At 39.0% G+C, this 57,671-nt stretch carries 54 protein-coding genes (1 of these 54 only partly in view); 27 read left to right on the forward strand and 27 right to left on the reverse strand.

What is annotated here, in order from left to right; all coding sequences use genetic code 11:
* Positions 1-411: 411 nt before the first annotated feature.
* Positions 412-1,686 (forward strand): helix-turn-helix domain-containing protein, encoded by a 1,275-nt coding sequence (locus ACIQ0H_RS17980; protein WP_403417762.1) that lies wholly within the window; start codon positions 412-414, stop codon positions 1,684-1,686.
* 159 nt (positions 1,687-1,845) lie between these two features.
* Here the strand turns inward: ACIQ0H_RS17980 and ACIQ0H_RS17985 are convergent, their stop codons facing one another.
* The 3 genes from ACIQ0H_RS17985 to ACIQ0H_RS17995 form a co-directional block, all read right to left on the reverse strand.
* On the reverse strand, positions 1,846-2,022 hold the full coding sequence (locus ACIQ0H_RS17985) for a gamma-type small acid-soluble spore protein (protein ID WP_403417765.1): 177 nt from the start codon (positions 2,020-2,022) through the stop codon (positions 1,846-1,848).
* Between the two features lie 163 nt (positions 2,023-2,185).
* Positions 2,186-4,261, reverse strand: coding sequence for a M28 family peptidase (locus ACIQ0H_RS17990; RefSeq protein WP_403417768.1), 2,076 nt, complete (start codon positions 4,259-4,261; stop codon positions 2,186-2,188).
* A gap of 329 nt (positions 4,262-4,590) precedes the next feature.
* Positions 4,591-6,390, reverse strand: a complete 1,800-nt coding sequence (locus ACIQ0H_RS17995) for a sulfatase family protein (protein WP_403417770.1) — start codon at positions 6,388-6,390, stop codon at positions 4,591-4,593.
* 198 nt (positions 6,391-6,588) lie between these two features.
* On the opposite strand from ACIQ0H_RS17995, the gene ACIQ0H_RS18000 reads away from it, so the two are divergent.
* Together ACIQ0H_RS18000 and ACIQ0H_RS18005 are read left to right on the forward strand one after the other, a co-directional pair.
* Positions 6,589-7,377, forward strand: coding sequence for a helix-turn-helix transcriptional regulator (locus ACIQ0H_RS18000; protein WP_403417773.1), 789 nt, complete (start codon positions 6,589-6,591; stop codon positions 7,375-7,377).
* A gap of 124 nt (positions 7,378-7,501) precedes the next feature.
* Entirely contained in the window at positions 7,502-8,173 is a 672-nt protein-coding gene (locus tag ACIQ0H_RS18005; protein ID WP_403417775.1) for a DNA alkylation repair protein, read from the forward strand.
* 161 nt (positions 8,174-8,334) lie between these two features.
* On the opposite strand, the gene ACIQ0H_RS18010 is transcribed toward ACIQ0H_RS18005, so the two are convergent.
* Complete coding sequence (locus ACIQ0H_RS18010; protein WP_403417778.1) at positions 8,335-8,820, reverse strand: YehS family protein; 486 nt, start codon at positions 8,818-8,820, stop codon at positions 8,335-8,337.
* A 253-nt stretch (positions 8,821-9,073) separates the two neighbouring features.
* Between ACIQ0H_RS18010 and ACIQ0H_RS18015 the strand changes: the two genes are divergently transcribed.
* The 4 genes from ACIQ0H_RS18015 to ACIQ0H_RS18030 are packed head-to-tail and all read left to right on the forward strand — an operon-like array spanning position 9,074 to position 11,883.
* Complete coding sequence (locus ACIQ0H_RS18015; protein WP_403417780.1) at positions 9,074-9,397, forward strand: PadR family transcriptional regulator; 324 nt, start codon at positions 9,074-9,076, stop codon at positions 9,395-9,397.
* Complete coding sequence (locus ACIQ0H_RS18020) at positions 9,390-10,424, forward strand: DUF4097 family beta strand repeat-containing protein (protein WP_403417782.1); 1,035 nt, start codon at positions 9,390-9,392, stop codon at positions 10,422-10,424. Before ACIQ0H_RS18015 ends, ACIQ0H_RS18020 begins: the two co-directional genes overlap by 8 nt.
* 51 nt (positions 10,425-10,475) lie before the next feature.
* Entirely contained in the window at positions 10,476-11,042 is a 567-nt protein-coding gene (locus tag ACIQ0H_RS18025) for an HAAS signaling domain-containing protein (protein WP_403417785.1), read from the forward strand.
* Positions 11,029-11,883: a DUF4097 family beta strand repeat-containing protein gene (locus ACIQ0H_RS18030; RefSeq protein WP_403417788.1), complete on the forward strand. Its 855-nt coding sequence runs from the start codon at positions 11,029-11,031 to the stop codon at positions 11,881-11,883. The genes ACIQ0H_RS18025 and ACIQ0H_RS18030 overlap by 14 nt, the downstream gene beginning before the upstream one ends.
* Before the next feature lie 73 nt (positions 11,884-11,956).
* On the opposite strand, the gene brnQ is transcribed toward ACIQ0H_RS18030, so the two are convergent.
* The gene (gene brnQ / locus ACIQ0H_RS18035; RefSeq protein ID WP_403417790.1) at positions 11,957-13,273 is read right to left on the reverse strand and encodes a branched-chain amino acid transport system II carrier protein; all 1,317 of its coding nucleotides are present in this window, start codon (positions 13,271-13,273) and stop codon (positions 11,957-11,959) included.
* Between the two features lie 982 nt (positions 13,274-14,255).
* Entirely contained in the window at positions 14,256-14,756 is a 501-nt protein-coding gene (locus ACIQ0H_RS18040) for a DinB family protein (RefSeq protein ID WP_403417793.1), read from the reverse strand.
* 218 nt (positions 14,757-14,974) lie between these two features.
* On the opposite strand from ACIQ0H_RS18040, the gene ACIQ0H_RS18045 reads away from it, so the two are divergent.
* From ACIQ0H_RS18045 to ACIQ0H_RS18065, 5 genes are all read left to right on the forward strand, one after another.
* Entirely contained in the window at positions 14,975-16,300 is a 1,326-nt protein-coding gene (locus ACIQ0H_RS18045; RefSeq protein WP_403417796.1) for a M28 family peptidase, read from the forward strand.
* 51 nt (positions 16,301-16,351) lie between these two features.
* A complete protein-coding gene (locus ACIQ0H_RS18050; RefSeq protein ID WP_403417798.1) occupies positions 16,352-16,798 on the forward strand; it encodes a YaiI/YqxD family protein in 447 nt (148 codons plus the stop codon).
* A 306-nt stretch (positions 16,799-17,104) separates the two neighbouring features.
* A complete protein-coding gene (locus ACIQ0H_RS18055; RefSeq protein WP_403417800.1) occupies positions 17,105-18,559 on the forward strand; it encodes an NADP-dependent glyceraldehyde-3-phosphate dehydrogenase in 1,455 nt (484 codons plus the stop codon).
* Positions 18,560-18,676: 117 nt separating this feature from the next.
* The gene (locus ACIQ0H_RS18060; RefSeq protein WP_403417802.1) at positions 18,677-19,756 is read left to right on the forward strand and encodes a type III polyketide synthase; all 1,080 of its coding nucleotides are present in this window, start codon (positions 18,677-18,679) and stop codon (positions 19,754-19,756) included.
* A gap of 12 nt (positions 19,757-19,768) precedes the next feature.
* Entirely contained in the window at positions 19,769-20,299 is a 531-nt protein-coding gene (locus ACIQ0H_RS18065; RefSeq protein WP_403417804.1) for an isoprenylcysteine carboxyl methyltransferase family protein, read from the forward strand.
* A gap of 64 nt (positions 20,300-20,363) precedes the next feature.
* Here ACIQ0H_RS18065 and nhaC (ACIQ0H_RS18070) read toward each other — a convergent pair whose 3' ends face one another.
* The 4 genes from nhaC (ACIQ0H_RS18070) to nhaC (ACIQ0H_RS18085) form a co-directional block, all read right to left on the reverse strand.
* The gene (gene nhaC / locus ACIQ0H_RS18070; RefSeq protein WP_403417807.1) at positions 20,364-21,761 is read right to left on the reverse strand and encodes a Na+/H+ antiporter NhaC; all 1,398 of its coding nucleotides are present in this window, start codon (positions 21,759-21,761) and stop codon (positions 20,364-20,366) included.
* Positions 21,762-22,125: 364 nt separating this feature from the next.
* A complete protein-coding gene (gene cdaS / locus ACIQ0H_RS18075; RefSeq protein WP_403417810.1) occupies positions 22,126-22,746 on the reverse strand; it encodes a sporulation-specific diadenylate cyclase CdaS in 621 nt (206 codons plus the stop codon).
* 134 nt (positions 22,747-22,880) lie between these two features.
* Entirely contained in the window at positions 22,881-23,747 is an 867-nt protein-coding gene (locus tag ACIQ0H_RS18080; RefSeq protein WP_403417813.1) for an MBL fold metallo-hydrolase, read from the reverse strand.
* Positions 23,744-25,162 (reverse strand): Na+/H+ antiporter NhaC, encoded by a 1,419-nt coding sequence (gene nhaC, locus ACIQ0H_RS18085; protein WP_403417816.1) that lies wholly within the window; start codon positions 25,160-25,162, stop codon positions 23,744-23,746. The genes ACIQ0H_RS18080 and nhaC (ACIQ0H_RS18085) overlap by 4 nt, the downstream gene beginning before the upstream one ends.
* 1,104 nt (positions 25,163-26,266) lie before the next feature.
* On the opposite strand from nhaC (ACIQ0H_RS18085), the gene ACIQ0H_RS18090 reads away from it, so the two are divergent.
* Genes ACIQ0H_RS18090 through ACIQ0H_RS18105 form a run of 4 tightly spaced genes read left to right on the forward strand, consistent with a single transcriptional unit; the run spans position 26,267 to position 29,392 of the window.
* Positions 26,267-26,638, forward strand: a complete 372-nt coding sequence (locus ACIQ0H_RS18090) for a GntR family transcriptional regulator (protein ID WP_403417818.1) — start codon at positions 26,267-26,269, stop codon at positions 26,636-26,638.
* A gap of 14 nt (positions 26,639-26,652) precedes the next feature.
* The gene (locus tag ACIQ0H_RS18095) at positions 26,653-27,342 is read left to right on the forward strand and encodes an ABC transporter ATP-binding protein (RefSeq protein ID WP_403417821.1); all 690 of its coding nucleotides are present in this window, start codon (positions 26,653-26,655) and stop codon (positions 27,340-27,342) included.
* Positions 27,339-28,178 carry a hypothetical protein gene (locus tag ACIQ0H_RS18100; protein WP_403417823.1) on the forward strand — a complete coding sequence of 280 codons (840 nt, stop codon included), beginning with the start codon at positions 27,339-27,341 and terminating at the stop codon, positions 28,176-28,178. Before ACIQ0H_RS18095 ends, ACIQ0H_RS18100 begins: the two co-directional genes overlap by 4 nt.
* 14 nt (positions 28,179-28,192) lie before the next feature.
* Positions 28,193-29,392, forward strand: coding sequence for a hypothetical protein (locus tag ACIQ0H_RS18105; RefSeq protein WP_403417825.1), 1,200 nt, complete (start codon positions 28,193-28,195; stop codon positions 29,390-29,392).
* Between the two features lie 117 nt (positions 29,393-29,509).
* Here the strand turns inward: ACIQ0H_RS18105 and ACIQ0H_RS18110 are convergent, their stop codons facing one another.
* From ACIQ0H_RS18110 to ACIQ0H_RS18140, 8 genes are all read right to left on the reverse strand, one after another.
* A complete protein-coding gene (locus tag ACIQ0H_RS18110) occupies positions 29,510-31,813 on the reverse strand; it encodes a glycoside hydrolase (RefSeq protein WP_403417828.1) in 2,304 nt (767 codons plus the stop codon).
* 36 nt (positions 31,814-31,849) lie between these two features.
* Positions 31,850-33,187, reverse strand: a complete 1,338-nt coding sequence (locus ACIQ0H_RS18115; RefSeq protein ID WP_403417831.1) for a sensor histidine kinase — start codon at positions 33,185-33,187, stop codon at positions 31,850-31,852.
* Between the two features lie 25 nt (positions 33,188-33,212).
* Complete coding sequence (locus ACIQ0H_RS18120) at positions 33,213-33,860, reverse strand: response regulator transcription factor (RefSeq protein ID WP_403417833.1); 648 nt, start codon at positions 33,858-33,860, stop codon at positions 33,213-33,215.
* Between the two features lie 157 nt (positions 33,861-34,017).
* Positions 34,018-34,854, reverse strand: coding sequence for a metallophosphoesterase (locus ACIQ0H_RS18125; RefSeq protein ID WP_403417836.1), 837 nt, complete (start codon positions 34,852-34,854; stop codon positions 34,018-34,020).
* A 188-nt stretch (positions 34,855-35,042) separates the two neighbouring features.
* Complete coding sequence (locus tag ACIQ0H_RS18130; RefSeq protein ID WP_483882541.1) at positions 35,043-36,080, reverse strand: DHHW family protein; 1,038 nt, start codon at positions 36,078-36,080, stop codon at positions 35,043-35,045.
* Between the two features lie 21 nt (positions 36,081-36,101).
* Complete coding sequence (locus tag ACIQ0H_RS21515) at positions 36,102-36,413, reverse strand: DHHW family protein (protein WP_483882542.1); 312 nt, start codon at positions 36,411-36,413, stop codon at positions 36,102-36,104.
* A gap of 12 nt (positions 36,414-36,425) precedes the next feature.
* Positions 36,426-37,817, reverse strand: a complete 1,392-nt coding sequence (locus tag ACIQ0H_RS18135) for an MBOAT family O-acyltransferase (RefSeq protein ID WP_403417839.1) — start codon at positions 37,815-37,817, stop codon at positions 36,426-36,428.
* Between the two features lie 449 nt (positions 37,818-38,266).
* A complete protein-coding gene (locus tag ACIQ0H_RS18140; protein WP_403417842.1) occupies positions 38,267-39,157 on the reverse strand; it encodes an LCP family protein in 891 nt (296 codons plus the stop codon).
* A 326-nt stretch (positions 39,158-39,483) separates the two neighbouring features.
* On the opposite strand from ACIQ0H_RS18140, the gene ACIQ0H_RS18145 reads away from it, so the two are divergent.
* Genes ACIQ0H_RS18145 through ACIQ0H_RS18155 form a run of 3 tightly spaced genes read left to right on the forward strand, consistent with a single transcriptional unit; the run spans position 39,484 to position 41,302 of the window.
* Positions 39,484-39,999: an RNA polymerase sigma factor gene (locus ACIQ0H_RS18145; protein ID WP_403417844.1), complete on the forward strand. Its 516-nt coding sequence runs from the start codon at positions 39,484-39,486 to the stop codon at positions 39,997-39,999.
* Positions 39,983-40,927: an anti sigma factor C-terminal domain-containing protein gene (locus tag ACIQ0H_RS18150; protein WP_403417847.1), complete on the forward strand. Its 945-nt coding sequence runs from the start codon at positions 39,983-39,985 to the stop codon at positions 40,925-40,927. Before ACIQ0H_RS18145 ends, ACIQ0H_RS18150 begins: the two co-directional genes overlap by 17 nt.
* A gap of 15 nt (positions 40,928-40,942) precedes the next feature.
* Complete coding sequence (locus ACIQ0H_RS18155; protein ID WP_403417850.1) at positions 40,943-41,302, forward strand: hypothetical protein; 360 nt, start codon at positions 40,943-40,945, stop codon at positions 41,300-41,302.
* 53 nt (positions 41,303-41,355) lie between these two features.
* On the opposite strand, the gene ACIQ0H_RS18160 is transcribed toward ACIQ0H_RS18155, so the two are convergent.
* The 6 genes from ACIQ0H_RS18160 to yeiL all read right to left on the reverse strand — a co-directional run bounded on the left by ACIQ0H_RS18160 (position 41,356) and on the right by yeiL (position 46,422).
* The gene (locus ACIQ0H_RS18160) at positions 41,356-41,496 is read right to left on the reverse strand and encodes a hypothetical protein (RefSeq protein WP_403417853.1); all 141 of its coding nucleotides are present in this window, start codon (positions 41,494-41,496) and stop codon (positions 41,356-41,358) included.
* An 809-nt stretch (positions 41,497-42,305) separates the two neighbouring features.
* Positions 42,306-42,617: a hypothetical protein gene (locus ACIQ0H_RS18165; protein ID WP_403417856.1), complete on the reverse strand. Its 312-nt coding sequence runs from the start codon at positions 42,615-42,617 to the stop codon at positions 42,306-42,308.
* Between the two features lie 247 nt (positions 42,618-42,864).
* Positions 42,865-43,434: a YdeI/OmpD-associated family protein gene (locus ACIQ0H_RS18170; protein ID WP_403417859.1), complete on the reverse strand. Its 570-nt coding sequence runs from the start codon at positions 43,432-43,434 to the stop codon at positions 42,865-42,867.
* Positions 43,419-44,351: an alpha/beta fold hydrolase gene (locus ACIQ0H_RS18175; RefSeq protein ID WP_403417861.1), complete on the reverse strand. Its 933-nt coding sequence runs from the start codon at positions 44,349-44,351 to the stop codon at positions 43,419-43,421. The genes ACIQ0H_RS18170 and ACIQ0H_RS18175 overlap by 16 nt, the downstream gene beginning before the upstream one ends.
* A gap of 89 nt (positions 44,352-44,440) precedes the next feature.
* On the reverse strand, positions 44,441-45,370 hold the full coding sequence (locus ACIQ0H_RS18180; RefSeq protein ID WP_403417864.1) for a helix-turn-helix transcriptional regulator: 930 nt from the start codon (positions 45,368-45,370) through the stop codon (positions 44,441-44,443).
* Between the two features lie 380 nt (positions 45,371-45,750).
* On the reverse strand, positions 45,751-46,422 hold the full coding sequence (gene yeiL / locus ACIQ0H_RS18185) for a transcriptional regulator YeiL (protein WP_403417867.1): 672 nt from the start codon (positions 46,420-46,422) through the stop codon (positions 45,751-45,753).
* A 77-nt stretch (positions 46,423-46,499) separates the two neighbouring features.
* On the opposite strand from yeiL, the gene ACIQ0H_RS18190 reads away from it, so the two are divergent.
* From ACIQ0H_RS18190 to ACIQ0H_RS18210, 5 genes are all read left to right on the forward strand, one after another.
* The gene (locus ACIQ0H_RS18190; RefSeq protein WP_403417870.1) at positions 46,500-47,201 is read left to right on the forward strand and encodes a YjjG family noncanonical pyrimidine nucleotidase; all 702 of its coding nucleotides are present in this window, start codon (positions 46,500-46,502) and stop codon (positions 47,199-47,201) included.
* Positions 47,198-47,809 (forward strand): DUF6198 family protein, encoded by a 612-nt coding sequence (locus ACIQ0H_RS18195; protein ID WP_403417873.1) that lies wholly within the window; start codon positions 47,198-47,200, stop codon positions 47,807-47,809. The genes ACIQ0H_RS18190 and ACIQ0H_RS18195 overlap by 4 nt, the downstream gene beginning before the upstream one ends.
* A 171-nt stretch (positions 47,810-47,980) precedes the next feature.
* Positions 47,981-48,409: a hypothetical protein gene (locus ACIQ0H_RS18200; RefSeq protein ID WP_403417875.1), complete on the forward strand. Its 429-nt coding sequence runs from the start codon at positions 47,981-47,983 to the stop codon at positions 48,407-48,409.
* A gap of 77 nt (positions 48,410-48,486) precedes the next feature.
* On the forward strand, positions 48,487-48,729 hold the full coding sequence (locus ACIQ0H_RS18205) for a hypothetical protein (protein ID WP_403417878.1): 243 nt from the start codon (positions 48,487-48,489) through the stop codon (positions 48,727-48,729).
* A gap of 1 nt (position 48,730) precedes the next feature.
* Entirely contained in the window at positions 48,731-48,958 is a 228-nt protein-coding gene (locus tag ACIQ0H_RS18210) for a helix-turn-helix domain-containing protein (RefSeq protein WP_403417881.1), read from the forward strand.
* 183 nt (positions 48,959-49,141) lie between these two features.
* Here ACIQ0H_RS18210 and ACIQ0H_RS18215 read toward each other — a convergent pair whose 3' ends face one another.
* The gene (locus ACIQ0H_RS18215) at positions 49,142-50,632 is read right to left on the reverse strand and encodes a sensor histidine kinase (RefSeq protein WP_403417884.1); all 1,491 of its coding nucleotides are present in this window, start codon (positions 50,630-50,632) and stop codon (positions 49,142-49,144) included.
* Positions 50,622-51,299, reverse strand: coding sequence for a response regulator transcription factor (locus tag ACIQ0H_RS18220; RefSeq protein WP_403417887.1), 678 nt, complete (start codon positions 51,297-51,299; stop codon positions 50,622-50,624). Before ACIQ0H_RS18220 ends, ACIQ0H_RS18215 begins: the two co-directional genes overlap by 11 nt.
* A gap of 243 nt (positions 51,300-51,542) precedes the next feature.
* On the opposite strand from ACIQ0H_RS18220, the gene ACIQ0H_RS18225 reads away from it, so the two are divergent.
* The 3 genes from ACIQ0H_RS18225 to ACIQ0H_RS18235 all read left to right on the forward strand — a co-directional run bounded on the left by ACIQ0H_RS18225 (position 51,543) and on the right by ACIQ0H_RS18235 (position 55,975).
* Positions 51,543-51,974, forward strand: a complete 432-nt coding sequence (locus ACIQ0H_RS18225; protein WP_403417890.1) for a hypothetical protein — start codon at positions 51,543-51,545, stop codon at positions 51,972-51,974.
* 261 nt (positions 51,975-52,235) lie between these two features.
* Entirely contained in the window at positions 52,236-54,179 is a 1,944-nt protein-coding gene (locus tag ACIQ0H_RS18230) for an ABC transporter ATP-binding protein/permease (protein ID WP_403417893.1), read from the forward strand.
* 20 nt (positions 54,180-54,199) lie between these two features.
* Complete coding sequence (locus ACIQ0H_RS18235; protein ID WP_403417895.1) at positions 54,200-55,975, forward strand: ABC transporter ATP-binding protein/permease; 1,776 nt, start codon at positions 54,200-54,202, stop codon at positions 55,973-55,975.
* A gap of 643 nt (positions 55,976-56,618) precedes the next feature.
* Here the strand turns inward: ACIQ0H_RS18235 and ACIQ0H_RS18240 are convergent.
* Positions 56,619-57,671, reverse strand: the final stretch of a protein-coding gene (locus ACIQ0H_RS18240; RefSeq protein ID WP_403417898.1) for a S8 family serine peptidase. The gene runs 3,042 nt beyond the window's last position; only the last 1,053 of its 4,095 coding nucleotides appear in the window; the start codon falls outside the window, past its right edge — the gene reads right to left on this strand; it ends in the stop codon at positions 56,619-56,621.

Raw genomic sequence — 57,671 nt, forward strand, 5'->3', positions numbered from 1 at the left:
ACCATTTTCTTGCATAATGTCCTGATGAGAAGGGCTTGGAAACCTCTATTTTCACTGGATCATTTCCTGTTCGCTTTCGGCAAATTAATCATGACAGATTTACCGAGGGGCGCTGTGTCTATTCTTTCTTCCCCAAGAGCTTTAGCACTTCGTGTATCTGTGCTTTTGGAGAGCGGCGGATGAAGGACCACCATACGATTATCGAAAAAATTGTGCAGGGATTTCGGTAATTGTATAGTAGTCATTCAATCCAAAGCGTTCCAACTACACCTATACGCGTAGTAGTCTGTTAATGATTTGAAAGGTGATTCCAACATCTTTAGACAATTTATGTATTATTTACGTAAATTTAAAGGGATTTTATAAGATATCTCGAATGAAGATACATCATGTACTATTTAGGTAAGGGATGTGCTGCGATTGAAAATCGGAGAAAGGCTTCGCCAAATTCGAATACATAGGGAACTTACTCAGGCTGATCTTGTTGATGGTATTTGCTCAATGACTTACATAAGCCGCATCGAAAATGGAAAGATTAAACCATCCATTTCTTTTTTGAGAAAGGTTGCGAGCCGACTGGAAGTGGAATTAAGTTTCCTCCTCGATTCAGATAATGACAAGAGTGACGATGATATAGAGCGGATTTTCCTGGATTATCAAACTGAGAAAAATTTGGATCAGCAAGATCTCTCCTTACTAAGGTTGACTGCTCTGGAAAATCATTCATCTGCAACGCTAGCCAAAATCTACTATATGTTAATATCATATTTTACAAATAGGGATATCGAACTTGCAGATTTATACGTCGCCCAGGCGGGTAAGTTAATTTCTAATACGATTTCTCCTCCTGTAGATGAAGCATTGATTTCGTATTTTGAATCCCTTTCCCATTATCATTATGTGAAACAAAACTATTCTGAAGCATACTTTTTTGTCAATATAGTCAGTAGAATCCTTCCTGCCGATTGTCCAGGTGTACGTAGAGCTAAAAACCATTATAATCTTTCACTCATACGGCAACATATCGACGAGGATCTTGAACTGGCCCGATTTCACAGTAAAGAGGCCTTAGCCATTTTTAAAGAAATAGATGATTCGCGTGGAATCACCGCATCCCTCGTTAATTTGGCTGTTCAATCTCATCGTAATGGTCTTTACGAGGATTCCTTAGCTTATTTGGATGAATTAGCATCACTCACGGAATCCAATCCTTCCAACCATTACAATTCGATTCTGAACTATAATTACGGTCGGGTGTATCAGCATTTGAAACAGTACGACAAGGCATATACTTATTTTAATGCGAGCATTGACAACAATATTCAAGCAGGAAAAGAACAGGGATCTATTCATGCATTGAAGTGTCTAATTGAAATGAATATCGAATTAAAAAGTTGGGACGAGGTTCATAACCATTTGACACGTGCATTCAATTTAACCGAAAGCTATCACCTTCCCTATCCTTACATTGAGTTGTTACATTACAAAGCAAAGCTTTTCAAAGTAAGGGCAGATGAGCCTGCCTATGAAAAAGAAATGCAAAATGCGGTGAATCTCGCGCAGGAGGGTACGTATTCACTGCTGATCAGGCGACTAAGTGGTGAACTCGCTGATCATTACAATGACTTGCGAGCTTATAAAATGGCCGCAAAATATTATAAAATTGCTTTGGAGCATGTTCAATAACTAAACAGTTTATACCATTCCTATACAAAAAAGAGCCATCTCGTACGCTGGAAGTGACTACATTCCTTTGTACAAGATGGCTCTTTCATAAATAAAAATACTGCGCAGCACCTATTCAAAGCTGCTTGATGATTGAGCACTTTTTTTATTGATTTGATTTTACTTTCTTTCCTCTTCCACATTCGTATCACTATAGGCTGTTGTTCCTTCCCGTCCCCTTTTAGCGAGTATTGCTTTTACCTCATTATAGGTCAGACCGGAGTTTGCATTTTGTCTCTTCACTTCCATGATATCTGTACCTGCTTCTGTGAACTTTTTCTGATTATTATTTGTCATTTAAAAGCCTCCACTTCTTTGTAGTCTTATGGTCTCACAATTGAAGTTTTTTACTCAGGAATTTAATACCTTTAATGCATACAAAAACCCCGAATCACGGATCTTTTTCAAAGAGTCCGAAATACGGGGCATCGTTCTTGGTATTATGAAAAACTTTAAGGAATCACTTTAATTCAGCAAGCATTGTGGAAAGTGTCTTAATACTTTCATGTTCCTCATCGACAGATGTCTTAAGGAGTTGTTTTTGATTTTCTAATGCTTTAGTCAATGTGTCAATTTCTTCGGTCACATTGGCATTCGTTTGATCGCGTTTTTCTAAAAGGGTATTTATTGTGTCATATAGATCTTCATGACCTACAATTCTTCCTGCACCCCATAGAAGTCTGTCCGCAGGTTGCTTTAACACATAGTCTGTGAAATAACGGTTAACCTCTTTGTCAAAATCATAGGTGTACCAATTATTATCAACGGCAAATAAATATTCATCAAGAGGAGTATTTACATCTCCTTTTTTCAAAGCTTCAATAGAAAGTGCTAAATTCTCAATGTTATTTTGTGCGTGTTCATGAGGGAAAATCGGCTCGTCTTCCCACGTAAGTTTGACGAAATGGTCTTGGGCAAACTTGAATGTTTCCAATAGCCCAGCATTAAGCTGTCTGCTTTCATCGTAGAGCTTTTTGGCAGTTTTAGCATCGCCTTTATTCAAAGCTTTGAGGTAGTTATCATTGATTTCGTTAACTTTCTTATTCGTCTTTTCAGCAGCGGCAATTGCTGTGTCTATATCCCCAATCATCTCTTTTGAAGATACATCCGCAACGTCAAAAATCTCTTGGTTAATGCTTTCTTTTAACGCTTTCATTCTAACCGTAAAGTCAAGCGGTGTAACGGCAGTTTGATCATAATACATTGTTAATAAACCGTATAGATTTTGGTGAAACAAAAGTGCTTTTTCATTATAAATTTCTTCATTATCGAACTGTGAGTGATAATGCGTATTCATAAATTCGCTATCTTGAAAATCATTTCTAAGTGCTGGAACGCCTGCGATGGAGAAGGAAAAGTCATCAGACCACGTTCTAAGTGGTGAAACGACTGATATTCCGTCTTTATAAACACCTTCAATTCTTGGGACAGTAGTAGCAAAGTTTTCAAGATAGTTTTTTAGCTCGTATACTGCACGTATTTCATCGCTCGACGTGTGCTCATATGCAGGAAGCTCAAAGTTGATATTTGCAACAGCTTTTCCGACCCACTCTGGATGAACCCTAAAAATTTGATTATAGGCACCAGTCGACCAATCATAGCGAGTATTTGAAGTTCCCCATTCTTCCGCAGCTAGTGCATTGAAGATAATTGTTTTCTCAGGCTTATAGCCACTATCGATTAGACCCTTTGCAATGCTCATCATAAGCCCAATTGCAGCATTATCATCTTGAAATCCTAAAAAATAAGAATCATAATGGGCTGATAAAATAATGTAAGACTCGGGATCTTTACCGATTATTTTTCCATAGTAGTTGTAGGTCTTTCCATCAAACTCAACAACTGATTTTGCATCAAAATGTACTTTCATTGTAGCGTTTCCGCTTGCAGTAATCGATTTTTTCAATATTTCAGCATCAGCTTGTGACATTGAAAATGCCGGGGCATAATCAGGACCAATAATATCCTGCGTGTTCAAAGCTGTTGGGTCGACCTCGGCATAGCCACCTTGTTGTACAGCGATGACTGCAGCGGCGCCTTTTAAGTAAGCTTGGTAGGCAGGATAGTTTATCCACCAGTCTTCACGTTGATTATTATCGATTAATACGAGTTTATCCTTTACATCAAGTTCTGCAAGGTCATTTTTTGTAGCTTTTCCAGCATAAATAACTTCAAACTCTTTCACATCTTTCGTGTCAAAGTTCGTTTGATAACTAGCTAAAACAGCAAGATGTTCTTGTCCATTTTCATCTGTAAAGGTGAGGTCCGCTTTTTCAAACTCCCATGTATCTACAGTAATCTCATCCCTTGTTACTTCGGATAGTCCTATTTTTTTCATTTCATTAAAGATATTATTACCTGTTAGAATTTCTGCTTGTGAGCCGGCAGTACGATACCCTAACTTTTCATTCGTTTTAAATTCTTCTAGACTTTTTGTGAAGTTATAAGCATAATCAACATCCACTTTTGCTAGATAATCGCTTTTTGCAACTTCAATAGGCTCACTTTTAGGTTCGTTAAGCTTCTCTTTTTTCATACAAGCAGATAATAATAATGCCAAAATAAGTAACAAAGTGATTGCATTCAATTGCTTTTTCATTTACTAATCTCCATTCAATATTTTTTCACATTTGTTAATTAAACAACATTCATCTCACAATAGCAAGACATCTCTTGATGCATCGTTTATGAACAAGTGATATCACTAGTGTTGCGTAACTAAGGACGGAATATTCAGTGCAAATATTCTTCTGATTATGAATGGCCCTTTCACTTTGAGTAAGCGAAAGGCGTTTTCTGCACGATTTTGAGTGGTGCCAGTTCTCGACCTTACAATGAAATACAAAATCGAGAACTGGCATCTACTTATTTACCGTCCCTCCCACAAGGTGGCATTCCCGGAACATCCCCACTCGAGGGTTCTAGTCTTTTTTGCCTACATTGGTTGTAAAGGATTTTTTCCAATCTACGTTGGATTATGGCCGACTCTTCTGTGGCCAATGATGGATCGGCTAAATTTATTTCTTCTAACGGATCCTTTGTTAGATTGTACAATTCGAATTGCTCCGGTACCGGTTCTGTTTTTATCGCTGTCACACAGCTACCATCGTGATCTGTTATGACGGTATCACTCACGCCCGGCTCACTCCAAAATTGTGGATTATCATAATAACGAGCAAACTTCCAAATTTCTTGTGTATGCGAAATGCCTGTTTCAAGCTTTGTAATGACGGCTTCGATGTGACTTGGTTGGACGACCGATTCGTACGTCTTGCCTGTGACCTGGTTCGTCTGATGCAATCCTTTTGAAATATCGTCATCCGTCATGAAATAGAGCGGTTCATTTGCTCTGCAAAATTTATCCTCTCCATGTAGTAACGGTTTTAAATTTCTACCTACTAATGGATGGACTTCATTGTGATCTTTTGAAAGCTTTTTTTGAATTTTATCTTCATAGACGCCTGTTAAGCCTAACAATGTTGGTAGAATATCGACATGACTTGTTAACATATCTGTAGACTTGTTCCTTGGAAATAAACGTGGGTTATGAATGATTAACGGCACATGAATGGATTCTTCATACATCGTGTACCATTTTTGATACAGTCCGCCGTGTGCACCCAATTGCTCGCCATGATCCGCAGTAAATACAACGATAGTATCTTCATAAAAACTGGATTGTTGAAGGGCTTTTAAAACAGTGAGCATTTCCTCATCTGCTTTTTTCATTAAGCTGTAATACAATTGCCGATAAAAATTGTTGTCGATGATGGGCTGTAATATTTTAGGATATGCTTTGCGATAACTTTCATGAACAGTCGGTTTCGTTACTAGCGATTCCCCTACTGTCGTAGCAGACTGAATGAATGGCAAAGTTGGATCGACGCGAAAGCTGAAATTAGGAGAATGTGCCGCATAAATACCATACAAGGCAATATCATGAGGATTGACCAGAGAACACATGATAAACCAAGGCGTCTCCTCGCAATCGCACTTTGCTTTTTCATCCAAAGACTTGATCAGCTCTACCACTTCAGCCGCGTACACCTCGTCACGACCACTTGTACCCTTACCGGCAGACGAGCCAGAATTTCGCGAATTTGCACCATGGGGTTCGGGACCAATCCAATCGGAAAATCCAAAAGAATCTAGCCGATTCGCTTTTTCATACAACTTTTCTTTCGCATGATCAGGAATACCCGTTGTAGGATTATAGCTTGGATATGCATTTTTCGTACCCGGTATTAGCAGATCTTCATCCGATGCATGCCACTTCCCTTTCCAGAAAGTATCATAGCCTGCCGCCCGGAAATAATCGCCCATCGTCGGGACCGTGTTGGGATCTAGCCAAAATACATCCGGATCAAAGGATTGCTTGGCAGCTCCCGGGGTTTGGGTCACTCCGTGAAGCGAAGGATACTGCCCTGTATACAATGTCGTTCGACTTGGTGAACAAGCCGTACTCCCCGCATAATGATTGATAAATTCCAAACCATTTTTCCGTAATAATTCATGTGCGACTAAATTCTTTTTTCGCCATTCCAGTAATTCCTTCGTTTCATAGACTGTCGGAAATCGTTCTTGGTCGACCATGACAAAAAGAATATTAGGTCGACTTTTTCGATGGTGATGGTTAAAGTTATTCCCCTTCTTATGCGAATGCATCTTTATTACCACCCCTTAATAGATTTCGTACCTCTATACTATGCAGGCAGTAATACTTTGAACAAAACAGCTGGCGCAAGCCCAGTGATATTTCCCATCACTTTTCAATATGAAAATCGTCCTCTTAAAATTAATTTCACAAATGTGTATCCGATTGCATGATTTCCTTCTATCTAAAGAATAAAGGGGATTATAATCATGACCACTTACCTAACAAACTACGCACACTTCACAAACAAGCACGATATGGACGAAGCAGTCAATCGACACCTGACAGCCAACTGGAATGATCTTAACAAAACTGACCGTGCTGTGCTCGATATGATCCGTCGCTACTCCGTTAAATACGGTGCCGCCCATTTGAAACACGACACCATCGCCACAACTGTGGACAAGTCCAACGTCACCGTCCGCCGCGCCATTCGTAAGTTAGAAAAGCTTGGTATCATTGAACGCATCCATTACATTCGTCCCGTCATGAACGGTCTAGGCGCTAATATTTATGCTATTTTACCCTTCCATGACCAGTCGAAAATGACCACACCAGAGGAAGCTGAAAAGCCTTGTAACAGTAAGCTGCAAGAGGACAAGCCTAAAACTGAACCGTTATTTTCTAAATCTATAACTACTAAAGATCTTAAGAGAACGTCTCCTGCGGAACAGTCTCCGACAACGCTATTCGGGAAAATGAAGGCACTTCTTTCTACAACCATCGGAGAAGATTCACTAGCACGCCGACTATTCGGCGTCTATCGTGCTCAGTCCCTTCGCCTATTGAAGTTCAGTATCTACGAGGATCAGACTGAGTTATTTGAGGATTTAGCTATTCAAGCCCTTCACATTTCTGTTCAAGCAACGAAGCGTAAGAACATCCAGAATATCCCCGGCTATTTCGATGGTGTCTTACGTGAACTGATTGACAAGGCGTTATTTGGAGAGATTTTTAAGGAGTATAATACGCCGATAGAGGGGGTTTTCTGTAGATAATTGGTTGCACATGTAAACTGTCATCGACTAACCTAATTAGGGGTTCCATCTGAAGCAGGTCCTTCCCGCTCATTCGATTGTTATGATACACTTTTCTAAATCGAACCTTCTGGAGGAGACTGCATTGAAAAAAACATGGGATCACAAAGGGATTATCGAGAAATTCGAAGCGAATCGTAATGAGGAGCTGGCTGGACCAATGGCCGCGTATATGAAAGGTCACTTCCCCTTTCTCGGCATCAAAAGTCCCCTACGTAAACAATTATTGAAAGAGCATTTCGCAGAATATGCATTGCCTAATTCTGAACAACTTTTTGACGAAGTGTGGAAGCTCTATAACCTGCCGGAGCGCGAATATCAATATGCAGCGATTGCATTGATAGAGAAAATGAAAAAACAGTTAACCATAGATGATTTTCCAGTTGTGCAGCAGTTGATCGAAACGAAGTCATGGTGGGATAGCGTGGATTCCATTGCACCTCATTTTGTTGGACAACTCGTGAAAATGGATCGCGAATACGGTGATCAAGTCATGCTAAAATGGTCGCAATCAGACAATATGTGGACAAACCGTTCAGCGATTATTCACCAATTAAAATTCAAACAACAGACAGATACGGCATTGTTATTCAAGATCATTAATCAACATACAGATTCTAAGGAGTTTTTCATCCAGAAAGCAATCGGCTGGGCATTGCGGGAATATGCAAAGACGAATCCGGAGGTTGTGAAAGGTTTTGTGGAGGAGCATTCGTTAAAGCCGCTTAGTAAGAGAGAGGCTTTAAAGCATTTCTGAAGATGATTGAAGTCGAATAGAGGAACACGCAAATCTAGGTACAAGGCGTAGCGGGTGGCATCCCCGAGGAAGGATATCGTTCAATCCTTCCCGAGCGCCGAAGCGGTTAATGGCATTCCTTTGTACGTGGTGATGGTCTTGTCATTCTGTATAGGAAGCCTTTATTCCCTATATTTATAAGCTAATCCTTTTAAGAAATTCCGAGCGTATCGATCCCCGCACTCTTTATAATTCTTATGTCCTTCTTTTCGTAAAACAGCGCCTAATTCGCCTTTTGTTATCGAAACTCTTGCCTCTTCCAAAATATCCAGCATATCCTCACTTGTTAAGGCCAGTGCTATTTTCAACTTCTTTAATAGGATATTATTCACATTTTCATTGTTCTTGATCGCCAATGCTGGTTTTTCAGATTGTCCTGGTTTTGGCTCTTGTTTACCTCTTTTATAAATAATAAAACCATTTAAAAATGAATCGAGCATATGATTACTACATCTACTAACTGCTTCGTCGTCTTCTAATTTGGTAAGTAAATTCTTCACTTCTTCTATCGAAACTTCAATGCCGCCCAGTTTAAATATCTCGACCATCGCTGCATTTTTAATGTCCAAAGCATATCGTAGTCTAATTAAAATATCATTGTTATTCATGCATAAACCTCCAAAAAATTGTTGTATTTTCACACTAGCAATATCATATTTATGAATTGATTTCAACCTAATAATAGCACATATAATTAAGTTTACCCTTTTTTCGTTAGTTCAGACTTTGTATCGCCCGTCATTCATATACTTTAAAACAGTACCTTGCAATGAACAATACCATCTGATATATTGGTGTTAGCAAGTACTTTATATGGGTTAGTACTATTCATTAACTACTAGCGAAAGGAGTGTGCGTGATATGAATGTACAATTTAAAAAAGGTGTCCTGAATTTGTGTGTGCTCGTTCTTCTTGATAAGCAAGATCGGTACGGCTATGAGCTTGTGCAGAAGATTTCCGATCAAATCTCCATTTCCGAAGGCTCGGTGTATCCCCTCCTTCGACGCTTGACGAAGGAAGGCTATTTCACGACGTATTTGCAGGAATCGTCGGAAGGTCCTCCTCGGAAATATTACAAACTAACAGATGCTGGTCGTATGTATCTTCATGAGCAGTTAGCAGAGTGGAAAAACTTCACGGATGGCGTGAATACATTAATCGAGGAGGGTGTACAAAATGACTGAAAACCAATTTATCTTAGAACTTGAAACGGCTTTGAAACAGCTACCTGCTGAAGAACGGAATGATATTATTCAAGATATTCGGGAATATTTTACTGATGGGCGTGAGGATGGCAAATCAGACAGTGAGATTGCTGCTTCTCTAGGATCTCCAGCAAAAATTGCTGAGGAATTGCTCGGGTCCTACTCGTTCTCGGAAAATAAAGTGCACATCGCATCGACCGATGAAGTCATTACGATCCAAGATAATCAATTTACCAATGTCGCGATCAATGCCCAGCACGGTGCGCTTAATGTGAGACCATCTCATAATTCCGTCACGACCGTTGAACTGATTGGTTCTAATGAAAAATTACAGCTAACCGCCGAAGTTGTTGGTGATACCTTGTTTGTACGACTGAAAAGCATAAGTCGCTGGTTATTTTTGTTCAATTTTAATATGAAGCCGGTGACACTTAACGTGTTTATTCCCAAGAAGCTCTACCAATCCATTGTGATGAAAACAGATAATGGGCGCATCTCTGCCGAGAAACTACTAGGGAAAAAGATCAACGCTAATACGGACAATGGCAAGATCCAACTAAGTGAAATTGCCGCTACGGCGTTGGTTGCAGAAACGGATAATGGGCTGATAGAAATCGAGAGGGTTCAAGTCGATCATGCAAGAGTAAAAACGGATAACGGACGCATTGAAATGCGTACTGTTGATACAGATAGCATTGGCGTCGAGTCCGATAATGGACGCATCGAACTTGAACACGTCACAGGTTCCATTGTCGGCACTACGGACAATGGGCGCATTACGCTTCAGACAGATCATTTGGACCGTAATATCGATTTTCGGACAGATAATGGTAGCATTGTTGTCCAATCAAAGCTTACGCCTACAAACGTTTCCATCCATACAAAAACAGGTCACGGAAAAATAGATGTCTTTGGCGAAAGCAATTCACGCACAGTCATTGGTGCAGGTGAACATACCATCCGCTTAAAATCGGATAATGGACGCATTACGGTCTCTCAGTCTTAATCGTTTAGTGACCAGTAAGACAGAGCAGTTCCAGTAGAAAGGAGCATTCAATTGAATAAAGAGAACTTTTTAACACAACTACATGCTTTTTTAAAGAAAATCCCAAACAGTGAACGACAGGATATTATACAGGATTATGATGAGTACTTCACCATTGGCCTGTTAGACGGAAAATCCGAAGAGCAAATTGCTGCTTCCCTTGGTTCTCCAAAAACACTAGGAAAAGAGTTATCAGCCGCGTACCATCTTGAACAAGCAGAAACGACTGTCACTACAGGGAATCTAATGCGGGCGTTGTGGGCGGTTATCGGTTTAGGGTTCTTTAACCTGATTATCGTTCTTGGACCTTTTTTAACATTCGTCGGATTAATTGTTGCTGGTTGGATCGCGGGCATCGGATTCACTGCTGCACCTCTTCTTATTTTGTTAAATCCCATACTAGCCCCTGGCACATTTGAGTTGTTCGATTTATTTAACTCACTAGCCTTGTGCGGACTCGGTCTCTTCATCACAATTGGGATGTTATACGCTACGAAGGCCTTTAGGAATGGGTTCATTCGCTATATGAAATTTAACAAGAAACTCGTCAAGGGAGGCTTAGCATATGACGAACATTAAAAAACTAGCGATTGCCGCTTCTCTCCTTTTGCTAGTTGGCGTGATTGGGAGCGTTGTAACTTATCAGCTAATCGAAAAACCCAAATGGATTACCCAAGAAATCGACATTCAAGATAACGACTTTACGAGCATTGATATTGTCATGAATGATGGCCATGTTGAAGTGATTCCAACACATACATCAGGTGCTTTTATTGAAATTTCGGGACACGATGTAACAGACGATGTGTCAGTGACAGTGAAGGATGACAGTTTATCAATTGTTCATAAAGACAAGATACAGAAGCTTGTTTCAGTTAACTTCGGGACGAAACCAACTATCGTGAAAGTACACGTACCACAAAAAAACTATAACAACCTGCACATTCAAAGTGATAATGGAACGATTGACGTGAAAGACCTAAACACGGACACCATGACGCTTGAATCGGATAACGGGAAAATAAAAGCAGCAAGTTTAATAAGTACAACGCTCAAAATACAAGCGAATAATGGCCTAATTACGCTAAAAGATACAACCGCCGATTCGATCTCAATCCACTCGGATAACGGAAGGACGGAGCTGGAAGACGTAAAAGGGAAACTCGTTGCAAAAGCAAATAACGGACGTATCGATTTTCGGACAGATTCACTCGATGACCCTATCGAACTGACTACTAATAATGGACGCATCGATGTTCAAACGGCCAACAAGCCTACAAATGCAACAATCATTGCACAAGCCGCTAACGGTAGTAGCACCATTTTCGATGAAGAAAAGTCACATGCCGTGTTTGGCTTAGGTGAACATTCCATCACCCTTTCTTCCCATAACGGGAAAATAACTGTAGGAAATCAGTAACACCAACCACACCTATACAAAAGAAAAAGGGAGCCGTTTTTGATAATTATCAAAAACAGCTCCCTTTTGCATATCATTTCGATTTCGCTAATACTGGAGCTTTAAGCTTATGGACAATTGCCCCCACTATCACACCTACAATAGCCGGTAGTATCCAACCTACCCCTTCTTGATAAAGTGGGAAATACCCTAATAGCCCATCTAACGCATCCCCTAAAAACGTATGATTGATCGTTTCCATCAAGCTAAAGACTCCTGTAAAGATCACTGCCGTTAAATAAATAGAATGGTTGACATATTTGTTCAATAACCCAAGTGCAATGAGCACAACAGCTAATGGATAAATCATACCCAATATCGGAACAGATACAGCTAAAATTTGATTCAATCCTAAATTAGCTACCGTCAAACTGACAAGCGCAATTACCGTCGCCCATCCTTTATAAGCAAGTACAGGAAAGATGCTAGAAAAATATTGACTGCATGAAATGATCAAGCCAATCGATACACATAAACAAGCTAGCGTAAATAATACCCCTAACAACACAATCCCAATGGGTCCAAACAATACATTCATCACAATCGTTAATACTTGTGCCCCATTTTCTGCTTGCCCAACTGAAGAGCTAGAAGCACCAAGATAGCCTAAAATACTATAAATCACCGCAAGTAAAATACCCGCTCCAAGTCCTGCCAACATTGTATATTTGGCAATTAAGGAAGAATCGCTAATTCCTTTTGCACGAATCGTATTGGCAACAACAATTCCGTAGACAAGTGCCGCCAGTGCATCCATTGTTAAATAGCCATCTAAGAAGCCTTGAAAGAATGGACTTTCCTCATAGATATCGGTCGGAGACATAAATGCTCCCATCGGTGTAATGATGCCCTTGATGAAAATAACACCTATCAAAATCAATAGAAGAGGGGTCAATATTTTACCAAATCGATCCACAAGTTTAGAGGGCGATAGGCTTAACCATAAAACAATAGTGAAAAATACCACCGTATATCCGAACAGGAACATTGGTTTATCAGATAAAAAAACCGGTAAAAAAGGTTTCATCCCCATCTCATAAGCAATTGTACCGGCTCTTGGAATCGCTAATCCCGGTCCAACTGAAACGTAGATTAGAAAAGGAAATAACAATGCAAACCATGGATGAACACGTGTAGAAAGTATTTGTAAACTACCAGCCTTCCCAACAGCAATCACCCCTAGGATAGGTATACCGACGGCCGTCACAATAAAACCACCGAGTGACAACCACATTTCTAGCCCCGCGGAACGACCTAGAAATGCAGGGAAGATAAGGTTTCCAGCCCCGAAAAACATCGAAAACAACATGAAACTAATGAAAACAAGTTCTTTAAAACTAAGATTGTTCATCCGTTTCTCCTTTCAAAGAGAATTAGATGAATTATAGCAACAATAAAATGTAAAAACTACACGCTTATTAAAATATCAATATTTGATTTTTTCAGAATAAAAATTAGTTCTAATGAACTGTGGTGAACTTGTAGGAGGAATCGGATTTTTGGGGGATGAAAGAAAAACGTATACATTTATTGTTCAAACTATCCGAATAATTCAGGAGGAAAAATAGTTTTATTACTCCCCCTTTTATTATCCATTTATTTGAAAGGCGAAAGAGTCAAAGGGCACTAAATTCCACTTTCCCTTTGTTCATTTACGGTTTACTTTCGATAATTGATTCACGATCGTTAAAAGAATTGAAGGCAAAAGTAGCTAGGAATGACTCCGTCATTCCTAGCTACTCTTCTCAATACTTTTAATGTGAATCATTACCTGCCGCCCTCCTACAATAAGTCAGTGAAAAGTGCAGTTGCTGGAAAAGTAAAGAATAGATCACTTTCTATAGGGATTAGAAGTGCCCGAAGATACAATTTCGGGCACTTTTGCAAATTGTACAATGTGTTCCGATCTTATTTTGTACTATAGTAACACTGTGTAGAAGTGACATTTTCGGTGGATGTCAGAAGAAAAGACCATGATAGAGTTATCAGTGGCCAAAATTGTATCTTTGGCCACCCATCACCAAGTAAGAAATCCTCTTATTCCCTTGTTCCCAAAAAGCATTTGTGATCTGTGTATGCATGTTTTTGGACAGCGACGGATGAACGAAAACCTTACGATTACAGAAAAAAATGTAGGGGTGCGACAAAGTTGCACCCCTACATTTCAAATCATCTTAGTAATCGTATAGAAAGCGTTCCATCCAAAGCTGTCCAAAAAGAACGAAACACAAAACACCTGAATTTTGGTTTTTCGGGTTAATCAACAGGCATGTTTATATCCACAACTCCCCAGCATCTACAGATGACGCTAGAAAGGTATGAGTCGATTCTTTTTACTGTGGAGCCACTCCGCCAAACTCCGCCCATTCTTCCCTTGACGGTCCATAGACACCTGGCACACGCAGGCCTGCTTGACGCATGAGAACAGTCATTTGACCACGATGATGCGTTTGGTGAGATGTTAAGATACTAAGGATGGTGGCAACCGACCACTGTTCCCCGTACATATCTTTTGTGTCATTCAACACTTCATCCGTCCATTGCTCTTTCATAGCTACAACCATTGCCGCGCTTGACGAACGGTAGGCAGCTGCAATTTCAGCAGCAGATGTTGGAACGGGTTCTTCATGGCTTGCCGCTTCAAACTGAAGTCCTGTTTGTGAAATCATTTCGTCGAGCGTCGTCACGATATGCCAGGCAATTCGGCCGAGCGTGCGATCTTCCGGAGAGACTTCCTGAGCAAGTGACGCATCAGTTAGTGCGTCTAGAACTTTTTGTGTCGATCCGCTTTCATGACCCCAGTTCATCAAAAATTCTTCAATAGTTCTAAACATAGTTAGATCCTCCATATCATCGGTTAGGTACACTACTTATTTCGACAGTCCCATGCCATTCTCCTCCCATCAGCTATTCAGCGAAGACATAGTTGACCCATTATGGGACATCCCAACGCCCCCTTTTCAAAAGCATTACCTTCACTATCCCCTTTAGCAATTGTCATAAAACTACACCTCACTGTGATATAATTCCATATATCGAATGGAGGGATTTTGTGCATCGCAAAAGATTGTTAATGACATGCCTTTTCATCATTTCTATACTGACGACGGCTTGCGCACCCAACACTCAGGTCGTGGATGGCCCCGGACCGACTGATACCAGTCAAGTAATCATAAATCAACTGGACGTGGAGAACATCTACGCAACGGCCGAGGAACTTGCAAAAGAACCGCGAGTTGCGGGAACCGAATCGGAGAAGCAAGCTGCTGATTTTCTAACCAAACAGCTGGAGATGTACGGTTATGAAGTTGATAGGCAACCATTTACTTTCGAGCGCTATGTCATGCCAAATAAAACCCTGTTGCAAGTAGCTGGTTCAGATAGCACCTTCTCGCCTGCCCCCTTTCAATACTCCGTTTCGGGCACTGTCACTGGAGAATTAATTGACGCGGGATCTGGACTGGAACGGGACTATGAAAAGATCAATGTACAAGGAAAAATTGCAGTTGTTGCAGTTGATTACACTTATTTTTCCGAATTGGTATTAAATGCTTCTAAAGCTGGTGCCTCTGCTATCCTGATTTACTTTCCTAAAGGGTCCCCTACAGGAAACGCGACGCTTGGACAACATTCTGAAGACTTTATTCCAGCACTGGCAATTTCACATGAAGAGGGTACTGGGCTCCTTAAACTTATGGAAGGAAAAACGATTCAGGCAACCATGACAGTCGAAGGTTCCCGGGTAGAACAGGCGGAATCGCAAAATATAGTGGTCATAAAGCAGCCCACAGCCGAAAAAGTTACATCCGATGACATTGTCATCATTGGGGCGCATTACGATTCGGTCGACCTAGCCCCTGGTGCAAGTGACAACGCAAGTGGAACATCCGTTGTGCTCGAACTAGCCCGGATGTTCAAAGATGTCACAACAACGAAAGAACTTCGCATCCTCTTTTTCGGTGCTGAAGAAGAAGGCTTAAACGGTTCCGAAAAATATGTCAGTTCCATGACAAAGGATGAAATCAAGCGCTCTGTTGCGATGTTCAACTTGGATATGGTCGGCAGTGCCGATGCCGGAGAATTGGCAATCCAGACGGTCGATGGGATGGACAACAATGTAACAGTTCCAGCCAGCAAAGCCTATGAGGAATTAAACGGCGATGCGATTTTCACCGATATTGGTGGCAGAAGTGATCACGTACCGTTCCATGAAGCAGGAATCGCCTCTGCGTTGTTTGCGTATTCCCCTTTGGAGGAATGGTATCATCTACCCGAGGATACCATCGATAAATTGAGTAAGGAACGCATGCTACACGTCGCAAAAATCGTTGCAAAATCAACATTGGAACTAACAGCACCCACTAGCAATGTAGAGTGAGTTCTAGTATTTCAAAATCTAACATAAGACGTATAAAGGGAGGGTTGCTGATTGGCGACAATTCTTATCGATGCAGACGCTTGTCCAGTTGTGAATGAAACAATTCAAATCGCTAAAAAGTTCGGATTCCGCTGTATACTCATTTGCGATACAACACATGAAATGCACCGGGATGGAGCCGAAACGATCATCGTCTCGAAAGGGGCCGATGCGGTTGATTTCGTGCTTGTCAATCGGGTGCAAAAAGATGATATCGTTGTGACACAGGATTACGGTTTAGCCGCAATGGTCCTTGCGAAAAAAGGGCATCCGATTGATCAAAATGGGCGGTTGTATACGGAAGATAACATTGACCAGCTCTTGTATGCTCGTCATACGGCACAAAAAGTGAGAATGGCTGGCGGACGATTACGCGGCCCCAAAAAGCGCTCCAAGGAAAGCGATTTGAAGTTTGTAGAGAGTTTGAAACAGTTATGTGCACAGCTCGTAGATGAATAATACGGATATGAGAACGCCAAGGGATGTTATTTTCCTTTGGCGTTTTAAAAAACTTCATTCCTTGACATTCAAGTGGCCATCTACATGATAGCGCTTACAAATTAAATTGAATATATTGAATTTAATAAATTATCAAACTATACGTTGTTAAAATAAATAAAGCGTGCTAGAATATGAAATCAGCAGAACGAAGTTATTTTTTTGCTTTTCGTGGGACCTACAACGTACCCAAGGGACATTGATCGTCCCTAAAATTCCACTTATTCATTCTGCGCCAATCCAACTAGTCAAAAGGGGGAATCATGTATGGTATCGAATACTTTGACGCTACTAGCCAGTGAGCTTTATATAAACGGGGAATGGAAAAAAAGTAAGTCCGAACAAACAATTGAAATCACTTCACCTTATCTGTACAAAGGAATTGGAAAAGTGCAAGCCATTACGCAACAAGAGGTAGACGAAGCGATTAGCTTTGCACAAGTCGCACAAAAGGAATGGGCACAAGCCTCCCTCCAACAACGGGCTAGCCATTTATATAAATGGGCTGATGCCTTATTGGCTAACAAGGATGAAATCGCCACAGTCATCATGCTAGAGGTTGGAAAAAGCCTAAATGATGCCAAAAGTGAAGTGTCACGCACAGTGGATTTTATTCGCTATGTTGTAGAAGAAGCACTTCATATGCACGGGGAAAGTATGAGAGGAGATAGTTTTCCAGGTGGGTCCAAATCCAAGGTTGCCATCGTTGAACGTGTTCCACTCGGTGTCGTATTGGCGATTTCTCCTTTCAATTATCCAGTTAACCTGGCTGCCGCAAAGCTTGCGCCTGCATTAATGGCGGGCAATGCTGTTATTTTTAAACCCGCGACACAAGGTGCACTAAGTGGTACAAAAATGATCGAAGCCCTTCATCTAGCAGAATTCCCGAAAGGTCTTGTGAATTTGGTGACGGGACGCGGTTCGGAGATTGGTGATTACTTAGTAGAACATAAAGGAATCGATATGATTTCCTTTACGGGCGGAACTGACACAGGTCTTCACTTGGCTAAAAAGTCTGCAATGATTCCACTTGTCCTTGAGCTCGGTGGCAAAGATCCAGGTATCGTGCGCCAAGATGCCGATTTACAAGAAGCAGCCAAGCAGATCATCAGCGGTGCATTTTCTTACTCTGGACAACGTTGCACCGCTATTAAACGTGTACTCGTTCATGACAGTGTGGCAGACGAACTTGTTGACCTACTAAAGAGAGAAATTGACCAGTTGGTTGTTGGTTCACCGGTAAACGGAAGCACGGTCGTTCCATTAATTGATGAGCAAGCTGCCGACTTCGTTCAGGGCTTAATTGATGATGCGATTGATAAAGGTGCCGTCGTTGTGACGGGTAATAAGCGAGATCGTAATTTACTTCATCCAACACTGCTAGATCATGTGAAAGAAGATATGCGCCTCGCATGGGAAGAACCATTCGGCCCAGCACTGCCAATTATCAGGGTATCTTCCGATGAACAAACAATTGCTTTGGCAAACGCATCCGAATTTGGCCTACAAGCAAGCATTTTTACCAAAGATATCAACAAAGCGTTTGCGATTGCCAATCAAATCGAAGCAGGGGCTGTCCAAATCAACGGGCGTACAGAGCGTGGCCCTGACCACTTCCCCTTTATCGGTGTTAAGAAGTCTGGCATGGGCGTACAAGGCATTCGGAAAAGTATCGAATCGATGACACGAGAAAAAGTAACGGTCTTAAATCTTTCTGTATAACCATTTCTTCATAGAAAGGCATCCCAAGGTTATCTGGGATGCCTTTGTCATCTTTTGTACAAGTTCTGCGTACGTTGGTATAGGAACTCTTTACAACAATGAATACGGAGGGTACTCATGCCAAAAATCCTTGCTGTTAGTACATTTAAACCGCCCCATCAGGTCTATCAAGAACAAGCTACTGAGTTGACTCGCTCTCTTTTTAGTGAAAAGTATCAGGATATTGAACGGCTGTTAAAAGTTTTTCAAAATGGCGATATTGAAACGCGTAATGTGTGTATGCCGCTTGATTGGTACGGAAAAAAGCATGACTTTGAAGAACGCAATGATTTGTATATTCAACAGGCTGTCGAATTTGGGGTCCAAGCCGTGCAGTCCTGTCTCCAAGGGGACGGAATGCTCGATACTCCGATTGCCCCCTCTATGATTGATGCCATATTCTTTGTTTCTAGCAGTGGTATTTCGACGCCTAGTATCGATGCACGCATTATGAATCGAATGGATTTCCGGGATGATACGAAACGCATTCCCATATGGGGACTTGGCTGTGCAGGAGGTGCCGCAGGGATTAGCAGAGCCCATGAATATTGTCTCGCTTTTCCAGATGCAAATGTCCTCGTTCTGTCCGTTGAATTATGTAGCTTAACCTTTCAAAAAGATGACTATTCCAAAAGCAATTTAGTAGGTGTATCGTTATTTTCCGATGGAATTGCATGTGCATTGGTCACCGGGGATCAGTCTTTGGTGAAGGCGAAAAAAGCAATGCCAACCGTAATTGCGACAACTTCGAAACTGATGCCAGATTCCGAGGATGTCATGGGCTGGGACGTGAAAAACAGTGGGCTGTACGTTGTCTTTTCGAAAAGCATTCCTGCGATTATTACACAGTGGCTCGGACCATTCGTTCATGAATTTCTTGGTAACCATGGACTGACTAAGGATGAGATTACGCATTTCGTCGCGCATCCTGGCGGTAAAAAAGTACTCGAAGCGTATGAAGAGGCATTAGGGTTTGATTCAACCAAAACGGATATTTCACGGCAAGTATTGCGTGAAAATGGCAATATGTCTTCCCCTACGATACTTTATGTGTTGGAACAATACATGAATCGTGAGCCCGTTGCAGGTGACTACGGACTAATGGCGGCACTGGGGCCAGGCTTTTGCGGTGAATTGCTGTTATTGAAATGGGATTGAGGTGTCTGAGGAATGCTGTTTACCATTATTATTTCAATCGTCATCTTGCAACGACTAATTGAACTTCTTGTTGCGAAACGCAATGAAAATTGGATGCGTAGTCAAGGGGCGTATGAAGCGGGTGCCACCCATTATCCTATTATGGTCACCATGCACATCGCGTTTTTCATTTCCTTCCTATTAGAAGTGGTGGTTCTTGAGCGTGCACTTTCTCCTTTTTGGATTGTGCTACTTGTTCTTTTCCTGTTAGCCCAAATTGCACGCATCTGGTGCCTTGCTTCACTCGGAAAGTTTTGGAATACGAAAATCATCATTTTACCTGGCGCAGATGTCGTACGTAAGGGTCCCTATAAATGGTTGCGGCATCCGAATTATTTAATTGTCACTACTGAATTACTCGTCCTTCCCCTCCTGTTTGACGCCTACTTCACTGCCATTCTTTACTCCCTGCTGAATGTCTGGATGCTGTCTGTACGCATTCCAGCAGAGGAAAAGGCGTTGAAGGAAGCGACGAATTATCAGGAAACGTTTTCATTAGACTGATGGAACTGTAAATGCTAGCAAAAAAGCTTCCCCGTCACATGTGACAGAGAAGCTTCTTCTTTATTCAACGTTTTGCCGACCGACCATCCGTATACGTCAATGTTTTCCCTAAAAATCCGAACAAGACCGTCAAGATTGGGGACAACAAACAAAAGAATGCAAATGGTAAATACTCTACTACGGAAACGCCGAGCATGTCTGCGATAAAGATCCCGCAAACGCTCCATGGCACTAACGGATTCACAACCGTTCCCGCATCTTCCATTACCCTACTTAAGTTCTTATTTGCTAATCCTACTTTTTCATACTGCGATTGAAAAGCTTGCCCTGTCAACAAAATGGATAAGTACTGTTCCCCAATCAACACATTAATGCTGATTGCCGTTAACGCAGATGCCGCAATGACCGAGGACACTTTCTTCAAGAGTCCTTCAATTGTTGCCAACAAACATTGCACAATGCCAAGAGTAAATAGCAAGCCACCCATACTTAGCGCCAGCAGTACTAAACCAATCGTGAACATCATACTTTCCATGCCGCCCCGCGTGAGCAAGGCATCAATGTCTTCAATGCCAGTTGTTGACACGAAGCCTTTGAATAAAATACTAAATACTTCTGCAGCGCTAAAGCTATGATGAAAATAAGAAATTGCGACTGCACTGGCAGAGCTTAACGCCAATGTCATAAGTGCAGGGACTTTCAAAATCGTCAACACGAATAGCAGGATAAGTGGAATGATTGTATACCAATGGATCATCCCTGTTGCCAACAATCCCTCTTGGAATACGTTGATTTTATCGACTTCGCCTAACGTCACACTCGGTGACAAAATGCCAAAGAAAATCAATGACAAGAAAAACGCTGGAAATGTTGTCCAGCTCATATTGCGAATATGTTCGAATAAATCGACCCCAACAAGCGAGGAAGCCAAGTTGGTTGTATCCGACAGCGGCGACATCTTATCGCCGAAAAACGCCCCAGAAACAATGGCTCCAGCTGTTATCGCCAACGATAAATCAAGCACAGTTGCCATCCCAATAAACGCGACACCTACCGTCGCCACCGTTGTCAATGAGCTTCCAATTGAAACCCCAACAATCGCCGTAACGACAAACACAATGGCAAAGAAGAAGGTCGGTGTAATCAAATTAAAACCTGCATAAATTAACGTCGGAATCGTCCCAGCCATAATCCAACTACTTACTAAAATACCGATAAAGAAAAACAAGAATACTGCACTCATACCTGACCCAGCCCCTTCGACTAGGCCACCTTCTAACTTACGGTACGGAACTTTCTTGACCAAACCAAAACAAATCAATAACAAGATGGAAAACAAAATCGGTAAATGCGGTACCGAACCGAACCCAATAATACTAACACTAATCATCACAATAATCGCTGCTACGATCGTGATGGCCTCCATCAACGTGGGTGCCATAATTGCTTTTATTTTAAACATGATGTCTTCCTCCTCGATGATTATAAAAAGCGACTGGCGCCTAAAAATGAATACAAAAAAGCCCCTACCATCCCTTGGAAAGGGACGAAGGAGCTCTCCGCGTTACCACCCTAATTGATGAACCGATTCTAGGTCGGTCATCCACTTCATGTCAATTTGAGAAAAACGGATGGCGTACTTCGTTCGGATTGCTGCCTGAATTTACACCTACCATTCAGTCTCTTGTTGCTGCTCACAATCTAACTACTGGACCATCTCTCATATCTATGTAATTGGATACTTCTACGTTAAATGTAATTGCTTGAATCTTACCATGTTCATGCTAGAAGTCAAGTTTTTTATCAATTTAGACGCTCTCTATATGCTACAGAGACCGGTGAGTAGTGATTGGGTAAATCCCTCCGTTTATCGCAAAGGATACCCTTCCCGTCTCCTCAGATACTACGAGTACGAGAGCATCACTGTGTTCCGTTAACCCTAATGCAGCGCGATGTCGTGTCCCCATTTTTTTATCACCCGTAACGATATCTGAAAGCGGCAGGACATTTGCTGCGGACACAATCAGATTACGATTTACCAAGACAGCGCCATCGTGGAGTGGGTTCCCGGGATAAAAGATCGATTCCAACAAAGAATGAGTCAGTTCTGCTCCAATTGAAATACCCGGTTTCAACAAAGATTCAAGGGAATCATCTCGCTGAATTACGATTAAACCGCCATGTCTCTGTCTCGACATATGTTGTACGCAAAGTGACAATTCCGGATACTTTTCCGTGAATGGAGACAAATAACAGTTTAAATAAAATGTCGCAGCTTTCATCTCTATGGACGAAAACTCTTCTTTAATCTTCTCGAAATTGCCAAGCAGACAATTATTTTCATCGCCTATTACTTCTAAACTTTTTTGTAAGTCGAGTATGACTTGGCGAATACCCTCTTGCAATGTTTCTTTCATCGGTGAAAAATCACATCTCACATTAGCCACGAAAATGCACCTCCCCTTTGAATTCCACTTATAACTTAAAGTGTGTCCACAAGGGAATGATTTATTCATTTCATGTAAGAGCCATCATACTTACTATTTAGGCTGACAGATTCCACTATTTCCAACACCCGCTATCACAAAACAAACTCCATTCCTTCCTCTGCAATATGAAAGCCCTTCAGTTCCATCTCCTTACGAATTGTTTTATCCGTATCAATGACGGGATTTGAATGATTGAGATGAATGAAATAAATCTCAGTTTGTTCAACTAAATCTTGTAATCGATCCATTGTTTCTGTCATGAGCGGGTGAGGGATTTCTCGATAATCTCGTCCAATCTTTTCAAGATCTTCAGCGGAATGGAATGTGCCATCCAGTAAGCAGATGTCAGCTTCTTTGCACGCATCGTAAATATCGGTGTCCCATTGTTCCCATCGATCGATATCCGGAATGTACAGCACTTTCTTCTTCTCCCCTTGAATCCAAAAACCAAATGTCTCAGAAAACTCATTTCTGTGAGGGACATCAACAGGTGTGACTGTAGCATGTGCTGAAACAGTAATTGCTTGTCCATCACTTATTTCTTGAACATCAATATTTTGAAGTTTTGTTAGCTGGCTCCAAGGTGCTTGTTCTTCTAACATGTTCTTCATTTTCGCACCTGCCATGACAGGCACCTTATTTGCACCAATCGCTTCTCTTCCTAAAAACAATAACCCTGGGTAATGACCTAAATGAGCATGGGTCAAAAAGATGCTCGACATTAACTGACCTTGCATATTGTGCTTAATTTGTAGGTTCGCCATCTGCTCTTTTAAATCTGGTGTTGCGTCAATCATATGCCAAGTCTTCTCTTCAGGTAGCACAATGGCTAATGACGCCGCAGTGCGCCTATACTTCGGATTACTGATTGCCTCCGCACAGTTTTCACAAAAACAATTCGGATGCGGAAGACCAGCATCTTGTGCTGTTCCTAACACATGTAAAATGACTTCGCTCATAACGCTATGTCCCCTTTTGTTTTAATTTCAGTTTCATCACTATACTTTTTCTTGGTAATGGTCCAGCCCGTGAAACCAAAAATGATATTAATAAGTGGAACAAGAAATGCGAAGAAAGCATAAGGAATGAACTCACCTGGACTGACCCCCAGAATGCCCACCGCAAAAACGACCGGAACACTCCATGGTACGAGGTTAATGCCTACCGTACCTGCGGCTTCCACACATCTCGAAAGATTTTTGGTATCGATTCCCATCTCCTTATACTTATGGACAAATGTCCTTGCTGGTAAAATAATCGCTAAAAATTGTGCACCGCTCGCAAATGCCACGACAAAAGTGGAAAAAATAGTCGTGCTGATTAGTGTTCCCGTTGAATGAACACTTGCCAGCATTTTTCTTGTAACCACTTCAAAAGAGCCTGTTTCTTCTAAAATCCCACCAAGAGCAGTCGCAATGACTAACAATCCAACTGTCCCCAGCATAGACATCAGACCGCCTTTGTTTAACAACGAATCTACCGCAGCTACACCGGTATCCACTGAAAATCCACTCGTCATTACTTGAACAATCGCGGAAACGGAGGACCCTTGCACAATCACTGCAAGTACAGCACCTAAGAGTCCTACAATGGTCAACGCCGGAATTGCTGGCACACGCTTCATCATCAAAATGATCGTGAATACTGGCATTAGCAGTAGGAGTGGATGAATGGTAAAGACCCCCTCCAACCCGGTTTTGATGAGATCAATACCATTCGTATCAGCCGCTTGGGTTACTGCTCCTGAATTCCCTACAAACCAATATAAAATAAGTGCAATGACAAACGCAGGAATCGTGTCCCAGAGCATGTGCTTAATATGACTAAACAAATCTGTTTCAGCCATAACTGGAGCAATGTTTGTCGTATCGGATAATGGCGATAGTTTATCACCAAAATAAGCCCCTGAAATGACTGCCCCAGCTACCAGCCCCGGAGCAAAGCCTAATCCCTCTCCAATCGCCATAAAAGCAATCCCGATCGTCGCAATGGAAGTGAATGAGCTGCCTAATGTGATTGAAACAATACCCGTAATCAGTGCAACGAGTGGTACAAACAGGGAGGGTTCAATGATCGATAATCCATAGTAAATCATCGTTGGAATCACGCCCCCCGCAATCCATGTACCCACAATAATGCCGATAATGAGTAAGATAAACACTGCGGGCAATGCTCGTGATACCCCATTGACCATCATTTTCTCTACTTCAGGCCAAGTCCAACCACATGTTTTCGCAATGACCGCGGCAGCAAGCACCCCAATCATTAATGGAATATGCATCCCAGCCTTCCAAATGAAAATCGATGAGGCTGCCGCTGATATTAATGCCAATATTGGGATAATTGACATTACAAATGTTAGTTCTTTTTTCATTTATGACATCTCCTTCTGTGTTGTCGATTTAACTTTATTTTTTTGAACACTTTATTTGTTGATATAAAGAATCCTACTAACAACGCTTGGCGCTTAAGGAAGGATTGAACTGCATCCTTCCCCGGATGCCTCCCGCAATAAGCCGGACAGAAGACCGCTGTCAGTCTTATTGCTCCGGCTACCCCAGTAAGGCGCCTTCGCTAGAGATTATATAGAATCAATAGTTCAACATATATGGTCGAAAAATGAATACAAAAAAACCCCTACCATCCCTTGGAAAGGGACGAAGGAGTTCTCCGCGTTACCACCCTAAATTGATGAACCGGTTTTGACCGGTCATCCACTTCATTAGAAATTGAGAAAATCGGATGGCGTACTTCATACATATTGCTGCCTGAATTCACATCTACCATTCAGTCTCTGATTACTGCTCACAATATGATTACTGGACCATCTCTCAAATATATTTAATTTTTTTATAGTTGACTATTAGCTTTTGCGCAAAAAGTAATTGATTTGAATCTTATCACGTTCAAACAGGAAGTCAAGCCTTTTTTATAAATCCAAAATCAAAATTTAATAGATTTCAACATTCTCTTCTTCTTGCTATCGATCTCACAAAACAAACTCCATACCTTCTTCAGCAATACGAAAGCCCCTATTTCCAATCAAATTACGAATCATTTCGTCTATGAGCTTAGTGGAATTTGAGTGATTTAGATGAGTGAAATACATCTCAGTTCGTTCGACTAAATCTTGTAGTTGATCCATATTTTACATCTTGAGCAGATGAGTAATTTTCAGATAATAATGACTTGACACAAAAGTGTATTAAGTATAAAATACGAATCACAGGTGTATTAACCGATTAATACATTAGGGTTGAAGGACAGGGAATGTATTCGGTGGCTTTTATTTGCACTTACTGTATCAACACCTTAATACACATCATTACTTTTTCTAGGTGCATTTTTTTAGCGTGACTGTATTACAGACTTAATACACCTATCACTACTGAAGTTTCACCCATTATTTTTTGCCCACCCTGTATCAACCACTTAATACAGGGTATGAACACCATTATGTTTTTTAGGAGTTGAGTCTATGGATGTAAAGTTTAATAATCGGGATCCTGTTTATGTGCAAGTGATTCGGCATTTTAAAGAACAAATCGCAACAGGTATCTTTGAGCCGGGTCAGGAGATTCCATCGAGAAGGGAACTCGCCAATCAGCTGAAGATTAATCCAAATACTGCGCAGCGAGCGTATAAAGAAATGGAGGAACAAGGGTTGATTTTTACGGAGGGGAATTTGCCAAGTCGCATTTCGAAGGATGAGCAGGTGCTCAAAATGGTAAGAGAAGAATTGATTGTAGAGGCAGTTAATACGTTTGTTCATTCGATTCGGTCCATCAATGTTCCTGTACACGACGCTTTGGATTTAGTGAAGGATACGTATGAAAGGGAAAATAATTAATTGGGGGGATCTTTGTGATTGAAATAAAAAATGTAACCAAAAAGTTCGGTCGAAAGAAAGTGTTAAAAGGCGTTTCTTTCACTGCTGAAAAGGGGCAAATTACTTGTCTCATTGGCCTTAATGGTGTTGGGAAAACAACCATTATGAAAGCAATTATGGCATTAACCCCTATGAATAGCGGTGAAATCCTCATTGATGGTGAAAAAATTCATGAAGGGAGCTATGAAAAAATTACCTTTATCCCCGATGCCATAACAATGCCGCCGCAAATGCGCATACAAGATACTTTTGTGTTTATGGCTGATTTTTACGACAGTTGGAACCAGGCACGTGCCACTGAATTGCTCCAGTTTTTCAAATTAAACGACACGGATCGAATTGCTGATCTTTCCAAAGGCAATACCGCAAAAGTGAACCTCATCCTCGGTTTAGCAATCGATGTAGACTATGTCTTAATGGACGAACCTTTTTCAGGAATTGACATTTTTAGTCGCGAACAAATTGCCGAGGTATTTACGAGTCATTTAATCGAAAATCGCGGCGTCATTATCACGACACATGAAATTAATGATATCGAACATTTAATTGATAAAGTCGTTTTACTCGATGACGGCGTCGTTTTAAAAGAATTCGATACAGAAGAAGTACGAGAAACAGAAGGCAAATCGGTCATTGATGTCATGAGAGAGGTGTATCGAGCATGAAACGTTATTTGAAGTTAGTCAATTTCGAGGTAAATCGTTTTTTTAAGCTCTATCTTGTTTTACTTGGCATTACGATTCTTTCGCAAATCTTTGGGCTGATTGTTGAATCACAAGTGTATGTAAACCGTGTAAATAAATTCATAAACAAAGATTCAATGCCGAATAGTGAGGTTATCGAACACTACGGGACGATGTCTTTCTTAAATTTTTCTCAGACAGCTTGGTTTCTGGGACCCATTATGGTTTCTGGTGTAGTCTTAATCATCTACGTCTTTTTTATTTGGTATCGTGATTGGTTTGGAAAAAACACATTCAGTTATCGTTTGCTCATGTTACCAACAGCGCGCATTAATATCTATTTGGCAAAAGCTACAACGATTTTACTCTTTGTCTTAGGTCTCGTTGCCTTACAACTATTATTATTACCCGTTGAAATGCAAATTTTACAGTGGATGGTACCTAGTGAGTTTCGTACCGATCTTTCGATTTTTGCAATTATCAATTCCAACAATTACTACGATTTAAGTATACTTTTCCCGAATACTTTTATAGATTTTGTGCTTTATTATGCCGGAGGAATGGCAGCGGTATTTATTGTATTTACGGTGATTTTATTTGAACGCTCTTTCCGCATAAAGGGGATTATTTACGGCATTCTCTATTGTGTTGCTTCTCTTTTAATTTTCTTTGCACCCCTATTCGTGAATGAAGTCCTGTTAAGCAATTATTTTTATCCTATGGAACTATTTTTCCTAGAGTTACTAGCAGGTCTTGTTGTTGTAGCTTGTACGATTTGGATAGGTCATTTTCTACTAAAGAACAAAATAAGAGTTTAAGGGAGGTTACATAAGTGAAACGCTATTGGAAAATCATGTCGATTTGTTTGGTTACGATACTTGTGATTGGAACTTTTTATATCCAATCAAGCTTAGCTACAGATAATCATGTGAAAATTGAATTTGAAAAAGTAAGTGGCAATGAGGATGAGTTGCAAGATATAATGCTATACGGTGATTTTTCACTAAATGATCCATACCTACGTCAACCTTTACAAATTACAAATGGGGAAACAATCAATCCAACTAATATATCTTTCTCACAAAAAATCACTAGATTGGGAGTTCCGTATGGTCTTGAAGATTTGGTAGAAAAGCATAAGCATTTTATGCGAAGTAAGGATTTAAGCTCTAATCATTTTTTTGAAGATGACAAGGTAGTGGCATATGCCCATATTAAGAATCCAAATGAGCGAGATTTTAGCTTTGAGCTTGAAGTATTAATTAAAACAACCGACGAAATTACATCAATCCGTTTAGATGTGCCCCAAAAAGAAGATTACGGTTGGATGAGTGTGTTGGACGTCCAAGGAATAAATGATGAATTAAAGGTCATTACACGGGGTTTTCATCTAGGTAGTAAACAACAAGAATTGCGTGTCTATACATTTGATATGAATAAGCAACAACTTGTAAGTGATGTCGTGATTGCTTCTATTCCTGAGGTAGAGAATGGCTGGTCTGATGTAAACATTCTAAATGATGCCTACTCGATTCAACGACAAAAATATCTTCTCATTAAAAGTGAGTCTTTTGAAAATGAAGAGAGAGATAGCAACGGTGAATCGAATGTAGCCGTGAATGAATTCATCGTGTACGATATCGAAAATAATCAATCTAAAAAAATTGTTGGTCCTAATGAAATCCTTGCATCTATAGCTGATTCATCCATAATCTATAACTCTACACTCTTTATTCCATCAGAGACTGCGAACGGTGTAGATGTCAACCAGTATGATATTGAAAACGACAAATGGGGCGAAACACTGTCATTTGGTTTATCAGATACGAAGGATGAGGAGAGTAGCTCACATACCCAGTTAATGAATGGGAAACTATATACCATTCATTCAACAACTAGTGGGCATACCATTGTGATAGGCGATTTACAAACAGGAGAATCCTTATACGAAGGTACACTAACCGTGACAAACCAAGGAGAAGAGCAAAAGGATTATCAACTTTTTTTCCATGAAATCGAGTCTGTTCAATAAAATTAAAAGGTTCGTTCGGTCAACTACCTTTGAATAAAAAAGAGATGAGAATAGCAGCATGATCGCTACATTCTCATCTCTTTTATTTTGAGTATTGGGTCCTAACACAATTCAGGATTATTTTGGTGAATAAACGACTTGACCATCTTCATCGATAATCAATAATGATTTCCCTGGTATTGTCTCGCCTTCATAGCTAAATTTTACTTCCGAAAAGTTTGCGACTACACGTAATGATTTACCATATTCAGTCATTTGAACTAATCGATCATCTGAAAGAATTTGAAAATCGGTCATTTCTTCCGTTATCGCCTTTTTGCTGAAGTTTGACCATACTTTGGAATGATTCACGATTGTTTCTTTATGTTTTTCCCACTCGAATTTATCGATATGATACAAAGGGGGCACATTATAAAGGATCTCATACAACATTCTATTGGCTATTTCATCTTCTAGCTTCAACGTTCCCCATCCCCACCAATGCGTGGTAATCACTGAATCATTATAAACCAGCTTGTACAAGGGAATCGTGTAGGTGGAATCCAAAAATAGTTTCTTGTATTTATCCTTTAGAGGTATTTGTTTAGAAAACATTTCCGGCACGCCGCCAGTACTTGAATAGTATCTTCCTACATAGTACTCACTTTCCTTATTTTTGCCCATATCCGCATCCATCCAAGAAAATGATGGTGTTTCGATTCCATGTGCAAAGGCAACCGTTTTGTTAGCAAAATCATTGCCGCCCTCCGTTCCAACTACCATATCCCATTCTTTTTGCAAATATTCCATTCTCTCAATTCTTGCTTGAATATCTTCCTCTTCAGTCGTCACATGTTCTGGCGAATAGTCATCAAAGATTTCCCCAGTACCATCTGTGTCTAAAAACCAAGAGTTAAATGCTAAGCCAGTATTTAAAATTGACGTCACTCTTTCTTTTACACTAGGCATTGCAAGCGTCGGATTCAACTTTCTACCTTGACCTTGGAATCCTTCAATTTTGTTCCCATCTTTATTGGTTACAGTTGCATTCTCATAAAGTGAAGTATCCTTAAACTTAGCGGTTTCCCACTGCTCTTCACCTGGTTTATGAATGGAATGATAGGAATCATAGGTGCCAATCAGATAACCCATTTCCTCCGCTTCTTTGACTAACGCTGGTTTAATAAACCCTCCCTGCCAATCATCCAAACCAATCCACATATTGTCTAACCCTGAATCCTTCATATCCTTTAGTACATCTACCGTATTTGCATCTGCCCACTTCTCTATCGGGTCTACAATATCTCCAAGTACGCTTTTTAATAATCGCTTATTTAGGTCAATTAATTCAACAGGATTTAAATTTTCAATTCCCTTGTTTACTAGCTTCTGCGTTTTTTTATCTGTTTCAGTAAATAGTTCAGGATTATAAAATTCTTTTAGTTGTACGACAGCACTTAAGCCTTTTACAATTCTATTTTTAGTGTATTTGTCAACATAATCTACGCTAGTTAACTCTTCAAAAGCTGATGAAAGCTCTGCTCCATCTTCAACTTTAGTCGTTAATAATTCCTGGATCCATACTCTCAGCTTTTCAGGAAAGCTGTCCCTCAATATGGCCCATTCTATATTTTCCTCTGAAATCACCGTTTTGTCCCAAAAATAAGCATGAGGGGCACCATAGAGCTTCTCAATATTACGATTTTCTTCCGCCTTTTCTTCCAAGGTTTTGAAGTCCCCATGTTCAATCAAATAATTTTTATAGGTCTTTGCAACATCTACTGGATCTTTTTTCGTTACATAGATTCTAAAACCATATTCCTTCTGTTCATTTATCGTTGGAAACTCATGGTTAAAAGTAAACGCAATATCATTTTCTGTTTGAAAAGCAATTTCGTTGTTATACGGATTTTTTATAATATAGACGACCGAATAAGCGCTTTTGTCGACTGCAAAAAACTGCATAGAGAAAGCCTCAATCACCTTCATTTTTTCTTCACTTAAATAATCCTTCCAAACAGAATCATTGCTCGGAATATACTTTCCTTGATTGATTGGGAGCATATATCCATCGCCTTTGACACTCGGCCAAGAAAACATGTTTTCTTCATCTTTATTGGATCTGATGGTGACATCCACATACTCCGCTTTCTTTTCAATAGCAACATCTATTTCCTGTTCTGCGTAGGACCAGCTAATGTGGTCTCCACTATCTTTTAAATTCGAGACTTTCATGTCAGCCAACGGTTCTGATACACTCTCCGTAATGCCATTGGACTCCACCTCAAACGCCAAGGTGGCTGGATCCACACTAAAATTAAAATCTAAGTTGGTTGGCTGTGAATAGACCTCTTTAATCGGACTATTTTTGTCTTTCACACAACCTGATAGAACACTACTTGCAATTGTAACGATTAACATGATTGGTATGATTTTTTTCATGTAGTACACCTCCATAACTACTGTAACTCCGGTGCGTTACATGAATGTTACAAAAAATTCCAGCCTGTTATTTTTCAATTCAAATCCAAAATCCAATTCATGATTGTCCAAGATGGTCTTGATAATCGGTAAACCTAAACCTGTACCAGAAAGCTCCTTACTTCTTGATTTTTCTACTACATAAAAGGGTCTCCATATACTGTCTACATCACTTTCTTCCATTTTGCCAACCCCGTTAGCGATCTTAAACTTCACGATATCAGCCTCTCTGGTTAACGTCATGACGATACGCTTATCACTGGAATATTTAATAGCATTTGTAATCAAATTATCCAGAACAACATCTATTCCTTCTTTGTCTGCATGAATGAAATACTCCCGGCCCGCATCAAAATGTAATAGAAAATCAATATCATTTTCCTTTAGAATCAACATATATTTCTCCATAATATTTACGATTCTTTTCCCCAAATCAAATGTAGATTTGTGATAGGCTCTATTTTCTAATTCTGTCCAAAACAACAACTTTTCAATTAAGGTTTCCATTTTCTCAATCTGCTCTTCAATGATATCCCTAAATGTTCCGTCATCCAAACCGTCCACTATTCCTTGTTCATACACCTTCACGATGGAGAGTGGCGTTTTTAACTCATGGGACACATCTGCCATTAATTCTTTCAATCGCTTATTTTGACCATTGATTTCTGCGTGGGCTTGCTCTAATTTCTCACTCATCCTGTTGATACTTTTCGCAAGATCGCCTACCTCATCATTTGTGTGAATCTGTTCTTTTCTGAATTTCAAATTGGCTATATCATGAGACAAAACTTTTAAGGTTTCTAAAGGCCTTGTAATTTTTTTAGACAGGATGACAACAAACATAATAATGAGGACTACTGAAATCATCATCAAAAATAGATTAAACCGATTGATGATAAGGATAGCTTCTTCCATATGTGGCAACGGCATCCCTATCGCAATAATAAAATGATCAATTTTTATAAACTTTGTTAACACTTTAAATTTGCTTGCGCCTTGGTCATATATTTTATTCACACTGCTATCCTGCAATGTATGTAACGTATTTTCCGTAATCCAAAACTTGTTGAGCTTTATTTTCTTCATTTCAAATGCTGATATTATTCTTTCATTCAGTTTATCCAAACTGCCACCCATCTCTGAATACACAATGGTTACGGCGTATTCCTCTTCAATGCGTGTCAACGCGTCCACAAAATTATTGTCAGATACACCCTGCATTTCGTTCGCTACCTTGTCTAAAATCTTTCTTTGCTCATAGATGTAATATCTGTCTACCAGAAAAATATTTGCTATGATCGCAATGATAAACGTGCAAATGACAATGGATGACACGCCAATGGAAAACTTGCTTCTGATGTTAATCTGCCTTCACCTCCAGACAATAGCCCATCCCCCTGTAGGTTTTGATGACATCCGTGCCAATTTTGGTTCTGAGTCTGCGAATATGCGTATCGACTGTCCGAGGATCGCCATCATAATCCAACCCCCAAACGACGTCTATCAGCTTGTCCCTCGATAAAATAACACCTTTATTTCTACTGAAAAACAGCAACAAATCATATTCAATTTTGGTGAGCTGTAAGGGTTCTTCATGCTTGTATACTTTTTTTTCGTGCTCCATTATCCTAATATCACTGATTTTAATTTCCTCGCTATGATTCATCAGTTTTTTTGCTCTTAATAATAATATTTGTGGATCAAATGGCTTCCTGACATAGTCATCAGCCCCACTATGTAATGCCTTTATTTCATCTTCCGTTTGACCTTTGGCCGTTAATATCAGAACTTTAGTATCGCTATTGTCCTTGATATATGTACAGACCTCTATGCCATCTATTTTCGGCATCATCCAATCTAAAATCGCTAATTCAATCTTGGTCGATTCAAATATATCCAATGCTTCCTGTCCATCATTAGCCGTCAGGACGTTGAAGCCTTCCTTTTTGAAATAGGCTGAAAGTATCTTAACCATTTGCGGCTCATCATCTGCGATTAAAATTGCCAATTCCCATTCCTCCTTCAGTATTGCATTTTATGAATAAATCTTACCAACACCACTTGACGCTTAAGGAAGGATTGGACTTCATCCCTCCTTTGTCTTATCGCTTCGGCTACACCAGTAGGCGCGTTCGCTGGAGATTAGATAAAATCTTTAGTGCAACTTATATCGCTAACTCAAACACCGATAATTCCGGAGGATTCCAAAATCTAATAGCTATCTTCGTCGTGCCGATTCCACTATTCACATACAAAGAAGTGTCGGTCGTTAGCTGGTACATCCCTTTTGTGTAAATCTTCGCCATAGGTGGCGTCACCAATGGGCCAAGTAGCGGGACAACGACCTGTCCACCATGACTGTGGCCCGCCAACGCCAAATCAAAATGATCAGCCTCTATTTTGTCCACAAGATCCGGCTCATGCAGCAGTAGTAATTTAGCCCCCTGACTCCCAACACCCGCAATTGACTTCTCAATATCCGGGTGTCCAAGCATCGCATCATCTAACCCTATCATCGTTATTTTTTGTCCACTATCAAGCTCGATGACGCTATTTTGATTTCTAAGTAGCGTAAATCCTGATTTTATCATAATGTCTTCATAAAACCTGACCCCGCTACCTCCGTAATCATGGTTTCCCCAAATAGCATATTTGCCATATTTACTAGTTAGTTTACCCAATATGCCACTTATTTCTGACCTTCCTTCAAAAGCAGAGGGTACATCTATGAGATCGCCCGTAAAAGAGATAATATCCGGTTCAAGCTCATTTATTCTTTCGACCAATTTCTCTAGCTGCTGCAATGAATAATCAGGACCCAAATGCGTATCTGAAAACTGAACAACTCTGATAGATTCACGACTTTCCGATGATAATTCCACGTCAAATTCCCTTGTCACCAAACGTTTTGGCTCTATTTTAAAAGCATAAACAATGATTCCTATTACGACTATGCATAGGATGAACAAGAATTTGATAACTCTCCAAATGATTCTTTTCATAGTCACACTCCCTCTCCTACGTATGAAGAATATCTACACCATACATTTTTAGTGTGACAGCAACGTTACAAGCAAAAAATGCCACAACCTCAAAGGCTGTGGCGATTCGATCTTCTAAGTGTTTATTATCTACGTATCGCAATCAAAGACGTACATGGATTCCCCACTTAGAATAGGCTTCTGCTTTTCTACTGTAATCCTTCAATTGTTTTCACAATTTTCTCCGTATTAGCAGCAAATATATTATTAATAAATAATACTTCTTTTACCTCTTCTTGATTTACTAATTTCATTAAACTACTTTTGTAATACCTAGAATCTACTACATATATCTCGTCATAATGAGGTATTAAAAATGGCACAAATGCATTTCCATAAGACTCTTTTACAACGACTAGTTTCTTCCCTGTTTTACTATCATTATTTTGAATTTTAATCATCGGAAAATCTCCATGTAAAAATACAGAGTAAGCATTTCCGCCATTTACATAATCAGCATATAGTGTTGAAGGAATTGCTGTATCTTCTTTCCCTTTTTCATATCGAAATACTTCGTAATCAACTGGAATCTTATAATAATCAACTACATCTTTATTCTCTTTTAGTTTAGTATCTTGCGTTTGTGTAAAAAGTGTACCTAAAAAATCTTTCTTAGAATATTTTTCGTATTCATCTAATGATTTCGCTATAAATCCTGCTTCTTTCGCGAATTGTTCGTAAGCATAATATGCACCTAGCGATGTCCAATGGTGATCCGTATTAAAATATAGATACTCATTTTTATGTTTTTCTAATGCTTTATACGCGTCAACTATCTTAACTCCGCTATCAAGATTGTCGTAAATTTTATCAATGACAGGCTTTTGCGGTGTAGACATTTGTTGATATTTTTTCGGTAGGGCAAATTCTACACCTGTTGGAACTACCATATTATATACTTCTACTTGCTCTCCTAGAGCTTGTTTCATACTTGAAATAGTATCGGAGTATCGCTTTGCATTTTCTTCATTTCCGTAAAAAATTTCGACTGCTCGATTGCCTAGTGTAATAATGGAACCGGATTTTTCTGCAGTGGTATTCTCTGAAACTTCTTGTTTAGTTTCTTCAACAAAACTCTCTTTACTTTCTTCCTTTACAGAACTTCCATTTTCATTTTCTATGTCTTTAGAAGCACACCCTGCAACTAGTAGGGTCGCAATTGCTGAAATGATTATCATTTTTTTCATTGTATTTAAATCCCCTTATGTTTATTTCTGTGTATTGTATATTTGTATCTCATCTGTTCCTGATCGTATTCCTTTTGCATTACTGTAGAGGGAACTCAACTCAATGAGCTGCTCACGAAACGGAAATGCATCATTCACATATAAATCTATTTGTTTGGAATAACTTTTATTCAAAAAATTTTCCGCTGAAAAAGTAGGAAAAGATGTTAATTGACGTTTTTCATCTTCAGAAATGTTATCTTTCGGTAATAGAATGAATAATGAAAAGCCCACTATTACAATTCCAACCATAATGCCGATATGAATTATCTCGAATATATTATCATTTTTCATGCATTACTCTCCTTAAAATCTAAAATAGAGAAATGGATTATAACTTTCGCTAACCAAAACAGCTGTACACAGAGTTAAAATCATGACATTCAAAATAATCAAGCAACCCTTATACATAGCACCTTTACAAACTTTTTCCCCAATGACTTTGAGTAGTGGTGTACATAATAAAATAGCGATCACTATCCAAAAAACATTATTAGTTACAATAATAGTTAACTCAGTACTAGCGAAGCCTTGATTAGCAAAGCCAAAGAGAACTTTTAAATAAGAGAAAGCTTCATTCATGTTTGTAAAGTAGAAGAAGGTCCAACCTATAATTACAACTACTAGTAAATAGCAGTGTGAAATAATTCTCGGCAGTTTGTCTAAAATTCTTCCTATTATTTTTTTCTCTAAGTAAATTAAAATCCCGAAATATAGTCCCCAAACAACAAAATTCCAGCTAGCACCATGCCAAATTCCAGTTAGAAACCATACAATCATCAAATTAGAAAATTGATTCTTTCGGTTTCCGCCAAGTGGGATATACACATAGTCTCGAAAGAAGCTACCTAAAGATATATGCCAACGTCTCCAAAATTCTGTAGCAGATCGTGAAATATATGGATAGTTAAAATTCTCTTTAAATTCGAAGCCAAATATTTTCCCTAATCCTACAGCCATATCTGAATACCCCGAGAAGTCAAAGTATATCTGCAGCGAGAACATCGCAATACCAAACCATGCTTCTGTTACGCTTAAGCTTTCCGAAGAACGCTCCATAAACATCGTGGCAAAACTACCAGCTGTATTCGCTAGCAATACTTTTTTTCCTAATCCAACTAAAAATCGATTCACACCATCACTGATTTGGCTAAAATTTGTAGTTCGATGCTCTATTTGTTTAGCAATATCCGCATATCTAACGATTGGTCCTGCAACTAGCTGTGGAAATAATGACACATACAAAAGGAAAGTAGAGTACTTTCTTTGTGCTTGTACTTTTCCTCGATACACATCCACTGTATAAGAGATTGTTTGGAAGGTATAAAAAGATATACCAATTGGTAATGCAACATCGGGTACTTGGAACGACGTATTAAAAACCAGATTTACATTTTCATAGATGAAAGCACTATACTTAAATGCAATTAACAAAGATAGATTTAATATAATGGAAGAAATGACACCATATTTAGCCCACTTTGTTCCATGAAACCTTTCAATAAACAATCCATGACAATAATCAATACTGCCACTAATAAGTAATAGGACAATCCATACTGGCTCACCCCAAGCATAAAAACACAATGAAATCATTAGCAAAATAATGTTTTTAAACTTTCTTTTTCTCACTGAGTAATAAAGAATTATGCTGATAGGTAAAAACAAGTAAATGAACAAAAGACTTGAAAAAACCATCTTATCCTCCTTTCATTTTCATAACAATAATTAAAAATTCTCGTTCGTGTAACTACTTAGGTACATGATTTGTTTCAAAACTTTCTATATGGGTATCTATTACTACCCAAATTTATATAGAAAGGAGTAAATCCCGATGAAACACCAGCCAAACAAGTAGAAGAGATTAGTCAGTGAGAATCACCTGAAATTGCATTGTTTATCACGAATCATCTTCTCTATATTGAAAAGTTGAAAACCCATATTGTTAAACTAGGGACGCGAGTAATGAACTAGAACGACACATTCGTCTAACAATCCACTTCCATAACTAGAGTAAACCGGGTGTGTTACACGAATGTTACCAAAAATGCTCACCTACTATTTATTAATTCAAACCTAAAATCCAATTTGTCATTATCCAAAATGATTTGATAATAGGTAAGCCCAAACCCATACCAAAAAGCTCCTTATTTTTTGATCTCTTCAGTCGACAAAAACTGTTGTAAAGCTTGTTTGTTTTTCTCGAAATCGATACTAAGAACTGCCCCTGCTGCTACGCGCTTATCTTCAAATGAGTTTTCAATAGGGATACGTAACGTCTCTATATTTCCAGCCTTCCCAAAGAACAAATCTTTACCGATTGTAAGGATTGTTCGATTATCAACGTTTGTATTAATATAAGGTTCAACAACGCCAAGTAACTTAGGGAAATTTAGTATACTGTGGATGCTGACAGCTTCATCCTTTAATTTCGACAACGCTTCCTGCTGCCGTTCCACTCGCCCAAAATCATTATGACTATCGTGGCGGAAACGAACATACCCAAGTAACTGTTCGCCATTTAAAACTTGGTTTCCGGGCTGTAATGTCATTCCGATTCCATGAGACATGGCATATGGAATATCAACTTTAATTCCATTAGGAGCTATAACATCTACAATTTTTGAAAATCCAGTAAAGTCAACAATTGCATAGGAATCAATATCGACATCGAAATTCTCCTTTATCGTTTTTCTAACAAGCTCCGGACCTCCAAGAGAAAAGGCGGTATTCATTTTGTGGTATCCGTAATCCGGGATAAACACATATGTATCTCTCATAATTGATACGAGTTTCATCTGATGAGTCGTTTGATTATAATGAGCAATCATTAACGTATCAGCCCGTGCAACTTCCTCTCCCCGAGAGTCACTACCTAATAACAGAACATTAATTTCACCAAATTGTGGATCTGCACCTTCAAATTCATCAAACAACGTTTCGTCTTTTTTAACCATTCCTTCGTTTGCCATAGCTAATCCGCTATTGTATTGGACTACACCATATATAATTCCCGCTGACAAAATCAATGTCGTCACGATAAAGAAATTCCTTACTCCTTTACGCTTCTTGTTTCTTCATTCGCTTTTTCCCATCCATAAATCCACCTATCATTAAATTTCAGGTCATATTTTACTGTAACTACTTAAGTACATGAATTGTTTCAAAACTCTTCAAATGATTCTTTTCAACGTCCCCCCCCTCTCCTATGTATGAAGACTAACGACTACCGTACATTCTTAGTGTGACAACAACGTTACAAACCGTGGCATTCTGCTGTATCAAAAATAAATAAAAATAACGTGTATACTATTTTCACATCACTGCGTCTTATGTCTGTTAACAACCAAAAGTAGGTGGCCGCTTGCAAATACAAACAATTGAAGACTTGTACCGGGAGAAGTCCCGTGTCATATTTCGATACTTAATAAAAATGGGATGCCCGAGAGAGGATGCTGAGGATATCGTACAAACTACGTTCTCGAAAGCCTTTGAGCATATGATCCATTTGAATGTGGACAATCCTTCCGCGTGGCTATTTAAGGTGTCCATAAACAATTATTACGATCTATGTCGGAAACAGCAGCGATACCCGCATGCGCAAATCGATGAAAGTTTCTTGGAGAATATGCACCAGATGGATGAGGACGGGGAACAACTTGTGCTGAGAAAAGAACATAAACTTGAAATTGAAGCAATTTTGAATCAATTATCACCTGCACAATCGAACTTGCTCCTCTTGAAATATGAGCTCGATTTATCGTACGAAGAAATAAGTGTCCTTTTAAATATGAAAGTAGACACAATCCGAACGACGCTTTATCGCTCACGGAATACATTCAAAAAGAAATGGAGTGAGTTTGTTGAAAGACAATCATGAATTAGATAATTTTTTCAGTTTTGAAAATAACGAGAAAAACCTCATTATGGAAGCGAAAAGAAAAAGTACAATCCGAATGGCCTGTATCAGCGGGCTTGTCTCTCTATTGGTGCTGACACTCATCGTAGTCGTAAAACTGCAAGTGACGCCTTGGCTACTGAATAAGGAATTGATAGCGCAAGAAACGTACTATGATGTGCACGGTGCCAATTTATTTATTGGCCCTTGGGAAGAGTCTATCCAGGTTATCGGAAGTAAAGCGACAGCCCCACAATATAAATTAGTGGATGGACGACCTGTATACCGTGGAGAAATCTCGAATGACTCCAATCCATTAGAAGTGCATCTCTCACCGCAAGAATATGAGACATACAGCTATCTTGGTGGCAAAGTGATGCATTTCATTCATCCAGAAGTGACAGTCAACCAGGTACCGGACGAATTAAAGAATATCGATGTATTTCAAAATCACCAAGTGATTGAAATGGGCCTATCGTTTGATCGTGCTTATACATTGGATGAAGTGAGAGACATTTTACCGAAAGACCTCCCCCTACAGTGGGCCTGGATGGATGCTTATTCTGACGAGGAAGTTGACTCGTTGCAAACTTCGGAGTCACCGGCAAATCATTTTACAGAAAACGAAGTCATTGGGTTTTCAATGGTGGACGAAACAGGAGTTACATTGGAGCATCCCGTCAAGGACTTCATGGAATCTGTGAGGTATGGAAAAAATCACAGAGGACCCTATAAAAAAGATATGCAAACACTTTATGAAATACTGACGAAGCAAGGCGAAGTGGATGAAACGACTGTCAAAATCATCGGAGCAGTCGTAGGAGGTAAAAAAGAAGTGCTTCAACAACTCCAGAACGAACCAAGAGTTCGGGCATCGAGTATAGGAGCAGTCGTCGATTCATTTAAATAAAAGGAGAAGATTACTATGAATAAAACAATACAATGGATCATTTGGGCATTAGCATTGGTTGCTATCAACATTCCAACAATTTTGATGGCATCATTTTCACTCTTTGGCACAGCAGAAGGAACAAGCATTTTCTCGGTCGATTACTTAATCGCAGCAGGAATCCTTCTGTTAGGGAATATCATCATCCTTCAACTATTTCTAGCTATTCACAAAGGCCATTACCAAGGATTTGTCATTGGTTTATGCGCTGCAGTCGCACAGACAATCGGTTTATACTTAATGGGTACAGTATCTTTTACAGCTGGGTTCAGCATTTTAGTTGGCAGTATCCTTGTAGCCATCGGTTTGTTATTCTGGGAAATAAAATCACCGTAATCATAAAATAAGCGGCGGCGCCGCCTTACACTTCAATCAACGAAAGTAGCAAGTTAAAGACTTTCACTCATTAGAAAATAGCGTACCAAAATGGCCACAACCTCATTGGTTGTGGCCATTCTATCTTCCCGATACGTCTTGCTGACAAATCCACACTCTGTTAGAAATGGATCTATTCCTTCTAACCACTCCATTGATGTTGTTCTTAAATAGGTATTAAATTACAGTTTCCCCAAAACTAATTCAAGTAAAGATAGGATTTAGAGTGATTTTTAATCAAACTTTATTCTAAAGCTTCATCTGTAGAAACTTCTCTAAAATACCGCGTCTGTTGATTAACCATTATCTTGCATAAAACACTGGTGAGAAGGGCTTGAAAACTTCTATTTTCACTGGACGATTTCCGGTACGCTTTCGGCAAATTAATCATGACAGAATTTCCGGGGGCGGTGTGTCTAGAAATGACTCCGTCATTTCTAGACACACTTTTTTCGGTTATCCTGTTGTGATGAATTGCCTGTCGCGTACCTACAATGTTCAAGTGAAAAATGCAGCTGCTTTGAAAGAAAAGAATAGATGACCTTCTATAAAGATAAAAAGTACCCGAAGATACAATTTCGGGTACTCTAGCACGTTGAAGAATGCGTCCTTTTCTACTATTATTCTTCTAATGGCGTGAAGCTTTATAGAAAGTGACACTTGTTTAAAATAAAAGTAGAAAAAACCATAGAGAAAGCTTTAACCGCCAAAATTGCATCTTTGGCGGCTCTTCTCCCGGTAAGAAGCATGCTATTCTTTCGTCCCAAAAAGTTTTAGCACATCGTTTACTTGTGCTTTTGGAGAGCGGCGGATGAAAGAGCACCATACACATTCAGACATCCCGGTAATCGTATAGAATTCATTCAATCCAAAGCGCTTCAAATGCAACTACACACGTAGTGCCTAGTGTTTCATCAAGTTATGTGCTAGTTGATTTTGGTTAATCAACAGACGTGTTTCATCATTACATTACGTTCTGCTTCTTTAGGTCGTATTCTTGCATCAGGTCTTGCCAGCCAGCGTTCAAATACCGGGGGTCAATCCACGTACTAAAGGGATATTCTTTAAGAGGCATATTTTCGATGCTACTTCTAATAGTAAATGTATTTTTTATATGTAAAGATTTCGGCAAAAGTACATTGAATGTATCAGTGGGTATTTCTGTATTCGCCAAAACGAAATCTTCTTCTTTGATAAGCTTTCCATTAACCGCATGAGTAAATATTCTTATTTTTTCTTCGAGATTGTTTATAACTAATTGTTGATTTGCAATCATTTCTTTGCTCCTTCCGATTAAATACAGCGCGCGCTCTTTTTTATTATAGGAGCCATTCCATTATAATAAAACATTGTTCACAGTTTTATATCCTCCCGTAATTTTCAGCAAACTTAGAAGGTGCTTGCTTATTTACTCCACAATCTGGCTGATTGTTGAAAGAATGACTCGCATTCTTTCAACAACTTTATTATTTTTCAAACGACTTCATTGTAAATTTGCGACAACAATGAAGCAGAATGAAAATCTAGGGTCTTAACATTTCTCCCTTGTCCCATGAAACAATTAATCGATTCAATCTTCTTAGCTGAGTTTCTTCTTTTTTAGCACTCATTACCCACCAAATAGAATCTCTTCTGTACGAAGGTGGAAGCTGATTAAAAAACCCCCAAGAACTTGGATGTTTTCTAATTTCATCCTCATATTCTTTCTTTAAAGTAACGTTCCTATGAACGGAAGAATAACCTGTTTGTTCATTTCTTTGATTGAAAATAGTCAATCCCTCAGGCCTCATTTGATTGTGTTCTATCAGTTTATGCACCTTTTGCACATTAACTTTACTCCAGAGGCTATTAGGCTTACGTGGAGTAAAGCGAATTTTATAGCAATCTTCATCAACTGTTTTTCGTATCCCATCAATCCAACCAAATGACAGTACACAATCTACTGATTCGGACCAAGTGAGACTTGCTTTATTGGTCTTTTTCTTTAAAAAAACTATCCAAATTTCACTAGCTGTTTGGTGATGAATATCCAACCAATCAATAAATTCTGTTTGATTACCAAAAAATAGCACTTCACTCATTTTCCTAGCCATTCTAAAATCATTTGATTAAGCTCTTCAGGTCTTTCTTCTTGAATCCAATGACCAGTGTTTAAACTCTTAATGTCTATATTAGGTACAAAATCTTTTATATTTGGAAGCGGCGGAATAATATCTTTCTCACCATAAATCATCAATGTTGGCTGATAAAGAATAGGAGATACGAAACCTAATAAATGCCAATTACGATTTAAATTTCTGTACCAATTGATGCTTGGAGTGAAACCTGTCTTATTGAAGGCTGTGATATAAACAGAAAGTTCATCATCGCTCATAACAGGTTCACCTAACGGCTGGGTTGCTTTAGCTAGATTAATCATTTCCATTCCTTCAACAGAGCCTTGTGATGGAACATTCTTTCGATATAAGTTACGAAGAAATTGGGCTGCATTTTCGTCTAATACAGCATCTGCAACACCTGGTTGGTTGTTAAAGTGAACAAAATAGTAATCATCGCCAAAAGCTTCTTCCATAAAATCAATCCAAGGTCTCTCTCCTCGAACTTGGTAGGGCAAGCATAAGTTAATCATTTTATTAACACGTTCTGGATGCAGCAAAGCCATACTCCAAACAACACTTGCGCCCCAATCATGGCCCATAAAAATGGCATCTTTGTATTGGTAGTGATCCAAAAGAGCAACAAGATCACCCGTTAAATGTTCAATATCATATTTTGTGACTTCTTTTGGACAAGAAGACTCTCCATACCCTCGTTGATTAGGAATAATAACGTGATAACCTGCTTCTACAAGAGGAGTCACTTGATGTCTCCAAGAAAAGGCATGCTCTGGCCATCCGTGGCAGAGAACGATAGGTTGCCCCCCATTTTTTTGTCCAGCTTCAAAAACCTCTAGCTCCACACCGTTACCTGAGATAAGTGTTGGTGTCGGAAACTCATAATTGTTTGTCATTTAACATCCTCCAAATTAAAAAAAGTATCTTACAATGACAAGATTATCATGGACGTTTGACAACGGTCTGTCAGCTTTGAGAAACTCACTTAATGATATTTGTCAGCCATCAATCTGAGTTTAGAAGCAATTTTTTTGCGCATTTCTTTTGGAGCTAAGACCTCTATATGCTCTCCAAAACTAAATATGAGAGAGAACAACCATTCTTTTTCGGGGAATGTAGCTGTAACAAGAAGTTCACCTGTTTCTAACACCGCAATATCTTCTTTATTAAAAACATCCTTCACACGAGACTTCATTTGAGGGGAAACTTTTAAGACAATTGTTGTCATTGTTGTTTGTTCATTTAATAATGCCATCATCTCGTGATAGGATTTTTCTCGACGTTCAAATGATTGATTTTCAATGTGAAAATCACTTATTCGGGAAACTCTAAATATCCTGAAGTCTCCTTTTAAAAGACAATAAGCAAATAAATACCAAGTATAATTTTTAAATATGAGCGACATAGGCTCAACTTGTCTTTTGCTGACGATATTATCATAATTTCTGTAGTCAATAGTCAGTAAATTAGTCTGTGTAATAGCTTTCCTTAGCGTCTTAACTAATGCTTTTTGATTTGGAGAGTCTCCATAAGGATGTAAATCAATGATGATTTGTTCCATATGCAGCTTTAGATAATCTACCTTGTTTTTAGGAATGATATTTTGTAGTTTTTCTATGGATGATTCTAACTCAATGTCGTCAACTGTGAAATTAATATCCTTGAGAACAGAAAGAAGGGAAGTCAGGTTATTAAGAGTTAGTACTTGATGATTTAATTTATAACTCTCATAAATGCTGAATCCACCATTGTTTCCAGAATGGGAAATGATAGGAATACCAGCTAGATTGATTGTTTCAATATCTCGGTAAATAGTCCGGACCGATACTTCAAATTTCTCAGCCAATTCATTTGCTGTTACACGATTTCTATTAAGTAACATCACAATAATGGTTAACATACGTTCTACTTTCATCTTGTTCTCCTTAAAAATATATTTTTTATTATGTAGTAGAATCAATTTCATAATGCGCACTTTTAAAAAATCATAAAGAAACAGAATTTCGATGATTCCTTAAAAAAACGAATGAAATAGCTAATTATGCTACAGAAAGTTGTAGTGTAGTTGGGAAAGCCGATCAACTGCCAGTTTGCATGCGTTATACGCAAGATGAACCAAATCAAAATGGACTTTAGCTTTCTTGTCGTATAATGGACATAGGGGTATCTCTCCAGTCTGTTAATGTGTGTGTCGTAACTCTCATTATACAGGATTTGGGGAGATCCCTATTTTTTATCATTTTAAACTTAGAGCCCCAAGGGCTCAATTGATTCAGTTGTCAAATCAAACTAAATTTATTCTTTTTTTGAACTCAATCTTTCTAACAGTTCTTTATTAATGATGAAATATTTCCTTCCTCTCTTTTCCAATAATCCATCTTCAAGGAATTGGTTAAGTGTGTATAATAAATGTCGATAGCTTACCCCCACGTATTCTGCTGTTTCGGTATGCTTCTCTTGAAAGCATCCATCGTTTTCTATTTGAAGAATATATTTCGCCAATCGATTTTTGAATTCATAATCCTGCATATCTGTGTAGTGATCGGTTCTTTTAAGTAATTTATCACCTAAATATTTGGATAAATTAAAGAAGAAAAGTTTATCATTTAACAGATGCTCTTTCGATGAAGCCAATGGAATCGCCAAGCAAGTACAGTCATTTATAGCCACAACATCTTTTAAATTCTTTTCCACCTCAATCAAGGATAATTCACCAATAAAATCATCTTTCTTTAGAAACTGAATCAGCGCACGTTTTCCATTTTCGTGTACTTGATATATTTTTGCCCGCCCATCCAATAATAAAAATAAGTACTCAATATCTTCATCAAAGCGCACTATATATTCATTAGAAGAAAACTTACAAATAAAAGCCTGATGTAAAACCGCTTTCGGAAAAGTTTCTTTAATTCCATTATATATGTCTACAAAACTTTCTGCGTAAACCTTCAAATTGATTTTCTCCATTTTATCACCTCAATATGAGATATCTCCTATCATTATATTCTTACTTTCGATATATTCCTATCAAGAGGTGGATAGGAATGAACAAATACAAACATATTATTTTTGACTTAGATGATACGATACTTGATTTTCAAGATTCAGAAGAAAAGGCTTTAAAACAAATTATTTCGCAATACGAGTTGCCCTATAACAAGCAAACCATTGCATGTTATAAGCGCATTAATGATGGATTATGGTATCAATTAGAGGCAGGCTTGATATCTCGTGAGGACGTGCTGACAACGCGCTTTTTACTTTTTTTGAAAGAATTTCAAATAGATGAAAATGGAGCAAAAGTTGAAGCAATTTACCGTGAGTATTTAAACCAAGGACATAAGGCCATTACTCATGCACATGAATTACTGAATGCTTTAAGTAAGCAAGATTATAAATTATATATTGGAACAAACGGTGTAGGAAAGACTCAAAGAAAAAGATTAGGAGATGCCAAGCTACAAGGATATTTTGAGCATCTTTTTATCTCCGAAGAAATTGGTTACGAAAAACCAAATCCCCATTTCTTTTACTATATTTTTGATGCCCTGCATATAAGCCGGAAAGAAGAATTATTAATGATAGGTGATCGTTTAACATCGGATATTCAGGGAGCTATCAATGTCGGAATTGATTGTGTATGGTTTAACTCTAAGAGAAGCATGCCTAAATCAGGTTCACCTAAGAGTACATATACGATACAAAATTTAATGCAAGTAATGGACTTATTAGAGGAATATTCATGAAAAAAGTAATTCAATCTATTCTACTCTATATAATGAGTGCTGTTGGCGTTAGTCTTACATTAAAAGCAGATGTTGGAGTAAGCAGCTTTAATGCAATGAATTTATCCATATCTGAATGTACTTCCATCAAAGTTGGCACAATTACATTCATTGCAAATCTCATTTTCCTAATCGGTTATATCTGCCTATGCGAAAAAAAGGACTTCAAAAAATTTACTTTGATGTTTATTTCCATCTTGTTCTTTGGAATAGTTATTAATTTTTTTCTCTATACTATTTTCGGTTCGATTCACATTGAGTATTATTTAGTAAGAATGGGACTATTTATTTTCGGTACAATATTAGCCGGTGGATCAATAGGCATTATTCCTTTTCCTATTGAAGGTCTATGTTTACGAATAGCCGAAATAACAAAACCTACTTTCTCTCAATACAGATATTGTGTCGATTTTTTCTCCATTATTCTATCAATAACAATATCACTACTATACATTTTGCCAATCAATATTCGGGAAGGAACGATTATCAGCTTTTTCTTATTGTCTGGCATTATTTCTTATACACGATTGAAATTTGAAAACTATCAGCTGAAACCAAAAGCACAATAAAAAGCATAACTAAAAATAACCTCACAATGGGGTGAGATATCCAATCCGATTTTTCATATTCCAACCCATGGTTTTGCGATTTATAGCTCACTCCTACAACTAGCGCATGAACATCACTTAGAAGTTGATGAAATAAGCTACGATGCTATCTCACCTACCGAGCTTGAACAAGTGTTACGAGAAGCTAATATTAATACAGCTATAAAATATATCGAATCAGAAACGATAGATTTACAGCAATTGATCGACTTTCATTATCGTTGTTACAAAAAAGGCTATACGAAAGCTGCTATTACATGCCATCCAATTCAAGAACAATTACAGCTGCTCGGCATACCAGCCTACCGACTATTCCCGACCCAAAACTCTGTTGATTCTGTCGTAATGGAAATCCGTAGAGTATACGAAATGCTTCATTTTAAAAGAGCTCAGATTGCTGTACAAATTATTGAATATGATGCTGCCTTTATAGGTTTTCAAAATATCGCATTTACAACTGAGAAACTTCACGAAATTGAACTTGAATTTTTGAAAAACTTACGTATATATACAAAAAAATTCAAGGATCTCTTCTTACAATTGGTCCAGGCCGTTATATAATCTTTTCAACAAGGGGTTTTTCACAAGATATTACGCACAACTTTACGCGGTTAGTAGAATTCGATTCGTCTATAGAATTGAAAGATGAAGTGGGGACTTGCGGAATTGGGTTTGTCATTCAGCTTACGAAGCTGAAATCAATGCATGGAACGCTTTATTACAAAGCAGAGAATGAGGTAAAGGTTCGTGGGCGGTTTGCTTTGATGATAAGAAAATTACAGGTCCACTTGGTCAAGAAGAACAACTTACATATTCATACATATCTGACGAAATACAAGCAATTAGAGAAAATCATCTCTCAGTGTAGCTACACTGCATAAATTGAAATCTATTATTAAAAAGCGTGCCCGCGAAGAAATAAGTGCCAGTGAGCTTGCCCAATTTATGCAAATAACTACGCGTAGTGCCCGTCGTATATTGAGTGAACTAGAGGGAGATGGGCTTGCTCATGTTATGGCCGAGGAAAGTCCACTTATGGCAGGTCGCCCAAGAAAAGTTTATAAATTATTATTAGACTCAACATCAAAGCATGTGCATGATGATTTTTAACACCTAGTCATTTCTCATTACATTCTAGTAAAATCCGTTGTCAATACCATTAAGTTATGATTGATATACAATAAGTCACGCGTGTTGATGAACCGAAAATGCCACAGTGAAAATGGAGGTTTTCAAGCCTTTGCTTACCTTCACTTTTTGTGACAAATTGCTTAATCAACACGTGTGACTCATTTATTCAATTGGTAACAGGAGTCGAAATATCGTTTCTTGTGGTGTGGATGATACTAAGACCAACTCACAATGATTAGCTTCCGCCAGTAATCGACTTAAGGGTAACCCGAGTCCTAACCCCTGCTTCATCTTCTTTTTACTGTCCCCACGATAATAGCGTTCAAAAATATAAGGTATTTCTTGTTCCGGAATCCCTTTGCCATTATCTACGATATCGAGGTGTATCTTTTTATTTTCGAAAGTGATACTTAACATGATTGTAGTAGCCCCTGCTCTAGCACTATTCATGAAGAGGTTAAGCAGAATTTGCTTGATATGACCCCTATCTGCTACTATTTTCAATGGTTTGATGGCAGATGAGACATCGATCTCAATATCCTTAAAACCTTCAATGGCATGAACCTGTTGAATGGCCTCTTCTACTACCTCTGAAAGGGATAATAATATGAAATCCCCATGAACCGCACTGGATTCTAATGACGCAAAATCCAATAAATCTTCCACCATTTTCTGCATTCTTTTTGCTTCTTCTAATGATGTGATTAAAAACTGATCTGCTGTATCCCCTGTAACAATGCCCCCTTGGACGGCCTGAATCATACCGCGTATTGAAGTAACTGGGGTCCTTAATTCATGAGATACGCCTGCAAGTAAGTCCGTTCTCATTTGTTCAAGTTGTTGCAAACGACTTGACATTACCTCGAAAGATGAAAAGAGTTGTTGCAATTCGGCTTCTTTTACATTGGTTGTTGCTGGTAGACTAGGCGCGTAATTCCCTTCTGAGACCTGTTTCGCAGCTTCCGTTAATTGATGTAGGGGAAGCGTTAATTTTCTAGATAGGTGATAGATGACCAACCAACCGCCAAATCCGATACCAAAAATAATAAGTAAAAGAAGTCCATAAGTTTCAATGTTCTCTACAAGTATTTCGGGTGCAGGCGTGCTTAAATATAAAGCGCCCATCACTTCCCCCCGATCATGTAGAGGGATACCCACACGGAGCCAAGTACTTTTTTTCATTTTGATTTTTTCTTTCGTGGTTTTACCGTTAAGTACATCTTCTATAGTAGAAGGTGTTTCAACAAGGGTCTCGAATAATGATAGATCTAGACTTGAAAAATTAACAAGAACCTGACCTTTTTCATCAAAGAGTTGCATGAAATCTTGAGCAATAGGACGCACAATTTCGGCTGGCGTAGCAATTGTAGCAGGTGTAACGGTCGTGGCGGGTGTAGAAGATGAACCATATGACCCACTTTGGCTAGAACTTAGTGGTGATTGTAATACTTCCATTGAGCGTATATACGATGCACTCAGTTGCTCAGCCCTCGCCTGCAGTATTTGGAAACTTTGTCGTTCTCCATTTACTTTTAGCCATACACCGGCGCCAACACCCAAAAAGAGTAAAATAGCGATTAATACGCCCGTATATCTGCGCGTCCAAAAACGCAGTAAAGGAATGCCGTTAGCACGCTGTGAGCTAGTTGACATGTAGCATATACCCCGTTCCACGTACGGTTTTAATTTCACCTTCATCCGTTGACCACTCACGCAAGTGTTGACGAATTCTTTTAATCGAAGCATCTACAGCTCGATCTCCCCCCTCATAATTCATACCCCATACAGAATCTAATAGTTGGTCGCGCGAAAAGCATTGATTGGGATGTTGTCCTAAAAAGGCAAGGACCCCCCAATCACGTGGTGACATGGGAATTAGCTCATCATAAACAGAGGCTGTATGCGTAGTGAAATTTATGACAAGATGACCTAATTTAATCGTTTCGTTATCTTCTATATGTGAGGATCGGCGTAATACGGCTTGTACGCGGGCCACAACCTCCTCAGGATCAAATGGCTTCGTGATATAATCATCGGCCCCTAGTCCAAGCCCAGCTAGACGTTCGGGCACACTTCCTTTAGCGGTTAGGATGATAACAGGACAACTGCCATATTGACGGATTTGCTGTAAAATCTCTAGCCCATCATTTTGAGGCAACATCAAATCTAACAATACCAATGAAGGATTAACGTCTAAATAAGTTTGAATGACATTCCCTTCCCCTAAATGATGAGTAACTAAAAAGTCGTTTTTCTCCAAGTATGCTTTTAAAATCTGCGCGATTGGCAATTCATCCTCAATCAATAGGATGTGCTTCACTATAAATCACCCTTTCGACAATGCTTTGTCATTAACTTACCACAATAAGACTTCAGCTGTTAGTTTAGCATTTGAATATGTCAATGAAATGACAACCCATTCGTTTTTTTCGTATATAAAGGGAATCCAGCCTATTTTTTACGTCGTCATATTGCAGTCACATTCATTGGATATAGTAGATTTGTGGGAAAGAACATCCCAACAATCGATCGCAAAGCGATTAACTATCAGGAGGAAATTAAAATGAAAAAAGCTTTATTAATTGGTGCAGCATCGTTAGCAGTTACAGTAATGGTAGGTTCGGGAATGGGATTTGCTTCTGCTGCTTCACAGGATGAAAAAGAGAAATCAGTACTTGCAACAAGCTCAACAGAAGCGGTTCAAGTAACAGCTGAAGAAAGAGTAGCGCTTGAAAAAGAAGCACTTAAAGTGAAAGGAACACCGACAGTAAAGGCAACGGATGCAGTAAAATCAACACCTGCTGCAAAAGTAACTCCTGCTAAAAAAGCTACTGCTGAAGAAATCGCAAAATTCCAAGCAGAATCAACACCAGCAGTAAAGTCGACAGAAGCAAAAAAAGCAACGGCTGAAGAAATTGCAGCATTTGAAAAAGAAGCAAAAGCAGCAACGTCAGCAGGAGAAATGACATCATCAACAGAAGCAGCAAAAAAATAAGTAGATTATACGCAAACATGAAATCGTGAGCTAAATTTAGTCAACCAGTCGGATAAAGCCATTACAAAACATGTTTGTAGTAAATGTCTGAGTGAGCGTCAAATATAACATTCCTTCTAACGAATTTTGTGCTAGGTGATCATCATAGGACAATCATTCGTTAGAAGGTTTTCCATAACAATCTAAACGACAAGCGATTAGATTGTTATGGAAAGCGTCGTATTTGGAAAGTGCTTAAGAATAATAGATGGGAGAAAGCAAATGTTTGAAATTAAGAACGTATCAAAAAAATACAATGGCGCATCCGCTTTGAATGATATTTCTTTGACAGTGGGAAAAGGACTGCACTTTATAGTGGGTGCCTCGGGTAGCGGTAAGACAACACTGTTGAAAATCATGAGCGGCATGGTACAAGATTTTGATGGAGAGGTTTACTATTGCGGTAAGAGTATTAAAGGATTATCCTCCAATGAAAAAAGCTATTTTTACAACAATATCTTCGGATTTGTTTGGCAGGATTTTAATTTACTTGAAGATTCATCAGTTTTAGAGAACGTATTGTTGCCACAGTACATAAAAAACAACAAGAATCAAAAGGATGCTAACAAGGTTTTAAGAGAACTTAATATCGGTAACCTTGGACATCAAAAAGTGAACGATCTCTCGGGTGGTCAAAAACAGCGGGTCGCGATTGCAAGAGAACTGATGAAAAATCCGCAAGTTATTTTTGCGGATGAGCCAACTAGTGCCTTGGATGAAAAAACTTCAAAAATGATCATGGATATTCTGAAAACGATTTCTAAAAATAGGACAGTTATCATTGTAACCCACGATACCAGTTTGATTGATCATACATCAAACGTTATAGACTTGGATATGGGAGAAACGGTTGCATTCCCACAAAAAACAAGTACTACAACAGAAAAACTCACATACGGTGAAAGTCATCACTTATCGATGAAAAATGCTTTCGCCATCACCAAATCAAATGTGAAACGTAAATGTAATCGATTTTTAGTTTCTGCCCTTTCTCTAATGGTTGCAGGTACATTTTTGCTGACAACTGTAAGTGGGGCGATTGGGGGTAGCAGTCAGGGCGAATTTGACGAGCTGATCGATACTTACGGCGAAGGACTTACAGATATTAGTGTGGTCGGTAGTTTTATGAGTGCGGGAGGAGCAGACGGTACTGAAGAAGATAAGCCAAATGCGAATGTCACACAAGATATTGGCGGCTTATATGATGACTATGTAGACGATAAGCGTGTTGACTTCACTGTTTTTTCACAAGCGTTTACTGATATCAAGGTAACTGTTAATGGCACAGAACACACCATACAAAGCACGGGTAGCGTGCCGGTAATCAATAAGTTGGTTGCAGGAAAAATGGCAACAGGCAAGGGCAACGAGATCGTCGTCCCAGAAAGTTTTGTTGAAGCATTGGGCATATCAAACGAGCAAGCAATCGGCAAAGAAGTTGATTTTAGCAGCTCCATCTACAACTGGGATACAGGTGAGCCTGTATTGCAAGAGGCATCCATCACCGTAACAATCGTAGGCGTTGCAGATACAACCGCCCGTTATGAGTATGAAGGAGAAATGGTCGAATATAGCGTTGATGACTCATTCTTTTTCAGTAAAGTTGCACTTGACGATTTGAGAAAACAAGCAGGAATTGAAAATGAAGCCATGAATTTTATTGTTCGTGCTAAGACTCCTGCGGGTATGATTGCCATTAAAGACGAGCTTAACGAACAAGGCATTGTACCTCTTGGCCAATTTGAGCTTGTTGAGGATATTGTTAGATTAAATGAGCAAACAACCGAACAGTCAGGTTCTGCAAGTGGACTCATCGGGATTTTGTCTGTCGTTATGGTTATGGCTATCTCCCTCATTACAGGTGTTATGAGAAAAAGAGAATATGCCATTTATAAAATCAGCGGCTTTACAAATGGTCATTTGAGTCTACTGAACTTAACGGAGAAGTTAACAGAAACCGTTGCGGCTATTCTGTTACTGCTTGTTACATCACCACTTATCAACAAAGCGACTCAAAGCTTGTTCGGTGCAAATATTATGAATACGAAGATGTTGTTTACGGGCATGCTGATGATTGCTTTAGTAGCCGTCGTGGCTTACGTTATAACCGCTATTACCTTCATGAAGACCAATACAACCGCAGCTTTAAAGACGGGTGACAGATAATGATTCAAATAAAAAACCTTGTGAAAAAATATGATCGTTCACTTATTTTTCACGATACAAGTTTTACCTTTCCAAACCAAGGACTTGTTTGCCTGTTAGGTGCATCGGGGTGCGGTAAAAGCACCCTGCTTAATATGGTTGCAGGCTTCGACAGTGATTACAGTGGTGATATTTCAGTTTTGGGCACTTCTATCAGCAACATGAACGCTGACGAATTGTGTGCGTATCGCAGAGATACGATAGGATTTGTCTTTCAAAACTACCATCTGTTAAGCGGATATACAGTGCTTGAAAACCTTCTACTTGCTTGTGAATTAAATACGTTAAGTGAAAAGGAAAATAGAGAAAGTGCCCAGGAACTATTAACTAAACTGGGCTTAGCACAAAAGATCGAGGAAAAAATCGAAAATCTTTCGGGCGGTCAAAAGCAGAGAGTTGCCATTGCAAGAGCGTTAATGGGAAATCCTCGAATGATCTTGGCGGATGAGCCTACAGGTGCTTTAGACCGCAGCAACTCCATTGAAATTATGGAACTGTTAAAAGAGATTTCAAAAGACCGTTTGGTGATTGTGATTACGCATGACCAAAAGATTTGTAGCTATGCAGATGAAGTCATTCATATTGAGAACGGAAAAATTATTGCAAAAGAGTCCGACACTCAAAAAGAGATTTTAACTGATAATAAACCCAGCTTAAATAAGGCTGTCAAAGTATCTGCGTTCAAGCGTGGACTTAAAAACTTCAACGTGCATAGGATACGCTATATGGCCGTCAGTCTGGCCATCTCCATCGGTATCCTTGCATTTATGTTGTCTTTATCTTCCGGGAACGTTATGGACAAGTCCATCTCAGATTTTAAGGATAAAAACACCGCCTTTAACAACGGTTATATTCAAGGCGAGGATCATGACAGCATTTTTAACATGCTAAATTCCGATGAACGTATCGAAAATGTTTATTATCAATACAAAATAACGGATGTTACGTTAAAGCTAGGTGATAAAACCGAAGCGATGGCAGAGAAATACCCAATGGCAAAGGCTACTGAAAAGATGTCATACGGTTCTATGCCGAAAACAGGTGAAAAGGAAATAGCATTGAGCCCAAGCCTCGCTAAAAAGTTTGGCAATGATATTAGTAACTTGCTTGGACAAGAACTTACTTTACAATATGATGAAAAAGAATACACGTTGACGATAAGCGGTATTTATAATACAGGCCACGATGATTTCTTTGTCAGCTCCGATATTGAACAGGCGTTTTATAAAGAAATGAAAGGTGAAAAATACTACTCACTTAGCTACGATGTAAAAGACTTTGAAGATATTGTTTCAGTCAGTCAAATGCTAGCTGACAAAAAAATTGTCAGTAAAACTGCAGCCAAAGAGGTAGAAGCGTTGCAGAGTACGTTCAACAATCTTAGCCGTTTGTTCTTGATCGTATCCATTTTAGTGTTAGCAATTGGTTTGTTTATCAGTATCGTATTGCTTATGAAACTGCAAAATTCAAGATACAAGGAAATAGGGTTGCTGTCCGCTTTGGGCTACAATAAAGGCACCATTCGTAAAATGATTACTAACGAAAATTTGCTATTATCGGGCATGTCAGCTGTGTTTCAAGCTATCCTTATGGGCTTTGTTTATGTAGTCGGTATGATGTTCGATTTAGCAATACTTATCACCCCGCTACAAATCTTACTATCCATCCTTTCCACAGGTGTTGTTGTGATTATCATAGGCACAATAACTAGCTACAAGTTAATTCATACAGAGCCAGCTGTAGCATTGAGAAAGTAGAGCTTCTAAACACGACTGTTGATTAACAAAAAACAACTAAATGTTTTGGATTGAACGCATTCCATACAATCACCGGGATGCCTTGAACTGTAGGGGTGCGACTTCGTCGCACCCCTACAGTTTTTCCGGTCATCTTATGGTATTTGTTCATCCGTCGCCAACCCAAAACATGCATACATGAAGTACAAATGCTTTATGGGAACAAGGGAAAAGAGGGTTACTCACATGGTGAAGGGAAGCCAAAGATACAATTTTGGCCGCTGGAACTTCTATCATGGTCTTTTCTTTCTTTATTTCTAAGAAAATCCCGCTTTAAACATGATAAACAGTATGGAAGGAACACATTGTACAATATGCAACACTACCATTCCTTATAGAATGTCATCAATTCATTACTTTACAAGTAACGGCATTTCTCACTGACTTATTGTAGAATCGCGATAGGTACTGACTCACAATAAAAGGATTGAAAAGAGTAGCTAGGAATGACGAAGTCATTCCTAGCTACTCTTTTCTTCAATTCCTCTTAACTATTGTGAATCAATTACCGAAAGCGAACCGAAAATAAACAAGTAAAAAAGGTGAAGGCTGCTTAGAATTATGTTTATTGCTTCACTTCAAGACCGATCAGATGTAAAAAGCATTAAGGAGTGATTCCTAATTCCTTTTTAATGGTCTCAATCGTTTTACCGTTTACTTGACGTTCAGGAGTTGGTGTATCTAGTACAAAATCATTTTCTGTTAAATAGTATTTTCCAAGGAATTTAAAGTCCTTTGCATCTGTCGTCCCATCGAAATTGATATCCGTATTTCGATTATCTGTTCCCCAATGTGTTTGTAGTAAAATGGCATCGTGGATATCAATTTTATGATCTTTGTTAATATCACCTGGTTTAGATACAGGTGGAGCATAGGTAATAAACTCTCCAACATCAACGCCATTCACATTGCGACCTACCTCTAGGGGGGTATATGTCGTATAATGTCCCGGAATATCAATCATCACTGTATAGTTCTTTTCTGTTGCAGGCAAACTGCCCATGTCAATTATCCCGTTCTTTTGGAGAGTAGCTGGATGAATAATCCCTTTCGAATCTTCTAACTGGACCGTTACCCCCGCCGTTGTGTAATCGATGTTAAAATTCATGCCACCATTTGCTGTCAATAGTCCTTCCCCACTTAAAAATCCTGCACTGACATTTGATAGTTGAGAATAAATAGGGTGAAGTCCCATTTCCGTAGAAATCCGGGCTTCATTATTCACCTTCATTGGACTGTAACCGAACAATTGTGGATACATATTTACGAACTCATTGGCATTCGTGTCTACTACCATTTCAAACAATGCAACATCTCCCGATACCCCTTCACCTGGTACTGTTATATCTATCGTCGTTCTTGTTGTACCTGGCGTAATTGTCGTTTCCACTAATTTAGACCCTTCCGGCATGCCCGCGCCTAATTGAAAATCAAGCGACTCAAAAAACTTCTTTTGGTAATCGAAACTCATCGATAGATCATGTGCATGATCCAAATTCCGCGCATAGAACGTATAAGTGATGATGTCTCCCATTGTGTACGATTCTTTATCCGGTTTTGCAAAGATAAACTGTTGTCCCTCTCTTACATAATAGACAACTTTTGGTACTGCTGCATTCCCAGCAAAATCCGCTCCTAAGTATTGGATTACATTAAC

Origin of the sequence: Sporosarcina sp. NPDC096371 (genome assembly GCF_044762865.1) — a bacterium.
In the GTDB taxonomy this organism is placed as follows: Bacteria; Bacillota; Bacilli; order Bacillales_A; family Planococcaceae; genus Sporosarcina.

Excerpts from the sequence above, each read along its gene's own strand:
- ACIQ0H_RS17985 (WP_403417765.1), bottom strand. The coding sequence starts at position 2,022 with ATGACAAATAATAATCAGAAAAAGTTCACAGAAGCAGGTACAGATATC.
- ACIQ0H_RS17990 (WP_403417768.1), bottom strand. The coding sequence starts at position 4,261 with ATGAAAAAAGAGAAGCTTAACGAACCTAAAAGTGAGCCTATTGAAGTT.
- ACIQ0H_RS17995 (WP_403417770.1), bottom strand. The coding sequence starts at position 6,390 with ATGCATTCGCATAAGAAGGGGAATAACTTTAACCATCACCATCGAAAA.
- ACIQ0H_RS18000 (WP_403417773.1), top strand. The coding sequence starts at position 6,589 with ATGACCACTTACCTAACAAACTACGCACACTTCACAAACAAGCACGAT.
- ACIQ0H_RS18010 (WP_403417778.1), bottom strand. The coding sequence starts at position 8,820 with ATGAATAACAATGATATTTTAATTAGACTACGATATGCTTTGGACATT.
- ACIQ0H_RS18015 (WP_403417780.1), top strand. The coding sequence starts at position 9,074 with ATGAATGTACAATTTAAAAAAGGTGTCCTGAATTTGTGTGTGCTCGTT.
- ACIQ0H_RS18020 (WP_403417782.1), top strand. The coding sequence starts at position 9,390 with ATGACTGAAAACCAATTTATCTTAGAACTTGAAACGGCTTTGAAACAG.
- ACIQ0H_RS18030 (WP_403417788.1), top strand. The coding sequence starts at position 11,029 with ATGACGAACATTAAAAAACTAGCGATTGCCGCTTCTCTCCTTTTGCTA.
- brnQ (WP_403417790.1), bottom strand. The coding sequence starts at position 13,273 with ATGAACAATCTTAGTTTTAAAGAACTTGTTTTCATTAGTTTCATGTTG.
- ACIQ0H_RS18040 (WP_403417793.1), bottom strand. The coding sequence starts at position 14,756 with ATGTTTAGAACTATTGAAGAATTTTTGATGAACTGGGGTCATGAAAGC.
- ACIQ0H_RS18055 (WP_403417800.1), top strand. The coding sequence starts at position 17,105 with ATGGTATCGAATACTTTGACGCTACTAGCCAGTGAGCTTTATATAAAC.
- ACIQ0H_RS18060 (WP_403417802.1), top strand. The coding sequence starts at position 18,677 with ATGCCAAAAATCCTTGCTGTTAGTACATTTAAACCGCCCCATCAGGTC.
- ACIQ0H_RS18065 (WP_403417804.1), top strand. The coding sequence starts at position 19,769 with ATGCTGTTTACCATTATTATTTCAATCGTCATCTTGCAACGACTAATT.
- nhaC (WP_403417807.1), bottom strand. The coding sequence starts at position 21,761 with ATGTTTAAAATAAAAGCAATTATGGCACCCACGTTGATGGAGGCCATC.
- ACIQ0H_RS18080 (WP_403417813.1), bottom strand. The coding sequence starts at position 23,747 with ATGAGCGAAGTCATTTTACATGTGTTAGGAACAGCACAAGATGCTGGT.
- nhaC (WP_403417816.1), bottom strand. The coding sequence starts at position 25,162 with ATGAAAAAAGAACTAACATTTGTAATGTCAATTATCCCAATATTGGCA.
- ACIQ0H_RS18090 (WP_403417818.1), top strand. The coding sequence starts at position 26,267 with ATGGATGTAAAGTTTAATAATCGGGATCCTGTTTATGTGCAAGTGATT.
- ACIQ0H_RS18100 (WP_403417823.1), top strand. The coding sequence starts at position 27,339 with ATGAAACGTTATTTGAAGTTAGTCAATTTCGAGGTAAATCGTTTTTTT.
- ACIQ0H_RS18110 (WP_403417828.1), bottom strand. The coding sequence starts at position 31,813 with ATGAAAAAAATCATACCAATCATGTTAATCGTTACAATTGCAAGTAGT.
- ACIQ0H_RS18125 (WP_403417836.1), bottom strand. The coding sequence starts at position 34,854 with ATGAAAAGAATCATTTGGAGAGTTATCAAATTCTTGTTCATCCTATGC.
- ACIQ0H_RS18130 (WP_483882541.1), bottom strand. The coding sequence starts at position 36,080 with ATGAAAAAAATGATAATCATTTCAGCAATTGCGACCCTACTAGTTGCA.
- ACIQ0H_RS21515 (WP_483882542.1), bottom strand. The coding sequence starts at position 36,413 with ATGAAAAATGATAATATATTCGAGATAATTCATATCGGCATTATGGTT.
- ACIQ0H_RS18135 (WP_403417839.1), bottom strand. The coding sequence starts at position 37,817 with ATGGTTTTTTCAAGTCTTTTGTTCATTTACTTGTTTTTACCTATCAGC.
- ACIQ0H_RS18155 (WP_403417850.1), top strand. The coding sequence starts at position 40,943 with ATGAATAAAACAATACAATGGATCATTTGGGCATTAGCATTGGTTGCT.
- ACIQ0H_RS18160 (WP_403417853.1), bottom strand. The coding sequence starts at position 41,496 with ATGGAGTGGTTAGAAGGAATAGATCCATTTCTAACAGAGTGTGGATTT.
- ACIQ0H_RS18165 (WP_403417856.1), bottom strand. The coding sequence starts at position 42,617 with ATGATTGCAAATCAACAATTAGTTATAAACAATCTCGAAGAAAAAATA.
- ACIQ0H_RS18170 (WP_403417859.1), bottom strand. The coding sequence starts at position 43,434 with ATGGCTAGGAAAATGAGTGAAGTGCTATTTTTTGGTAATCAAACAGAA.
- ACIQ0H_RS18175 (WP_403417861.1), bottom strand. The coding sequence starts at position 44,351 with ATGACAAACAATTATGAGTTTCCGACACCAACACTTATCTCAGGTAAC.
- ACIQ0H_RS18180 (WP_403417864.1), bottom strand. The coding sequence starts at position 45,370 with ATGAAAGTAGAACGTATGTTAACCATTATTGTGATGTTACTTAATAGA.
- yeiL (WP_403417867.1), bottom strand. The coding sequence starts at position 46,422 with ATGGAGAAAATCAATTTGAAGGTTTACGCAGAAAGTTTTGTAGACATA.
- ACIQ0H_RS18190 (WP_403417870.1), top strand. The coding sequence starts at position 46,500 with ATGAACAAATACAAACATATTATTTTTGACTTAGATGATACGATACTT.
- ACIQ0H_RS18195 (WP_403417873.1), top strand. The coding sequence starts at position 47,198 with ATGAAAAAAGTAATTCAATCTATTCTACTCTATATAATGAGTGCTGTT.
- ACIQ0H_RS18215 (WP_403417884.1), bottom strand. The coding sequence starts at position 50,632 with ATGTCAACTAGCTCACAGCGTGCTAACGGCATTCCTTTACTGCGTTTT.
- ACIQ0H_RS18225 (WP_403417890.1), top strand. The coding sequence starts at position 51,543 with ATGAAAAAAGCTTTATTAATTGGTGCAGCATCGTTAGCAGTTACAGTA.
- ACIQ0H_RS18230 (WP_403417893.1), top strand. The coding sequence starts at position 52,236 with ATGTTTGAAATTAAGAACGTATCAAAAAAATACAATGGCGCATCCGCT.